This window comes from Pseudomonas sp. BAY1663, from assembly GCF_000582595.1.
Classification (GTDB): Bacteria; Pseudomonadota; Gammaproteobacteria; order Pseudomonadales; family Pseudomonadaceae; genus Stutzerimonas; species Stutzerimonas stutzeri_AF.
In genome coordinates this window covers 1-57,671 of sequence record NZ_AZSV01000007.1, presented here as the reverse complement: position 1 = coordinate 57,671, position 57,671 = coordinate 1, and the positions used below count along the sequence as shown (strand labels likewise).

The window sequence follows — 57,671 nt, the reverse complement described above, 5'->3', positions numbered from 1 at the left end:
GGTCGCCAATACGGGGGTGGCGGACGATGAACAGCAGGACGAAGGCGGTACCCAGTGCTTCGCCTATGCACTGATGCGGGGCGAGCGACAGGTGGTGGTGAGCGAAACGGTGCAATTCGACGGCGACCGGGTGGAGATTCGCAAGCAGGCGGCACGGCATGGGCTGACCCGGTTGCCGAAGAAATATGCCGAACTGCTGGAGAGGCTTGAGTGATCGGATATGTGCAGCGCGAAATGTGGATATCGTCGCTATCCATTGGACTGAGGCGTTTGTTTTTCAGAATGCCTCCCCAATCCAGCCGGCGACTCCGTCAGTTCAGGCATGAGCTGCCGTAATGTGCAGTTCGATTCCCAAGGCGCGCATGACTTTCATCACGGTATCGAAGCGGGGCTGTGCGCCGGGTGCAAAGGCCTTGTAAAGGCTTGCCCGCCCCAAGCCCGAGTCCTTGGCTATCTGCGACATGCCGCGTGCTTTTGCCACGTGGCCAATCGCGCGGATCAGTTCGTCGGTGTCGCCATCGGTCAGAACCTGTGTCAGGTATTCAGCAATCATTTCCTCGCTATCGAGATAGTCAGCCGGGTCGAACTCGGTAATCACAGGTTTCATTGAATGTCTCCTGCCAGCTTCTTGGCCAGCTCGATATCAGGCGCATCTCGGAGACGCCGTCGCCTATGGCTTCACGTCACCCAGATTGCCTTCCCTGACGCGCGCCACGCGACGAATGATGGCTGCCTTGGCCTTGAGATCTCGATGGAAGTTCATAGACGTATGCTGCATCGGTCTGTGACTGGCTATCTATCCAGATAGTCTTCTGGGATTTCGACATGTTTCGCCCACCAAGAAAAAGTTGGCTCTGCGTCACACCGGCGGCTGCCGCTCCGGCTCGGTATGCTCGGGCGGCGACCTGTCCACCGTCTGCTTGTGCCCGACACTCAGGTCCGCGCGAACCAGGGGCAGTGCATGCGGGTACTGGCGCTGGATGAAGCCGAGCAGGTTCTCGCGGATATGGCAGCGCAGGTCCCAGTTGCGGGATGAGTCCGGCGAGCTGACCAGGGCGCGCAACTGGATGGATCGCTCGCCGGCATCGGTGACCTGCAATACGCAGACCCGGCCATCCCACAATTGCGGCACTTCCCGGCACAGGCGGCGCAACTCCTCGCGCAGCGGCTCAAGCGGCAGCGAATAGTCGGCCCAGAGAAATACCGTGCCGATGAGGCTGGAGCTGCGTCGGGTCCAGTTCTGGAACGGTTTCTCGATGAAATACTGCAGCGGTACCACCAGCCGCCGATCGTCCCAGATGCGCACCACCACGTAGGTCCCGGTGATTTCCTCGATACGGCCCCATTCGTTCTCGACGATCACCACATCGTCGAGGCGGATCGGCTGGGTCATCGCGATCTGCACGCCGGCGATCAGGTTGGCCAGCACCGGCCGCGCAGCGAAGCCCACCGCAAGGCCGGCCAGGCCGGCCGAGGCCAGCAGGCTCGCGCCGAATTGACGCGCACCGGGAAAGGTCATCAGCATCGCCGCGAGGCCCACCAGCAGCACGAAGAAACCCAGGGTGCGCAACAGCACGCGGGATTGGGTCTGGATCTGCCGTGCGCGCAGGTTATCGACCACGTCCACCGGGTTGCGCAACTGGATGAACAGCTGCAGCCCCCGCAACAGCCGCATCGCCAGCCAGGTGAGGGTCGCGATGATGAGCAGCGTGGTGACCTGCCGGGCCGCGCCGATCAGCAGCAGGTCGCTGGGGGCCGAGGCCCAGACGCCTTGCAGGCCGAGCAATGGCAGCAGCACCCGGGTGGGCTTTTCCAGCTGCTCGGCGAGTTCGCGCGTGAACACGAAGGCACGGGCCAGGCGCAGTACCAGCGCAGTCAGCACCCGGCCGAACAGGCTCAGTACCAGGGCCACGAACAGCGCGACCGCCAGTGTGCGCAACCCCGGCTGGCTGATGTACTGGTCCCACTGCAGAAGGAAGGCTGGAAGTTCTATGACGCAGGCTCCCGTTCGCTGTTTGTCTGGGCAATGACTGATCCGTCCATGCAAAGTTCATGGCCGTTTGCCCGCAGCGGCAGCCAGTCGGGCCGGGGGAACTCATGCCGGCGGGGCTACCTCACACATGACGACAGGGCTGAGAAGGCCCGTTCATTGGACCTGGCAGGAGTACCCACCATGCAGAGTGCACAAACTGGCAACGACATCCGTACCGAACGCCTGATCGAGTGGCTGCGCGATGCCCATGCGATGGAGGCGCAGGCCGAAACCATGCTGAAAAAGCAGGCCAGCCGCATCGAGCATTACCCCGAACTCAAGGCGCGCATCGAGCAGCACATTGGCGAAACGCAGAACCAGGCCAGGTTGATCGAGGGCTGCCTGCAGCGCTACGACAAGTCCTATTCCGGCTTCAAGGATCTCGGCGGCAAGATGATGGCGATGGGGCAGGCCATGGGCGGGATGATGCTCAATGACGAGATCGTCAAGGGCGTCCTGATGGGATATGTCTTCGAGAATCTCGAAATCGCGTCCTACAAGGTACTTATCGCCGCGGCGCAGGCGGTGGGCGACCAGCAGACCCAGGAAGTCTGCGAACGCATCCTGGTGGAGGAAATCGCCATGGCCGACTGGCTGCGCGATCACCTCGCCGAGCTGACCCAGGCCTACCTGACCCGCGCCATGGAGCCGAAGGTCGAAGCCAAGCGTTGAGTACAGCCTCCAGGACCCGAGCCGCCGCCCGTTGAGAAAACCTACTCCAAGGCGCCAAGGCGCTCGGGTTCGGCCGCGATGCTGCCCCGGGTCGCATACATCTCGATGCGCAGCTCCTGGGCCAGCCGCACCAGATTGGCGGCGTCGCGGCACTGATCGTAGGAAATGCCGAGGACGGTCAGTTCTTCGTTGCGGCAGGGTTCGCGATACAGACGTACGCTGAGCGAGCTATCCGGCTCCGTACGACATTCACACTGATAGGGGCGCAGGTAGGTGTGCAGAATCGCTTCGATCTTGAACAGTGGAAGACGCGTGCTCATAAATCCTCCCTAAAAGTTTGGAGGTGACTGAGGCGCAGCGACATCCTGCGCACCACCGATTTCCCGCCACCCTCCAACCGTAGCAGTCCCTGGCCGGTTGTAAATTGCGTCATATGGCCGCTCAGCGGATTAAATCCGCAGGGGCGGTCCAAGGCCTTCGGTGCCGCCGCCATTCATCGGAACGCAGCAACGGCCGGGGCGGCAGGCGTCCTGAACTCATGCCAGTGCAGGATGATCGAAATAAGAACGCAGCCATGCGGTCTTCGGTGGGCACCGGGTGGCTCGAACGATCCGTCCGCCACGCCAGACGGAGGACGACCATGGCCCTCGACGAATACCAGCGCATGCGCGATTTCGCCGCCACGCCCGAACCGGCGGGCGGCAAACCACGACGCAAGCGGGGCAAGGCGGCGCACGCACTGCAGTACTGCATCCAGAAGCACGACGCCACGCGCCTGCATTACGACTTTCGCCTGGAACTCGATGGCACGCTGAAAAGCTGGGCTATTCCCAAGGGGCCGAGTCTCGATCCCGGCGTCCGCCGCCTGGCCGTGCATGTCGAGGATCACCCGCTGGACTATGCCTCCTTCGAGGGGCACATCCCGGAGGGGCACTACGGCGCCGGCGACGTGATCGTCTGGGACCGCGGCGTATGGATACCGCAAGGCGATGCGCACGAGGGGTATCGCAAGGGCAAGCTCAAGTTCACCCTGCAAGGCGAGAAGCTCGCCGGCAGCTGGAACCTGGTACGCACGCGCATGGACGGCAAGAAGGAGCAGTGGTTCCTGATCAAGTCCCGCGACGAGGCGGCACGCGAGGAGAGCGAATACGACGTCGTCGCCGCGCAGCCGCACAGCGTGCTCAGCGACCGTACCCTGGTGCCGCGCAAGCGCGGTGCGGCGAGTGCGGCGAAGGCGGGGACCGAGCAAACGCCGCCCAGGCCGGTGGCACGCCCGGCCAAGGCTCGCCCCAAGAAACAGGACGTCTCGCTACAGGGGGCGAAACCGGCAGCCTTGCCCGACAGCCTGAAGCCGCAGCTGGCGACGCTGGTCGACTCGGTGCCCGACGGCGACTGGCGCTACGAGATCAAGTTCGACGGCTACCGCATCGTCGCGCGCATCGACTCGGGCAAGGTGCGGCTGTTCACCCGCAATGGCCATGACTGGACGGCGAAGATGCCGCAGCAGGCCGCGGCGCTGGCCGGCCTGGGCCTGGAGTCGGCCTGGCTCGATGGCGAGATCGTGGTGCCGAACGAGGAGGGCACGCCGGACTTCCAGGCGCTGCAGAATGCTTTCGAAGCCGGGCGCAGCGGTAATATCCTCTACTACCTGTTCGACCTGCCCTACCTGAATGGCATGGACCTGCGCGAAGTCCCGCTGGAGCAGCGCCGCGCCGCGTTGCGCGAAGTGCTGGAACGCAACGACAGCGACCTGCTGCGCTTTTCCGAGGACTTCTCCGAGCAACCGGACAGCATTCTCGAAAGCGCCTGCCAGATGAAACTCGAGGGGCTGATCGGCAAGCGCGCCGGCAGCACCTACACGTCGCGCCGCAGCAGCAGCTGGGTCAAGATCAAGTGCAGCAATCGCCAGGAGTTCATCATCGTCGGCTACACCCAGCCCAAGGGCACGCGAACCGGCTTCGGTGCGCTGCTGCTGGGGCTGCACGACGAGCACGGCGAGCTGCGCTACGCCGGCAAGGTCGGCACGGGCTTCAACCATGCCACCCTGCAGAGCCTGCACAAACAGCTGAAGCAGCTGGAAACCGGACGCAGTCCGCTGGCCAAGGCGCCGCCCGCCGCCGACGTGCGCGGTGCGCAGTGGCTCAGGCCCGAGCTGATGTGCGAGGTCGCCTATGCCGAGATGACCCGGCAAGGCGTCATCCGCCATTCGGTCTTCCACGGCCTGCGCACGGACAAGCCGGCCAAGGCGATCACCCGCGAGCGGGCCAGGCCGGTTGGCAACGGCACGCCGGCACGCCCCGAGCGCGAGAAGGCCGATCCGCTCGGGAACGGTCGGATCAGGATTTCCAACCCCCAGCGGATCATCGATCCGGCCAGCGGTACGACCAAGATCGAGCTGGCACGCTTCTATGCCCGCGTCGCGCCCTGGGCACTTCCGCAGCTACGCGCCCGCCCGTTGGCGCTGGTGCGTGCCCCGGAAGGCATCGAAGGCGAACTGTTCTTCCAGAAGCACGCCGACAAGCTGGCCATCCCGCACATGACCCAGCTCGATCCGGCGCTCGATCCCGAGCATGGCGCGCTGCTGGTGATCGACAGCGCCGAAGCGCTGGTCGGCGCGGCGCAGATGGGTACCATCGAACTGCATACCTGGAACGCCGTGGCGCCGGCGCTGGACCATCCCGACCGCTTCGTGCTCGACCTCGACCCCGACCCCGCGCTGCCGTGGAAACGGATGGTCGAAGCTACCCAGCTGACGCAGACCCTGCTGGACGAGATCGGCCTGGATTCCTTCCTCAAGACCAGCGGCGGCAAGGGCATGCACATCATCGTGCCGCTCAAGGCGGTGCACGGCTGGGGCGAGGTGAAGACCTTCAGCCACGCCGTTGCCAAGTACCTGGCCAAGCTGCTGCCCGGCCATTTCTCGGCGGTCAGCGGGCCGAAAAATCGCGTGGGGCGCATCTTCATCGACTACCTGCGCAACAGCCGCGGCGCCAGTACCGTTGCTGCCTATTCGGTGCGGGCGCGGGCGGGCCTGCCGGTTTCCGTGCCGATCCATCGCGAGGAGCTGGGTGAGCTGAAAGGCGCCAACCTCTGGACCGTGGGCAACCTGTTCGAACGGCTGCAGGAGCTGGGCGACGACGATCCCTGGGCGGGGATCGGGCAGGTGCAGCAGACGCTCAGCGAACGGATGCGCGAGCGCCTGGGCCTGTAGGAAGAGGCTGGCCGGCGCAACGCATGCACCGGCCGCGAGGGGTTAGAAGTTGCTGCAGTCGGTGCCTTGGCGCAGGTAGGTGGTTTCGCGGGTTGCGCCGGTGGAATCGACGTAGGTCATCTTGGCCTCGACCACTTCACAGCCGCCGGCGGGAACCTCCAGTGAAACCACCTGCGCGATATCCAGGCGGTCACCATAGCGGTACGGAGTCGGTTCGTCCGCGGCGGACGCCCATTGTGCGCAGAGCGCCAGGCTGGCGATCCAGATCAGTTTGTTCATCATGACCTCCACAACGCCTGCGGAGCGTGGCGCCTGGGGCGCCCGGCCGGAGGCTCGAAACGGCGCCCGCACGGCTGGCAGGCACCAGGGAATAAACGAGGCTGCCACGAGGGAGAGCAGCCAGAAGGTGACAAGGCATGCGGTCGAAGGAGCGGCCGACCGGATGCCGGAGCGGAACTGACCCACTGCTCATTGCCACTGAATAAAGTGTAGGACGGCCCGGCAACGTGAAAAACAGCGCTGCCGGTGATGAACCTTTACCGGCGGCGCAACAATCCACTCAGGCCCAGTGTTCGGGGTTTTGCAGGACCTCGTGGTAATTGCGAAAGGCCCGGGGCAGCTCTCGCTGGAGGAATTCCACCCAGGTCTTGATCTTCGCGTCGAGAAAGCGCCTCGAAGGGTAGAGCGCATGGATGGTCTTCTCCTGCAGGCGGAACTGCGGCAGCAACCGCACCAGGCTGCCCCGCTGCAATGCCGGCGCGGCGACGTAATCGGGCAGCAGGCATATGCCCATGCCGGCCTCGGCGGCGCTGGCCATGGCCTCGGCGACGTTGACCCTGAAGGTTTCGCCGGGACGAATCGTTTCGTCGACGCCGTCAGCGAGGAAATGCCAGTCGTCGACGAACACCGGATCGGCCAGCCGCAGGCAGCGGTGCCGATGCAGGGCGGACGGCGTTCGCGGGGTGCCGTGCTGCTGCAGGTAGGCCGGTGCGGCGCAGACTACGCTGAACACCGTGCCCAACCGCTGGGCGATCAGCTCGGAATCGGGCAGCTCGCGGGACAGGGTGATGATGACGTCCAGGTTCGCTTCGAGCAGATCCGGCTGGCATTGCGACAGCGCCAGGTCCAGGCTGACCTGCGGATAGCGTTCGTTGTAGCGCCCGGCCAGGCTGGACAGCAGCTGGATGCCCAGGCCGGTGGTCGAATGCACGCGCAAGCGCCCCCGCGGCGTCAGGTGCGCACCGCTCGCTTCCAGCCGCGCCAACTCCACCTGCGCGAGGATCTCCCGGCACTGCTCGAGAAATCGTGCTCCGGCCTCGGTGAGTGCGAGGCGCCGCGTGGTGCGGTGCAGCAGCCGGGCCTGCAGGTGGTTTTCCAGTTCCGCGACCAGCCGGGAAACCTGCGCCGTGGACATGGCCGACTGCACCGCCGCCGCGGTGAAGCTGCCAGCATCGACCACCCGCACGAATACCCGCATCGCTTGCAGCATGTCCATCTATCGTTACCTCTCGGGTCATGATGCGCCGGCCAGCGTACGCCGGGCCGGCAACGCCGTTCAGTGCTCTCGCTGTGGCAGCGCCCCGCGGGCGCCGCCTTGCCAACCGCCGCCGAGGGCGAGGAACAGGTCCACCTGGTCCTGCGACAGCCGTGCCTGGGAAGCCGCCAGCGCCGCTTCGGCGGAGGCCAGGGTGCGTTCGGCATCCAGGCTGTCGAGATAGGCCAGGCGGCCTTCCTGGTACAGCAGCCGCGTATGGTCCGCCGCGAGGCGGGCGGCCTCGCGGGCATCGTGCAGCGCCTGGCTGCGTTGCAGGTCGTGGGCATAGCGACTGAGCAGGGTCTGGGTTTCGCGCAGCGCCTCGAGCACCGTGCCGTCGAAGCGGGCAAGCGCCGCATCGGCCCCGGCCTGCATGGCGCGCACCCGCGCGCGGTCGACCCTGGTCGGGAAGTGCCAGGCGATGGCCGGACCGAATGCCCAGCGCCGGGTTACCGGATCGCCCATGTGTTCGAGCATGCCGGTGAAGCCCGCCGAGGCGCCGAGATTGATTTGCGGGTACATCATCGCGGTGGCGACCCCGATATCCGCCGTGGCCGCGGCGAGCATGCGCTCGGCGGCGCGAATGTCCGGGCGGCGCTTGAGCAGGGCGGCGCCATCGCCGACCGGAATCGGCTGTTCCAGCTGCGGCGCACGGTTGCAGGCGGCGACCGACTCCGGCAGGTCGCCAGGGGTACGGGCGAGCAGGGCCGCGAGCTGATACAGCGCGGCCGATCTCTTCGCCTCGAAGGGCGGCAGCTCGGCGCGCAAGGTCTCGACCTGCGCCTGCGCGCGGGCCACATCCACTTCATTACCACGCCCCGCGCCGAGCAGGCGCTCGGCCACGTCCAGCTGCCGCTCCTGGATCGTCAGCGAGCGTGCGGCAATCGTCAGTTGGTTGTGGGCATGGCACGCCTGGCATAGTTGCGCACCACCTGCGCGACCACGGTGATGCGCGCGGCATCCAGCGCCGCGGCGCTGGCATCGGCGTTGGCGCCGGCGGCTTCGGCGGCACGCCTGAGCTTGCCGAACAGGTCGAGTTGATAGCCGACGGCGAGCCCTGCATCGGCGAGGTTCATCACCGGCAGTTTCTCCTGCAGGGCCAGCGCCTCGCTGGACAGCTGGCCGCGTGCGAGCGAGCCATTGCCGCCGAGCTCGATCTCCTGGGCATGATGCGCCATCTGGAAGCCTTCGTAGGCACGGCGCAGGTTGTGATAGGCCAGGCGCACATCGGTATTGCGGGTCAGCGTCTCGCGCACCAGGCGCTCGAGCAGGGGGTCGTCATACAGCTGCCACCAGTCGTCGGGCAGCGGCGCCTGTTCGACCCAGGCGTTGCCGGCCAGGTCGAACGGCGCCTGCGCTCGGCGCGCCGGATCGCGGCATCGTCGGGTAGGCGGTAGTCAGGGCCGACCGGGGCACAGGCCGCGAGTACGCCGGCCAGGACGAGCAGCGGCATATGAAGGTAGCGGCTCATGGCGTGGCCGGCTTCGTTGCGGCGGCAGGCCAGGGCAGGACCGACAGCGTTGCGGTGCGCCCGACGACCAGGCGGATGTCGGTCTGCTGGCCGTCGTCGAGCACCACTCGCACCGGAATCCGCTGGGCCAGGCGCACCCAGTTGAAGCTGGGATCGATGTTGGGCAGCAGCGACTTGCCGCGCGCGCGATCGCGATCCTCGATACCGGCGGCGATGCTCTGCACATGGCCGCGTAGGTGCTGGGATTCGCCCATTACCCTGATTTCCACCGGCTGGCCGATGTCGATGGCGTGCAGCTTGGTCTCCTCGAAGTAGCCTTCGACACGCAGCGAGCGGGTATCGACGATCGACAGCACCGGCGTACCGGTCTTCACGTAGTCGCCGACGCGCATGGTCTGGTCGCTGAGATAGCCGTCCACCGGGCTGCGCACGGTGGTGCGTTCGAGGTTCAGGCGGGCCACGCCGAGGGCCGCCTCGGCAGTGGCCAGTGCGGCTTCGGCGCGTTTGACCCGGGTGTCGCCTATCTCCACGGTCTCGGCGGCGATCAGGTCCTTCAGCACGCGGTTGCGTTTGGCCTCGCGCCGCGCCTGCTCCAGCTGGGCCTGGCGCTCCAGCAACGCGGCCCGGGCTTCGGCGACCGCGAGCTCGAAGCGTGCCCGGTCGATCACGAACAGCACCTGGCCACGCTCGACCTTCTGGTTGTCACGCACGTGCAGTTCGGTCACCAGCCCGGAAACGTCGGGCGCGACCTGGATGATGTCGGCGTGCACATGGCCGTCGCGCGTCCACGGTGCCTCCATGTAGTAGTCCCACAGGTGCAGGCTGACGACGACGGCGATGGCTACGGCCAGCAGGGTCAGCACCACGGAGCCGGCGGCGGGTATCCATTTCTTCACGATTCACATCCGGGGCATGAGGTTGGACAGGGCGCCCAGCAGCAGAACGTACAGGGCGAGGTTGAACAGCGGCGGATGCCAGACCCAGCGATAGAAGCCAGGTGCTCCAGGACCATGCCGAGCAGGCCCTTGAGCAGGTAGGCGGCGAGCATCGGCACCAGCAGCAGGGGTACGTAAACGCCGTAGAGATTCAGGTGTCCGGTCATATGCAAGCTCCGGCGGGTTCGAGGCCTGCGCCTGGCGGCAGCGGCCGTATGGTTGACGGGGTATCGGGAAACAGCGCCAGGCGCAGGCCGTGCACGGCCCGGCGCGCCTTGCCGGCAACGCGCTCGGGGCGCCCCTGCAGGTACGCCAGGCAGTCGTCCAGTTGGTGCCGCAGGCTGTCTGGCGCAGCTGGCGGATGATGGCTTCGGGCACAGGCCTGGAAATATTCGCGTGCAGCCAGCAGGGCCGGTTGCAACGGCTCCCGGACCGCCGGCGGCAGTCGCAGTCGCTTGAGCTCCAGCAGGCGGAAGCACAGGCGCAGTTCGCGGGTGGCGTCGCGCAGCGCCAGGCCCCGATCGCCCAGCTGGCCGAGACGCGGCAGCAGTTGCGCGGTGCGGTCGATGACGTCGGAGGCAGCCTCGGCATGATCGCCGGCGTTCTTCGCCACCACCAGGCGCGCAAGGCTCAGCCAACCGGCACGGGCCAGCCGACGCGCCGCCCAGTGCATGCCGAATGGCCGGGTCAGCCGCGCCCAGACCAGCGCGAAGATCACGCCCAGGGTGGTGGACAGGGCGATATCGGCGAACAGCGGAAAATCGGCCCGGTAACTGTCTTGGATGGTGATGTTGGAAATGGTCTGTACCGCCAGCACGATCACCGTGCCGGCATACTGCGGCCGCCCGGCGAGGGTGCCGAGCAGCAGCAGGGGCCCGGCCAGCAGCGCGGCCAGGCTGCCGAAGTCGTGCACGTTGGGCATCAGCGCGAACAGGTAGATCCCCCCGGCCACCGACGAGATCACCGTGGCCACCAGGAAGGACTTGATGAACGGCGCCGGATTATCCTGCCCGGCGAAGAAACAGCCGGCCACCGCGGCGATGAATACGGCGCTGTAGCCATGCTCCCAGCCGGAAACGAACCACAACAGGCTGATGCAGAGAATCGAGACCGCCACCGAGCCGGCCGAGATGGCGAGCAGCCCGTAGTCGTAATGCCGTGGCCCGCCGATCAGTTGCCGCGCGCGGTAGCGCAGCGCTGGCGTCCGCTCCGGATGGCCCGTGGCGAACGCCTGGCGCAGGCTCAGGCAGTCCTGCCAGAGGTCGATCAACGCCCGTAGATGCGCCAGGCCGCCGGCGATCGTCAGGGCATGCTCGGGATGGGTATCGCCGAGCCAGGTCTCCAGCTGCCGGCTGCGCAGCTGCAAGTGGCGGGCGCTGAACTGCGCGGCGTCGCCCTGGATCCAGCCATCGACGAGCTGCAGATGCTCTTCCAGCTCCGGCAGCATTCCGCCCGATTCGCGCTGCAGGCGGCGCAGCGAATCGCCGACGGACATCAGCTGCGGGGCCAGCATCGCCATGCGCGCACGAAATTCGCGGGCATGGCGCGCGGGCAGGGCGCTGCGACTGTCGTAGCCGAGGTGGACGATCATCCGTCCAGGCCCATCACATCCAGCAGCAGCCGATGCAGCTCGCCATGTTCGGCGTCGCCGAGGTGGCGGGTCGCGAGCAGGCGGCCGATCGCGGCACGGCCATCGCGCAGCAGCATGTCCATCCGCGCCCCGAGCACCGGCGCGATGCGGCTGGGAAACAGCACGGCATTGACCAGGCTGGCGCAGACGATGCCCAGGAGAATCTCCTCGGAACGCGCCAGCGCCACGTCGAAGATGGTTTGCGGATGGTTCACTTCGCTGAGGCTGATCAGCGGCACCGTGTAGGCGGCCAGCATGAAGATATAGCTGCGCGGGCTGCGGTCGAGCAGCGAGAGGAAGAGCAGGCCGCCAATCCACAGCGCAATGACGATGCTCAGCATCATGGGCTGGTGGGCGAACAGCGGCAGCAGGACCACCGATGCGCCAGCGCCGAACACCGTACCCAGGGCACGGTAGGCCGCCTTCGACCGGGTCGCCCCGGACAAGGGGTGGGATACGATATAGACCGAGGCCATTGCCCAGTAGGGGTTGTCCAGCGGAATCGCCAAGGCGATATAGAGCGCAAGCAAGGCGGCAATCAGCGCTTTGGCGGAAAACAGCCACTCACGCCAGGTCGGCATGTTCATAGGTTTTTCGTTTTTTCGAATTTTTCGAACGCCGTGTCGAAGGCGGGAAAACTGCAAAAGGCGGCACGGCTGCATCACAAGTTGTTACATTTAACGCGAAAATGATGTGACGATTCGAACAAGCATCAGGACGATTCGATCAATCAGACAACCACGTCAGGGGCACGATGAAACGCATCCCCAATTACGCGCTGTACGGCGAAAACGCGTTGCCGCCCTGGCACGATCTGCTGCACTTCGAATGGATCAACGAACGCAGCGAGCTGCACAAGCAGGAGATCAAGCCGCATCAGCACGACTCGCTGCTGCAGGTGGTGTACATCCGCAGCGGCGAAGGCGAGGTTTCGCTGGAGAACAGCCGCATGACCTACCGCGCGCCGAGCCTGGTACTGCTGCCGTGCCGCACGGTGCACGCCTTCAAGAACAGCCACGACACCAACGGCACGGTGATCACCGCGGCGCAGCGCCCGCTGGAATCCATGGCGCGCATCGTCTCCCACGAACTGCTGGGCTGATGCGCCGCCCCAGCGTGTTCGCGCTGCCCTGGCAGGCCGATGGCAGCGAGCCGATCTGGCCGCTGATCATGCTCATCCAGCAAGAGGCCAACAGCCATGAGCGCGGCAGCGTGGCCGCCGGGCATGCCTTGCTGCTCGCGTTGCTGGTGCGTATTGCGCGACTGGGCCAGCCTGCCGCCATGCCGCGTGCGGGCAATCCCCGGCGTTCGGCATTGCTGGGCCAGTTCCGCGAACTGGTGGACGAGCATTTCCGCCGGCACTGGCCGCTGGGACGTTACGCGGAGTCGCTCGGCATCACGCCAACCACGCTGGGGCGAATCTGCCGTGACGAGCTGGGCGAGCCACCGACGGCGATTATCAACGAACGCATCGTCCGCGAGGCCCAGCGACAGCTGGCGTACACGGAGCTGGAGATCAAGCAGATCGCCCATGAGCTGGGCTTCGCCGACAGCGCCTATTTCAGCCGTTTTTTCCGCAAGCAGGCCGGACTCAAGCCCCGTGAATTCCGCCTGGCTTTCCAGCAGGCCCTGCCGGCGCGGCCCTAGAATGATCCTGTCGCGAATGGCGCCATGGCGGAGCCGGCCGTCACTTGGTTGCGGCGTTTTTCGAGAGCCGCCCGTCTGAGGATAGAGTTCATACGAAACGGAGGGGCCCGATGGACAATGTTGACCTCGACGTGCTGCGCACGGTGCTGGCCTGGCGGCGTGCGGGCAGGGCGGTCAGGCTGTACACCGTGGTACAGACCTGGGGCAGTGCGCCACGCCAGCCCGGTTCGATGCTCGCCCTGCGCGACGATGGCGTGGTGATCGGTTCGGTATCCGGCGGCTGCATCGAGGATGACCTGATCCGGCGCCAGGCCGCGGGCCTGCCCGACGAACAGGGCGCGGTCAGGCTGATCAGCTACGGCGTGAGCCGCGAAGAGGCGGCGCGATTCGGGCTGCCCTGCGGCGGGACGCTGCGGCTGGCCGAAGAGCGGATCGAGGACAGCGGCTGGGTCGAGACGCTGGTGGCGCGCTGTGCGCAACAACTGCTCAGCGTTCGCCAGCTGGACATCGCATCCGGGCGCAGCAGGCTGGGCGAGGCCGGGCCGGAGGATGCGTTCGCCTTCGATGGCAGCACCCTGCGTACCGTCTATGGCCCGCGTTGGCGGATGATGTTGATCGGGGCAGGGCAGGTTTCGCGCTACGCGGCGGAGATCGCCCTGTTGCTGGGGTTCGAGGTGCTGGTCTGCGACCCGCGTAGCGAATTTTCCGCAGAATGGGACGACGGCCGCGTGACCTTCGTGGCCGGCATGCCGGACGACGCCGTGCTCGACATCCATCCGGACGCGCGTACCGCCATCGTCACCCTCACGCATGATCCTCGGCTGGACGACATGGCGCTGTTGGCCGCGCTGAAATCCGAGGCCTTCTACGTCGGCGCCCTGGGCTCGAAACAGACCACCGAGCGCCGGCGCGGCTACCTGAGCGAACTCGGCCTGTCGCCGGATGAGATCGGCCGCTTGCACGGGCCGATCGGCCTCCACATCGGCAGTCATGCACCCGCCGAGATAGCCCTGTCATTGATGGCCCAGGTGGTGGCGCTGAAGAACGGCGTAGCGGCCTGACACCGAAAGTGCAGACGATGTGCCGGGTGCGTTCGCCATTCCCTTCTATAGTGTTTGGCTGAAGCTTCGATAGCACCCCGTTCAATCGGAGGCAACACTTCATGATCACGCTCAATATCAATGGCCAGGACAAGTCCGTCGACGTCGCGCCCGACACGCCGCTGCTGTGGGTACTGCGCGATACGTTGCAGCTCACGGGGACCAAGTACGGATGTGGCATGTCGCTGTGCGGGGCCTGCACCGTGCATATGAACGGACAGGCGGTGCGCTCCTGTAGCACGCCGGTTTCCGCGGCAGCCGAGGCGAAGATCGTCACCATCGAAGGCGTCGGCGAGGGCGCGGCAGGCAAGGCGGTGCAGCAGGCCTGGCAGGCACTCGATGTCGTGCAATGCGGCTATTGCCAGTCCGGGCAGATCATGAGCGCCGCCGCCTTGCTGGAGGGCAACCGCTCGCCCTCGGACAGCGATATCGACCAGGCGATGGGTGGCAACCTCTGCCGCTGCGCGACCTACGTGCGCATACGCGCCGCCATTCACGAAGCAGCCAGGTCGCTGGCCTGACGCACGAGGTGAACCTATGACCCGGTCCATCGAGAACCACAGCCGCCGGCGTTTCCTGAAGGGCGCGGCAGGCCTGACGCTGGCGATCTACTTTCCCTGGTCCTTCGCGCAGGACGCGCAGAAGCAGGCCGCAAGTGCGACCTTCGAGCCCAACGCCTTTCTACGGATCGGCGAGGACGACAGCGTCACCGTGATCGCCAAGCACCTGGAAATGGGGCAGGGGACCTATACCGGCCTCGCCACCATCGTCGCCGAGGAGCTGGACGCGGACTGGTCGCAGGTACGCGTGCAAAGCGCACCCGCCGACGCCAGCCGCTACAACAACCTTCAGTGGGGCCCGATGCAGGGCACCGGTGGCAGCAGCGCCATCGCCAATTCCTGGGAACAGCTGCGCCAGGCCGGCGCCACGGCCCGGGCGATGCTGGTGGCCGCCGCGGCGCAGCGTTGGCAGGTGCCGGCGGAATCGATCACGGTGGCGGAGGGCGTGCTCCGCCATCCGCCATCGGGCCGGCAGGCGCGCTTCGGCGAGCTGGCCGGCGCTGCCGCCGAGCAGGCGGTGCCGGAGCAGGTGCGGCTCAAGGAGCCGAGCGAATTCAAGCTGATCGGCCAACGCATTGCCCGCAAGGATTCGCCGGAAAAGATCAATGGCAGCGCCATCTATACCCAGGATATTCATCTGCCCGACATGCTGACGGCGGTCGTGGCTCATCCACCGCGATTCGGTGCGCTGGTAGCGTCCTTCGACCCCGCGCCGGCGCTCGCCATCGACGGGGTGGTCGAGGTGGTGGAGATTCCCAACGGCGTGGCGGTGCTCGCCCGCGATACCTGGACGGCCAAGCGCGGGCGTGACGCCCTGACCGTCGAATGGGATGAGCGCGCAGCGTTCCGCCTGAGCTCGGCGCAAGCGTTCGAGCGGTTTCGCACGCTGGCCGAAACGCCCGGCACGGTTGCCCGAGAGGAGGGGGACAGCGAGGCGGCACTGGACGGGGCCGCGCATACCCTGGAGGCCGAGTACGACTTTCCCTATCTCGCGCATGCCGCCATGGAACCGATGAACTGTGTGATCCGGCTCGACAGGGAAGGCTGCGAGGCCTGGTTCGGTGCGCAGATACAAACCTACGACCAGGCAATGCTGGCCGGCCTGCTTGGCCTCGAGCCCGAGCAGGTGCGCATCCATACCCTCTACGCCGGCGGCAGTTTCGGGCGCCGCGCCAGCAAGGGCGCCGATTACATCCTGGAAACCGCACACATCGTCAAGGCCATCGACGGCCGGGCGCCGGTGAAGCTGGTGTGGCTGCGCGAGGATGACATGCAGGCCGGCAACTACCGCCCCATGTTCCATCACCGCCTGCGCGCCGGCCTGGATACCCAGGGGCGTCTGGTCGCCTGGCAGCATCGCCTGGTCGGCCAATCCGTCGCCGCCGGTTCGCCGTTCGAGGGGCGATCCAGAACGGCATCGATGCCACTTCGGTGGAGGGTGCGGCGAACCTGCCGTATGCCATCGCCAACATGCGGGTCGACCTTCATACACCGGAGGATATCGCGGTGCCGGTGCAATGGTGGCGGGCGGTGGGCTCCACGCATACCGCATTCTCCACCGAATGCTTCATCGACGAACTGGCCCAGACAGCCGGCCAGGACCCCGTGACCTGGCGCCTGGCCATGCTCGAGGCACATCCGCGTCATGCCGGCGTACTGAAGCTGGCCGCGGAAAAAGCCGGATGGGATCGGCCGCTCGAGCCGGGCAAGGACGGCGAACGCCGCGGCCGCGGCGTGGCGGTACACGAAGCGTTCGGCTCGTTCGTGGCGCAGGTCGCCGAAGTCACCGTGCAGAACGATGGCCGCTACCGTGTCGATCGTGTCGTCTGTGCCGTGGATTGCGGCATCGTGGTCAATCCGGACGTGGTACGGGCCCAGACCGAAGGCGGCGTGGGTTTCGCGCTGTCCGCAGCGATGAGCGAAGCCATCACGTTCACCGATGGCAAGGTGGACCAGTCCAACTTCCATGACTATTCGCCACTGCGTATTGCCGACATGCCAGAGGTCGAAGTGCATCTGGTCCCGTCCACGGCCGCACCAACCGGCATCGGCGAACCCCCGGTCGCACCCTTGGCTCCAGCCGTCGTGAACGCCTTGGCGGCAGCCACCGGCAAACGCGTGCGACGCCTGCCGATCGGCCAGCAGTTGGCGAGTTGAGCGGATTGGGGAATGCAGGACGGCGGTTCCGGCTTTCCAGGCGTAACACTGGTTACTGGTTAGATGGGCGCTTCAGGCAGGTTGATTCGTCGGCCAATCTGAAGCGCCCGTTGTGCCTGTTCGGTTCAGGCGTGACTTCGCATAATCTATATTATGTTAAATTGCGTAGGTGAATGATCGAACGAGCCTTCACTGTCTTTTGCTCCTAGCTGGTTTCAATGCACCTCCACTTCCGGCTCGGATCAGTCCAACATCCTGCGGCGAGCTTCTAGACTGAATTCGTAACCAGTGACAGCCATGCGGAGAATCTGCTGCTGCCGCTGTCTATCGCCTCGCACGATCGATGTTCCGCTCTTTGCCTTGCATCCTTGCCGACATGGGGGCTCAGTGAATATCCAGGACGAGGTGATCGCCTTTCTCTCGCGACCGGATAGCTATGATGCGTCCGGCGAGCCGGTAGAGATCATCGCAACCCATGGCTCGATGATCTTTCTGCACGGCCAGCGGGCGTACAAGCTCAAACGGACCATCGCTTATGCGTCGCTGGATTTTCTCACCCTGGAAAATCGCGAGCGTGCCTGCCGGGCCGAGCTGCGGCTGAACAGGCGTACCGCCCCGGACCTCTACCTGGAGGTACGCCCGATAACCCGGGGAGCTGGCGGTCTGCTGCAGTTCGATAGCGCCGGCCAGGTGGTCGACTGGGTGGTGGTCATGCGTCGTTTTCCCCAGCAGGCCCTGTTCGACCGGATGGCCGAAAAAGGCCTGTTGACGCGGGACTTGATTCGCCGTCTCGGAAGCGAGATCGCACGCTTTCACGCCAGCGCCGAGATCACGCCGCAATTCGGCGGCGCCGAAGGCATTCGCGAGGCGATCGAAACCAATCACGGCGAACTCTGCCAGCATTCACGACAGCTCGACGCCACGGCGATACACGGGCTGTATCGCGAGCAACTGCATGCCCTCGGCAACATGGCCGACCTGCTCGATCAGCGCAGGCGCGACGGCCACGTGCGGCGCTGCCATGGCGACATGCGGTTGGCCAATATCTGCCTGTTCGAAGGCCAACCGACCCTGTTCGACGGCATCGAGTTCAGCGACCGGATCGCCTGCATCGATGTGCTTTACGACCTGGCGTTCGTGCTGGTGGATCTCCGGCACCACGACCTCGCGGCCCTGGCCGACCTCTTGCTGGAGTGCTACCTGGCCCAGACGCAGGAAGAGCTCCTTCCCCTCCCCCTGTTCCTTTCCGTGCGTGCCGCAACGCGCAGTTTCACCCTGGCTGGCAGCTCGCAACGCCAGCACGATCCACGGCTCGCCCGCCACAAGATCGAACAGGCGCGCGCCCTGCTGCAGCGGGCAAACACCTATCTTTCGACGAACGCCACTGTCTGAAACAGGAGCTCCTCATGACCGCCAAGTCGCCCCTGCTGTTCGCCCTGCAAGGCACCCAGGATTATGCCGCGCGCGTTGCCCACCACCTGGGCCTGGAACTCGCAGCACACGAGGAACGCGAATTCGAGGACGGCGAGCACAAGAGCCGTGCGCTGGCCCCGGTAATCGGCCGCGAGGTCGTGGTATTCCATGCCCTGTATGGCGATGGCGAACGCAGCGCCAACGACAAGCTGTGCCGGCTGCTGTTCTTCTGCGGTGCGCTGAAGGATGCCGGTGCGCGCCATGTGCATGTGGTCGCGCCCTATCTCTGCTACGCCCGCAAGGAGCGCCGCACGCAGTTTCAGGACCCGGTCATCACCCACTACGTGGCCAGGCTGTTCGAGGCCTGCTCGGTGGACCGGCTGACTGCCCTGGAGGTGCACAACCTGGCGGCGTTCGATAACGCCTTTCGCATTCCCACCCGTCATGTCGAGAGCGCCGATCTGTTCGCGCAGCACTTCGCCGGGCTGGCTGGCGAGGCCGAACTGGTTGCCGTGTCTCCCGATGCCGGCGGCGCCAAGCGTGCCGAGCAGTTCCGGCGCGCCCTGGAGCAACGCATCCGGCGCGCGGTAGGCAGCGCTACATGGAGAAATACCGCAGCAACGACGTGGTCACCGGCGGCATGCTGATAGGCCAGGTGAAAGGCCGGGTCGCAATCATCGTCGATGACCTGATCAGCACCGGCGGCACCTTGCTGCGCGCCGGAGAGGCCTGCCACAAGGCCGGCGCCCGCCAGATCTATGCGGCAGCCGCCCATGGCCTGTTCACCGGTGGCACCGAACTGCTGGCGAGCCCGCTTTTCGAGCGCATCGTGCTCACCGACAGCGTGCCCCCGTTCCGCCTGCCCCCCGATCTGCACCGCCGGCTGGATATCCTCGACAGCACCGAGCACCTGGCGACGTTGCTGGCCGAAGAATATCCATGTTAGAACCGCGTCGATTCCATGCAGCCATATCCACTACGAGTGCAGCCAAACGCCATCGCAGGGCCTTTGATCGCAATCAACACTCCGGCTGCAGGGCCCGGCTGGCCGCACCCTGTTCGCCGAGCCGGCATGTTATGGTGCGCCCCACCCCACTGGATTCGGAGTTTTCACATGCTGCTTCGCTTATTGGCCGCTGGCGCATTGAGTGGCTTCTGCCTGCATGCCCTCGCACAGGAGCATACCCACGATCATCACGCCGCGGCGCATCAGCCTGCGAGCGACCTGTCCGTCAGCCAGGTCTGGTCACGCGCGATGCCGCCCAGCGCACCGACCGGCGCCATCTATTTCGTCCTGGAAAATCGCGGCGAACAGGAGCGTCACCTGGTCGCCGCGCAGACGCCGCGGGCGGACAAGGCCGAACTGCACATTCACGTGCACGAGGGCGACATGATGAAGATGCAGCAGGTCGAGTCGGTCACGCTGCCCGCCGCTGCCAAGGTGGAATTCAAGCCGGGGGGCAACCACGTGATGCTGTTCGGCCTGAAGCAACCGCTGGTCGCCGGCGAGAGTTTCCCGGTCACGTTGCAATTCGAGAACGGTGACGAACTCACCACCGAGGTGAGCATCGAGGACGAGGCGCCGGCAACCGATGCCGGCGCGCACATGCATCACTGATGCGGCAGGTTCGGTGCGCTACTCGACCAATAGCGCGCCGAACCTGTCTCTTGCCGTCGCAGGCTGCCTTTCGCCAGCGGACCTAGATTGCCGCAGGCGTGCGCATGGTGACAAATTCTTCCGCGGCGGTCGGATGAATGCCCATCGTCTCGTCGAATACCCGCTTGGTAGCTCCCGCCTTCAGCGCCACCGCCAGACCCTGCATGATCTCGCCGGCGTCCGGCCCGGCCATGTGGCAACCCAGCACGCGGTCGGTTTCGGCATCGACCACCAGTTTCATCAGGCTGCGCTCCAGGCTCTCGGTCATGGTCAGTTTCATCGGCCGGAAACGGCTCTCGAAAAGGGTGACCTTGTAGCCCTGCTTGCGCGCCTGCTCTTCCGTCAGGCCGACAGTGGCCAGGTTCGGCAGGCTGAACACCGCCGTGGGGATGGCGGCATAGTCCACCGGGCGATATTCCTCCGGCTTGAACAGGCGCCGGGCCACGGCCATGCCTTCGGCCAGGGCCACCGGGGTCAGTTGCACGCGGCCGATCACATCGCCGATGGCGAGAATCGACGGAACCGAGGTGCGGAATTCGTCATCGACGGCGATATAGCCGCGCTCGTCGAGCGCCACGCCGGCCTTGTCGAGGTCCAGCCCGTCGAGCATCGGGCGGCGGCCGGTGGCGTAGAAGATGCAATCCGCTTCCAGTGTCCGGCCGTCCTTGAGTACCGCCAGCAGGGTGCCGTCGGCTTGCTTGTCGATGCGGGCGATATCGGCGTTGAACTGCAGGTCGACGCCTTTCTTGATCATCTCGTCCTTCAGATGATCGCGCAGCGATCCATCGAAGCCGCGCATGAACAGCTCGCCCCGGTACAGCTGCGTGGTATCGGCGCCGCAACCGTGGAAGATCGAGGCGAATTCCACGGCGATATAGCCACCGCCCACCACCAGCACGCGACGTGGCAACGATTCGAGATAGAAGGCTTCGTTCGAGGTGATGGCATGCTCGCGGCCAGGGATATCCGGGACCTGCGGCCAACCGCCGGTGGCGACGAGGATGTACTCGGCGCTGTACCGCTTGCCGTCGACTTCGACGGTATGGGCGTCCACCAGGCGGGCATGGGCCTGCAGGAGGGTCACGCCGCTGTCGACCAGCAGGTTGCGGTAGATGCCGTTGAGGCGCTGGATTTCCCGGTTCTTGTTGGCGATCAGGGTCTTCCAGTCGAACGTCGCGCCGTCGATCGTCCAGCCATAGCCCTGGGCCTGGCCGATGTCTTCGGCATAGTGGGCGCCATAGACCAGCAGTTTCTTCGGCACGCAACCGACGTTGACGCAGGTACCGCCCAGATAGCGGCTCTCGGCCACGGCCACCCGCGCGCCGAACCCCGCGGCGAAACGCGCGGCACGGACGCCGCCGGAACCCGCACCGATGACGAATAGATCGAAGTCGTAAGCCATGAAATGTTGTCTCCTTCTAGAACCGACAGCATAACCCAGGCCTTCGGCCCGGTTCATCGAAGGAGTGCCACATGCGCCCCACCCTCACCCATCTGGCCCTGCATGTGCCTGATCTGGATGCCTGCATCGCCTTCTATGCCCACTTTTGTGGCATGCATGTGTTTCACGAACGCGCCGGCAAGGGTTCGCGCATCGTCTGGATGGCGGAGCCTGGCAAGGAGCGCGAATTCATTTTCGTGATCATGCCCGGCGGCAAGGACCGCGCCCTGGCCGCGGACGACTACAGCCACTTCGGCTTCGCCCTCGCCAGCCGCGAAGAGGTGGATGCGATCGCCGCCCGGGCGCGCGAGTCCGGTTGCCTGATCTGGGAACCGCGCGACGAGCCCTACCCCGTGGGCTACTACTGCGGCCTGCGTGACCCGGCCGGCAACTATGTCGAATTCAGCTATGGCCAGCCGCTCGGCCCCGGTGCCGAGGATATGCCAGCCCCCTGAAACGACGGGGCCACCCGAAGGTGGCCCCGTGCGGCTCAGAACGCCTTGCCGGTCAGGTAGAAGTTCTCGTAGCAGAAGTTGGTCGCCTCGATGTAGCCCTCGGCGCTACCGCAATCGAAACGCTGGCCCTTGAACTTGTAGGCCAGCACGCAACCATCCTGCGCCTGCTTCATCAGGGCGTCGGTGATCTGGATCTCCCCGCCCTTGCCCGGCTCGGTCTGTTCGATCAGCTCGAAGATGTCCGGGGTGAGGATGTAGCGGCCGATGATCGCCAGGTTGGACGGTGCGTCTTCCGGCTTCGGCTTCTCGACCATGTGGCTGACGCGGAAGATGTCGTCGCGGATCATCTCGCCGGCGATCACGCCGTACTTGCTGGTTTCCTCCGGCGGCACTTCCTGGATGGCCACGATCGAACAACGGAACTGGTTGTACAGCTTGACCATCTGCGCCAGCACCGGATCGCCGTCGATGTTGATGCACAGGTCGTCCGCCAGCACCACGGCGAAAGGCTCGTCGCCGATCAACGGGCGGCCGCTGAGAATGGCATGGCCCAGGCCCTTCATCTCCACCTGGCGGGTATAGGAGAAGCTGCACTCGTCGATCAGGCGCCGGATGCCGACCAGGTATTTCTCCTTGTCGGTGTTGCGGATCTGGTGTTCGAGTTCGTAGCTGATATCGAAGTGATCCTCCAGCGAGCGCTTGCCGCGCCCGGTGACCATCGCGATCTGTGTCAACCCTGCGGCCAGCGCCTCCTCAACCCCGTACTGGATCAGAGGTTTGTTCACCACCGGCAGCATTTCCTTGGGCATGGCTTTGGTTGCGGGAAGAAAACGTGTGCCATATCCGGCAGCAGGAAAAAGGCATTTCTTGATCATGTGAGTCCTTGAGGTAAAGGTTCCAGTCGATGCACTGCCGTGGGACAGACAGCAGCTGCCTTGCGGTGCCGTCCGGCTATATCGGCGTAGAGCCTACGACCATCGTTTTCAAAAGGGGTTCGCCAGGAATCTCTCTGGCAAATGCAGAAACTGTGCCCGCCCCGTCGTGCAATCGATCCCTGCAACCTGACCGGGCGCGGCAACGCTAATCCTCCGCCATCAGCGTGTAAAGCGGTCGCTGCATCGAGGTCTCCCACGGCCTGCGCACCGGCATGGCGAGATACAGGCAGCAGCTCTATCAGCGAAAGATTACGTTTTGGCAACGGCTGTTTCAGTAAAGCCCGAGTCACCGCACGGGCATGGGAACAATGACTGACCTGCGTCAGTAAAACTCTGAATTGCGAGGCGATTGGTCGCCTGGGACGATCCTGCCAAACGTGAAACACATAACATATTGCCATCTCTTCGCCAGTGGCCGATGCATGACCAAAAGCTGATGGAAAGGCCCTTCAAGAACAGGGATATTCGGCCGATATGGCTAAATAACATCACTGCATCCTTACCGCCTGGACAGATGGCAACTACAACAACGACGATGCGCAACGGCATCCACCCCGCGTGGCAGCAGTACTAAGGAACAACATGAACAACAGCTTCGCTTCTCGACAAATGTCCGTACAGACCAAGATCAACCTGGCGCTGGTGCTGGTGTTGGTGGTGATCATGTCCGCTTCGCTGTTCATTGCCGCCAGTACCGAGAAGCGTCTGGTGCTGCAGGTGGTGGAGCAGCAGACCAAGGATGCCGCCGACTCCTATTTCGACAGCATCAACACCATGATGCTGACCGGCACCATGGCCCAACGCGAGGTGCTGCGAAACAAGATTCTCGCCCGCCCCGGGGTCATCGATGCCCGCATCGTGCGCGGCGAGGAAGTCGCCAAGGTCTTTGGCCCTGGTTACGAGCACCAGGCGCCGGCCGACGCACTAGACCGTCGCGCCTTGTCCGGCGAAGCCATCATGGAGGTGACCGAGCAAGGCGGCGGCCGCGTGCTCACGGTCATCAACCCGATCCTCGCCCACACCGACTACCGTGGCACCAATTGCCTGACCTGCCACCAGGTGAAGGAAAACGCCATCATGGGGGCCGTGCGCATCAGCTACGACCTCAAGGCGCTGGACCGGGAAGTCGACCGCAACATCATGATCACCGCCGGCATCCAGCTGTTGCTGCTGATCGTCGGCGTGGTGGTGATGGGCCTGACCGTGCGCCACGTGATCCTGCGCCGCATCAATGCCATGCGCCACACCATGGAAGCCATGACCGAGGATGAAGACCTCAGCCGCAGCGTGGCGATCGGCGCCCAGGACGAAGTCGGCGCCATGGGCCACGCCTTCAACCGGATGATCGGCAAGTTCCGGCACAGCCTCGAAGCAGTCGCCGGCGTCACCCGCCAGCTCAGCGACGTTTCCGGGCGGGTATCGCACGTGGCGGAGAAGACCCTGACCGCGGTCAACGAGCAGCGCAGCGAAACCGACATGGTCGCCTCGGCGATGAACGAGATGAGCGCCACCGTGCAGGAGGTCGCGCGCAACGCCAGCCAGACCGCTACCGCCTCCAGCGGTGCCGATAACGAATCCAGGGCCGGTGTGCAGGTCGCCACCGAGGCGCTCGACGGCATCGAAGTGCTGATTCATGAAATCGAGCGGGCGGCCCAAGTCATCCAGCAGGTCGAACACGACAGCGCCAGCATCGACATGGTACTCGGCGTGATCAACGGCATCGCCGAGCAGACCAACCTGCTGGCCCTGAACGCCGCCATCGAAGCGGCCCGTGCCGGAGAACAGGGCCGCGGCTTCGCCGTGGTGGCCGACGAGGTCCGCACCCTGGCCTCGCGCACGCAGAAGTCCACCGAAGAAATCCAGGCCATGATCGAGCAGCTGCAAGGCGGCGTGCGCAATGCGGTGCAGGCCATGGAAGCGGCGCAACAGCGTGCCCGCGCGGGGTCGCAGTGCGTGGAGAAGGCTGCGCAGAGCCTCAGCGTCATCGCCAACGAAGTCGGCACCATCAACGAGATGAACACCCAGATCGCCACCGCGGCGGAACAGCAAAGCGCCGTGGCCGAAGAGATCAACCGCAACATCACCACCATCAGCCAGATCGCCGATACCACGTCGACGGATGCGACCCAGACCTCGCAGATCAGCGACGAGCTGGTTCATCTCGCGGCGGAGCTGAACCGCCTGGTCGGGCAGTTCAAACTCTGAAAACCAGTGGGACGAAGGCGCATCCGCTTCGTCCCCTTCAGCGCCGCACGCCGGGCCGGTAGCGGGCACGCCCCATACCGGCCATCATTCTTGATCTGAAACAGTCGGCGCACGGCCGCCAATCGGCGATAATCCGTGCCCATGATCGCCGGAACCGGCCCCCCCGAGGGTGATGCCGCGTTTCGTGCCCGACTCCCGAATTCGAAAGGTGAACCGAAACATGGAGCAACTGCCGAGCTTTGACCGGGCCCTGGTCGAGAAATACGACCGCCCGGGTCCGCGCTATACCTCCTACCCTACCGCGCCGCAGTTCCACCAGGCCTTCGCGGTGGACGACTACAAGGCGGCCGCCCGCGCGAGCAACGAAGCCACGCCGCCCAAGCCGCTGTCGGTGTACATCCACATCCCCTTCTGCAAGAGCCTCTGCTACTACTGCGCCTGCAACAAGATCATCACCCACAAGACCGAGCGCGCCGTCGAGTACCTCGAATACCTCAAGCGCGAGATCGCCATGCAGGCCGCGCTGTTCGACCGCTCGCGCAAGCTGACCCAACTACACCTCGGCGGCGGCACCCCGACCTACTTCACCAGCGAACAACTGGCCGACCTGATGGCGACCCTGCACCAGGCGTTCAACCTGGATGACAGCGACAGCCACGAGTTCTCGCTCGAAGTCGACCCGCGCACCGTCACCCCCGAGCAGATCCACGGTCTGCGCAAGCTGGGCTTCAATCGCCTGAGCTTCGGTGTGCAGGATTTCGACGAGCAGGTGCAGATCGCCGTCAACCGCATCCAGACCGAGGAGCAGACCCGCGAGCTGGTCGAGGCGGCACGCGAGGCCAGGTTCAAATCCATCAGCGTCGACCTGATCTACGGGCTGCCGCTGCAGACCGTGGCCAGCTTCGACGCCACGCTGGACAAGATCATCGACATCCGCCCCGACCGCATCGCCGCCTACAGCTACGCGCACCTGCCGGAACTGGTCCGCGCACAGAAGCTGATCCGCCCCGAGGACATGCCGCCGCCGGAGCGCAAGCTGGAACTGCTGGAACTGACCATCCAGCGCCTGACCGCCGCCGGTTACGTCTATATCGGCATGGACCACTTCTCGCTGCCCGACGACGAACTGGCCCTGGCCCGCGCCAACGGCACGCTGCAGCGCAACTTCCAGGGCTATTCCACCCATGCCGACTGCGACCTGATCGGCCTGGGCATTTCCTCCATCGGCAAGGTCGCCAACAGCTACAGCCAGAACGTCAAGGAGCTTTCGCAGTATTACGCGCGCCTCAACGAAGGCCTGCTGCCGGTACAGCGCGGCTACAAGCTGAGCGACGATGACTGCCTGCGCCGCGACGTGATCATCTCGCTGATGTGCCACGGTCGCATCGACTACGCCGAGATCGAGCGCAAGCATGGCATCGTCTTCCGCGACTACTTCGCCGAGTCCCTCGCCAAGCTCGACGAGCATGTCGCCGACGGCCTGGTGGAGCTGCACGACGACGAACTGATCCTGCTCCCGCAGGGACAGCTGATGATGCGCAACGTCGCCATGGCCTTCGACGCCTACCTCGGCGGCGAACAGCGCGGGCGTTTCTCGCGCACCGTCTGACAGCGCGCACAGGGCCGGTTCGCAGCCGGCCCCGTATCGCTGCTCCGCTGATCGCGCAGGGATTGCCAAGGCGCCCCTTAACTGTATAAATAGCCAGCCTTCGTCCGGGCAGCGCGCCCGGGTTCTAGCGGACGTGCGATGCGCCAGGCTCTGGAAAACCCCTTCTACTATCTTGAGAACTTCCAGCAGGTGCTGAGCTGGGTCGGCCAGCATCACGGCGACCTGCTGGACGAGCGCGAGCGCGCCTTCCTCGACCGCTTTCCGCAGCTGCCGCAGGCATCGCGAGCCCTGCTGGTGCGCATGGTCATGCGCAAGGGCACGCTGTTCCGCGCCAGCAAGCTGCTCTATCGGGAAATTGGCTGCCCTCATCGGGCCGCACAGGCACTGATCGAGCAGGGCTGGCTCGATCCCGACCCCGAGCTGCCCCTGGAGCAACTGTTCGCCCTGCTGAAAAAGAGCGAACTGGCGCAGGCATTCGGCGCTGCCGGAGCAGGCAGCCTGCGCAAATCCGAGTTGCTGGAGAGCCTGCTCCCGCATCACTCGCAAGCTCGCTCTCTGGCGGATTGGTGTGCCCAGCTCGACGACAGGGTCTTCGCCCTGGGCATCGATCCGCTGTGCGAACGCCTGCGCCTGATGTTCTTCGGCAACATCCACCAGGACTGGTCCGAGTTCGTCCTGGCCGACCTGGGGATCTACCGCTACGAACAGGTGCCGTTCAGCAGTGATTCGCGTGCATTCCACAGTCGCGCCGATCTGGACGCCTACCTCCAGCTGCAGCGCTGCCGCGAGCACTTCGACGCTGGCGACGGCCCTGCCGAGGTGCTGGCGGAGATTCCCCAACGCCCCTATGCCAACGACTGGCTGGAAAGCCGGCGCGGCAAACTGCTGCTGCGCATCGCCCAGCAGTTCGAACGCCTCGGCGACCTGTCCGAGGCCTTGCGCCTGCACGCAGCCAATCGCTACCCCGGTGCGCGGGAACGGGCCATTCGCGTGCTCGAGCGCCGCGGCCAGCCCGAGGCCGCTCTGGAATTGGCGTTGCAGGCCCAGGTGGCGCCGGAAAGCGAGCATGAGGCGCAGCAACTGGAGCGCATGCTGCCGCGCCTGCAACGTGCCCTGGGGCAGCAGGCGTCCCGGCAACGCCGCGCGGAGCCGGAGCGTATCGACCTCGTCCTGCCCCGGGCCGCCAGCGTCGAGCTCGCCGTGTGCGCGCATTTGTCCACGCCGCAGGCTCCGTTGTACTACGTGGAGAATGCCCTGGTCGGCTCGCTGTTCGGCCTGCTCTGCTGGGAGGCGATCTTCGCCCCCCTGCCCGGCGCGTTCTTCCATCCGTTCCACTGGGCGCCGGCGGATCTGAGCCGGCCGGATTTCCATCGGCGGCGCGCCGAGCTGTTCGCCCGTTGCCTCGCCGGCCTGGACAGCGGCGACTATCGCGACTGCATCCTGCGCACCTTCCAGGCCAAGTTCGGCATCCACAACGCCTTCGTCGCCTGGGGCCTGCTCGACGCAGAGCTGCTGCAGCGGGCGCTGGACTGCCTGCCCGCCGCGCACCTGAAACTGATGTTCCAGCGCATCCTCGCCGACGTCTGCGGCAATCGCTCCGGCCTGCCGGACCTGATCCAGTTCTGGCCGGACGAGCGCCGCTACCGGATGATCGAGGTCAAGGGGCCCGGCGACCGCCTGCAGGACAACCAGAAACGCTGGATCGACTACGCCCACCGGCACGGCCTGCCCATCGCGGTGTGCTACGTGCAATGGGCGGAGGCGGCGCAGTGAGCTATCGCGTGGCGGTGCGGGCGCTCTGCGAGTTCACCGCCAAGGTCGGCGACCTGGACCTGCGCTTCACCCCTTCGCCGACCGCGCAGGAAGGCATCGCCGGCCACGCGCAGGTCGCCGCCCGGCGCGCTGCGGGCTACGAGCGCGAGGTGGCGCTGGAAGGCCAGTACCGGCAACTGACGGTGCGTGGCCGCGCCGACGGCTACGATCCGCGGCGCAATCGCCTGGAGGAGATCAAGACCTTTCGTGGCGACCTCGAACGCCAGCCAGCCAACCATCGTCAGCTGCACTGGGCCCAGGCCAGGGTATACGGCTGGCTGCTGTGCCAATCGCGCGGCCTCGACGAAATCGAGCTGGCGCTGGTGTATTTCGACGTGGTCAGCCACAAGGAAACCCTACTCGTCGAACACCACACCGCCGATACCCTGCGCGATTTCTTCGAGAGCCTGTGCCAACGCTTCGTCGCCTGGGCCGAGCAGGAGCTCGCGCACCGTGCCGAGCGCGACCAGGCGCTGCGCGCACTACGCTTCCCCCATGCGGATTTTCGCAGCGGCCAGCGGCAACTGGCCGAGGCGGTGTACAAGGCCGCCTGTACCGGCACCACGCTGATGGCCCAGGCGCCGACCGGCATCGGCAAGACGCTCGCCACGCTGTTCCCGCAGCTCAAGGCCTTCCCCGGCCAGCGGCTGGACAAGCTGTTCTTCCTCGCCGCGAAGACCTCCGGCCGACGCCTGGCCCTGGATGCGCTCCAAACGCTGCAACGCCACGGCGCGACGACGCTGCGCGTGCTGGAACTCATCGCGCGGGAAAAATCCTGCGAGCATCCGGACAAGGCCTGCCATGGCGAGGCCTGCCCGTTGGCGAAGGCTTCTACGATCGTCTGCCGACGGCCCGCGCCGCCGCGCTGGAGCAGCCGCTGCTGGACCAGGCAGCGTTGCGCGACGTCGCCCTCGCCCACCAGGTCTGTCCCTACTACCTCGCCCAGGAACTGGCGCGCTGGGCCGACGTGGTGGTGGGCGACTACAACTACTATTTCGATCTCGGCGCCCTGCTCCATGGCCTGACATTGAGCAATGAATGGCGTGTCGGTGTGCTGGTGGACGAGGCGCACAACCTGCTGGAGCGCGGCCGCGGCATGTATAGCGCGGAGCTTGACCAAAATATTTTCAAGGGGTTACGGCGAAAAGCTCCAGCACAACTGAAGAATGCACTGTCACGCATCCAGCGCTCCTGGAACGAAGTGCACCGCGACCAGCTGCAGGCCTACCAGGTGCTGCCCGAGCTGCCCTTCAAGCTGCTTGGTGTGCTGCAGCAGGCCGTCAGCGCCATCACCGACTACCTGGGGGAAAACCCCGGCGGCCTCGATCCTGACCTGCAGCGCGCCTATTTCGATGCCATGCACTTCTGCCGCGTGGCCGAGCTGTTCGGCGAGCACTCGCTGTTCGACTGCAGCCTGCTGCCGAGTCCGTCGCGTAGCGGGAACGTCCTTTCGCGGCTGACCCTGCGCAATGTCGTCCCGGCACCGTTTCTCGCCCCGCGACTGGCGCTGGCGCGCTCCTGCGTGCTGTTTTCCGCCACCCTGGGCCCGCGGCGCTTCTACGCCGACACCCTCGGCCTGCCGCCCGCGAGCGTGTGGCTGGACGTCGAATCGCCTTTTCGCAGCGAACAACTGCGGGTTCACCTGGCCAGCCACGTGTCCACCCGCTATCAGGACCGCGCGGCATCGCTGGCGCCCATCGTCGAGCTGATCGCCCGCCAGTACCGCGAACGTCCCGGCAACTACCTGGCCTTCTTCAGCAGCTTCGAGTACCTGCAACAGGTCACCGCCCTGCTCGGCAGCCGCCATCCCGACATCCCGTTCTGGGCGCAGACCCGAGGTATGCAGGAGGACGCCCGCGACGCCTTTCTCGCCCGCTTCACCAACAGCAGCCAGGGCATTGGCTTCGCCGTGCTCGGCGGCGCGTTCGCCGAAGGCATCGACCTGCCCGGACGGCGCCTGATCGGCGCCTTCATCGCCACCCTCGGGCTGCCCCAGGTCAATCCGGTCAACGAGCAGTTCAAGTCGCGCCTCGAAGCCCTGTTCGGTCGGGGACATGGCTACGACTACACCTACCTCTACCCCGGCTTGCAGAAGGTCGTGCAAGCTGCAGGGCGCGTGATCCGCACCCGCGACGACGACGGCATCGTGCACCTGATCGACGACCGTTTCGGCCGCCCACAGGTACGGCGCCTGCTGCCGGGCTGGTGGGATCTGGACGCCGAAACGGGCACCTGACCGATGTCCGAGCATGGTGCTCGCCGTTCTGGTTGCGCGGGCCACGGAGGCTGGTTATAGTCCTGCGCCGCTGATTTCCCCAATCAGCAGCGCACAAGCATCATGCCCGGATGGCGAAATTGGTATACGCAAGGGACTTAAAATCCCTCATCCGAAAGGGTATGCGGGTTCGACCCCCGCTCCGGGCACCAATGATGGCTCACTGGAGCCTCGCCCCTCGCCTTTGCCCATCCCAATACAGCTGGACGACTCGGCACCTGCACACAAGACCGCTCGTTTGTACGATGCGAAATCAGATTCGCTCGACAGAGGATCGGCCAGCCGTGCCGCACATCGTCATGTCCGGAGCAGCCCGTCGCGCCAGGGCCAGGGCATTCGGCGACTTGCCCGCGGCGCCGGCCTGTTGCCGGCCGCGCCAATGGGCCTGCGCTGGATAGTGCCGATTTCCGATTTCTTGACCAGATCCTCTAGTGATCGCTTGCTCATCAGAACCCCCTCGCCTCATCGTGGGCATCCGTGCCGCTCGGACATCCGTTGCAAGTAGCATGCGCCAGCGACTGTTACAGGGGCTTTTCAGAGCCTCCGGGGCAGACGATCGAACGATCGCATCGACGATTGGCGCTGAGCGCAGCGAAACCCAACAATTGCAATGCGGAACCCTCAGCTTGCGTGCCGCGGCAAGCCCAGCGAAATCAGCGCCGCCACGACCACGAAGCTCGCCGAGACCCAGAGGCAGGCCTGCAGGCCATAGGCCTGGAAGACCCAGCCTGACAGCAAGGTACCGAGCAAGCGGCCCAGTGCGTTGGACATGTAGTAGAAGCCCACATCCAGCGAAACCCCGTCTTCCTTGGCATAGCTGACGATGAGGTAGCTGTGCAGCGAGGAATTGACCGCGAACAGCGCGCCGAACAACAGCAGCCCCCCCAGCAGGACCAGCGCCGGCGACAACTCGCTGGCCAGACCCATGGCGATCACGGCCGGCAACCCCGCCAGCATGGCGGCCCAGACGAATGCGGCCCGGCCGTCGGGCACGTGGCCACGCCTCTTGCCGGTGATCGCGGGTGCCAGCGACTGAACGATGCCATAGCCGATGATCCAACAGGCGAGAAAGCCGCCAACCTGCCAGAAGCTCCAGCCGAAGGCCGTACTCAGATACACCGGCAAGGCAATGACGAACCACACATCGCGGGCACCGAAGAGAAACAGCCGGGCCGCGGAAAGAATATTGACCGCCCGGCTCTTGGACAGGATGTCCTTGAACCTGGGCTTGGCCTTGGCTTTGCGAGATCCCTCTTCAGCAGTACCAGGCTGCCCAGCCAGATCAGCGCCAGCACGCTGGCCATCGCCAGCACCGCACCGGCAAAGCCGAGCAACGCCAGCAGCGCGCCACCGAGGAAGAACCCCACCCCTTTGAGCGCATTCTTCGAGCCCGTGAGAATCGCCACCCAGCGGTACAAGGTGCCCTGCTCGCTGCCGGGAACCAGCAGCTTGATCGAACTCTTCGCCGACATCTTGTTCAGGTCCTTGGCGATGCCGGACAGCGCCTGCGCGCCCATTACCCAGGGTACGGTCAACCAGGCGGCCGGCACCGTGAGCATCAGCAGGGCGAACACCTGCAGCGCCAGGCCGATGTTCATCGTCCGATTGAGCCCCAGGCGGGCACCCAGGTAACCCCCGATCAGATTGGTGACCACCCCGAAGATTTCATAGAACAGGAACAGCGCGGCGATTTGCAGCGGCGTATAGCCCAGCGTGTGGAAATGCAGCACGACCAGCATGCGCAGTGCGCCGTCGGTCAGCGTGAAGGCCCAGTAGTTACCGGTGACGATCAGGTACTGGCGCACCTCGGGTGAGAGTCGAGCAAGGGCTTGCATGAGAGATTCCGGTTGCCTGGGCCATGGGGCGGGAGACCCGCGCGGTGATCTCCCGCACGGGCCGGGTATCGAGCAGATCGCCGCTGGTTCAGCCAGCCAGTCCCACCTTGCGCGCCAGCTCCACCGTGCGATTGGCGTAGCCCCATTCGTTGTCGTACCAGGCATAAATCTTCACCTGGGTGCCATTGACCACCATGGTCGACAGCGCGTCGACGATCGACGAGCGCGGGTCGCTGCGATAGTCGATGGATACCAGCGGGCGCTCCTCGTAGCCGAGGATGCCCTTGAGTTCGCCGTCGGCCGCCGCCTTGAGCAAGCGGTTCACCTCCTCCACGCCGGTGGCGCGCTCGACTTCGAACACGCAGTCGGTCAGCGAGGCGTTGGCCAACGGTACGCGCACCGCATGGCCGTTCAGCTTGCCGCGCAGTTCGGGGAAGATTTCCGCGATGGCGGTGGCCGAGCCGGTGGTGGTCGGAATCAGGCTCATGCCCGAGGCCCGTGCCCGGCGCAGGTCCTTGTGCGGCTGGTCGAGGATGCTCTGGGTGTTAGTCAGGTCGTGGATGGTGGTGATCGAGCCATGGCGGATACCGAGATGCTCATGGATCACCTTCACCAGCGGAGCCAGGCAGTTGGTGGTACAGGACGCGGCGGTGACGATGCGGTGCCGGAGCGGGTCGTAGAGCCCGTCGTTCACGCCCATCACCACGTTGAGCGCTCCCGGCTCCTTCACCGGCGCGCTGACCACCACGCGCTTCACGCCCTGTTCCAGATACGCCTGCAGCACGGCGACGCTCTTCATCTTGCCGCTGGCCTCGATGACCACGTCGCAGCCGGACCAGTCGCTGTCGGCGATCGCCTTGTTGGCGGTGACCTTCACCCGCTGGCCGTTGATCACCAGGCAATCGGCGTCGGCACCGGCTTCATGCTGCCAGCGGCCGTGCACGGAGTCGAAATTCAGCAGATGGGCGTGGGTCGCCGCATCGCCGGCAGGGTCGTTGACCCGTACGAAATCCAGCTCCGGCCAGTCCCAGGCCGCGCGCAGGGCCAACCGTCCGATGCGGCCGAAGCCGTTGATGCCAACTTTGATACTCATGCAAGACTCGCTCAGATAGGTGAAGTCAGATATTTCGCGGGGCGAACATGATGATCGCCATCCCCAGGACCGCCACGGCGCCGCCGAACAGGTCCCAGCCGGTAGGCCGAACGCCATCGACCAGCCACAACCAGAGCAACGCCACGCCGACATAGACGCCACCATAGGCGGCATATACCCGCCCGGCGGCCGTAGGGTGCAGGGACAGCAGCCAGGCGAACAGCGCCAGAGAAACGGCCGCCGGCACCAGCAACCAGATGCTCTTGCCCTGTTTCAGCCAGAGGTAGGGCAGATAGCAGCCGACGATCTCGGCGACGGCGGTGATCACGAACAGGCCAAGGGTATTCAGCATGCGCCCCTCGTCATTCGCCGAAACGTTCGATCCAGCCGGCATGGGCCGGATGCTGGATCGCCTTGGGCCGCAAGGCCTGCACGGCGGCGATGGCGTCCTGGCGCGGCACGCCGCGCTCGATCAGGATGCGCGCCGCAATCAGCCCGGTGCGACCGGAACCGCCTTTGCAATGAATGGCGAGGCTGCGCCCGCTGCTCAGCAATTCGGCGATGCGCACGCGGGCACCTGCCCAGGCGCTATCGAAGTCCGCCAATGGCACCTGCTCGTCGGCTACCGGCAGGTGAATCCACTCCAGGCCGCGTGCGGCACAGAGTTGCGGCAGTTGCGTGGCGCCATTGCGGGCCAGCTCAGCGCTGGGCATCAGCGTGATCAGCGCGTCGGCTCCAGCGGCCTGCAAGGTATCCAGGGCCTCGTCCACGCGGGTCTCCCGCGTACCGGGGCATGGCGTGAAGATCAGGCGGCCGCCGCCGGGGACGTCGAGAATGTCATAGGGATGCTGGGGCATGACTATTTCCTGTAGATCAGATAGAGCGTTGGTTGACGCGCTCGGACAACGCTGCGGCCGACTCTTTGCGCTCCGAGTAGCGGTCGACCAGATAGTCGGTGCGGCCGCGTACCAGCAGGGTGAACTTGAACAGTTCCTCCATCACGTCCACTACGCGATCGTAATAGGACGAGGGTTTCATACGACCGTCGTCCTCGAACTCCAGGTAAGCCTTGGCCACCGAAGACTGGTTGGGGATGGTGATCATGCGCATCCAGCGCCCCAGTACGCGCATCTGGTTCAGGGCGTTGAACGATTGCGAGCCACCGCTGACCTGCATGAGCGCCAGCGTCTTGCCCTGGGTCGGGCGCAGCGCCCCTACGGCCAGCGGCACCCAGTCGATTTGTACCTTGAGCACTGCGCTCATGGCTCCGTGGCGTTCCGGCGAACACCACACCTGCCCTTCAGACCACTGCATCAGCTCGCGCAGCTCCTGGACCTTGGAATGGCTGACCGGCGCATCGTCCGGCAGCGGCAGCCCCGAAGGGTCGAAGATGCGTGTCTCTGCGCCGAAGCGCTGCAACAGGCGCGCGGCTTCCTGCACCAGCAAACGACTGTAGGAGCGCTCGCGATTCGAGCCATAGAGCAGCAGGATACGTGGCTTGTGTTCCGGCTGGGGCGGCAAGCCAAGTTGCTCCAGGGTGGGCAGATCGAGCAGCTCGGGGTCGATATTGGGCAGGTCGTCGTGCATGAAGCCGTCCTGAAGGTGGTTGGCAGGCAACGGTGCAGGCTCCGCCAGGCATCGTCGTACACGTAATCAGGCGCAGGCGCTGGAGCGCTCCGGCCGGTTGCGCATGTTTTCCAGGCGTTGGACGTTGCTGCTCAGCCAGTTTTTGTTGGCGATGATGACCGGCTGGAGCATGTCGCTCACCCAATCGGGCAGATGCGGATGCAAACGGTAATAGACCCACTGCCCCTGGCGTCGATCCTCCAGCAGGCCACAACCACGTAGCAGAGCCAGATGCCGGGAAATCTTCGGCTGGCTTTCGTCCAGTGCGCAGGTCAGCTCGCAGACACACAGCTCCCCTTCGCGAGCGATCAGCAGGGCGATACGGGCCCGGGTTTCGTCCGCCAGGCATTTGAATACGGTGGTGGGGGTCAGGTGCTCGATCATCGAAGAACTCTTCAGTGTTTGTTCCTTACCAGCACGAACATCTTGATGCGCTCGTGAATCTCATGAAGGGTGTGACGATAGGCGTCCGGTTGTTCGCTGCTGGCTGGGTCCTCGAAATTCCAGGCGATGTACTCGCCGGCGCCCGGCAGCGCATGGCATTCCAGCGATGACTTGTCGCACAGCGTGATGACGTAGTCGAACTGCTGCCCTTCCAGTTCCGCCAGCGACTTGCTGCGCAACCCGGCTGTCGATACGCCAAGATGGTGCAGTGCCGCTAGCGCATGAGGATCGACCTGCGTCGGTGCAGTCCCGGCACTGAACGCCTCGAAATGCTCCGCATCGGTATGGCGCAGCAGGGCCTCGGCCAGCAGGGAGCGCGCCGAGTTGGCAACGCAGACGAACAGCACGCGAGTTTTGCAAGTCATGGCAAGCTCCTGCGAATACGTTTTGGCGAATATATTGCCTGCTGCATATTCCGTAAAGCCCCGTCGTTCATTTCTGATGACTAGAGAGGAAAGCCCTGATTTGCCCAGCACAGAGCTGCGAGCGTATAGTGCACAACACATATCTTATTTAGCGCATATCAACACACGATAGCCTGCCAGCGGCATCGCCGAGGTCGGCTACTGCACCCCGCCCCGTTCAATATCAAGCTGCAAGAAGGTAGAAACAGATGTCCAGCCAATGCGAAGCGCTCGGCAAGAAGGCTGCTGGTGCACCGCTCGGATTCTTCGAGCGCTATCTGACGCTATGGGTGTTTCTCTGCATCGTTGCCGGCACCCTGCTCGGCCTGGGCCTGCCTGCAGTTGCACATGCGATCGGCGCGCTGGAAATCGCCCACGTGAATATTCCGGTCGGCCTGCTGATCTGGGTGATGATCATCCCCATGCTGATGAAGATCGATTTCTCGGCGCTGCGGGAGGTCTATGCCCAGCGCACGAGCATGGGCATCACCCTGTTCGTCAACTGGGCGATCAAGCCTTTCACCATGGCTCTGCTGGGCTGGCTGTTCATCAAGCACGTCTTCGCGCCCTGGCTGCCCGCGACAGAGCTGGACAGCTACATGGCGGGGTTGATCCTGCTCGGTGCCGCACCGTGCACGGCGATGGTATTCGTCTGGAGCAATCTGTGCAGTGGCAACGCCAACTTCACCCTGACCCAGGTGGCCTTGAACGACGTGGTGATGGTATTCGCCTTCGCCCCCATCGTTGCCCTGTTGCTGGGTGTCTCGTCGATCCCGGTTCCGTGGGACACCCTGCTGCTCTCCGTGGTGATGTACATCGTCATTCCACTGGCCATCGCCCAGTTCATCCGTGCGCGGCTGATGAAACGCGGCGAACGCGCGTTCCAGACGCACTGGCGAAGATTTCGCCATTCGCCATCGTCGCCCTGCTGGCGACCCTGGTCCTGCTGTTCTCCTTCCAAGGCAAAGCCATCGTCGCCCAGCCGCTGATCATCGCCATGCTCGCCGTGCCGATCCTGCTGCAAACGCTGTTCATCGCGGGACTCGGCTATTGGCTCAACCGCAGCTTCAAGGTTCGCCACGACGTGGCTGGGCCGTCGACAATGATTGGCGCCTCGAACTTCTTCGAGCTGGCAGTCGCCGTCGCAATCGTGCTCTACGGCTTCGACTCGGGCGCGGCATTGGCCACCGTGGTCGGCGTACTGATCGAAGTGCCACTGATGCTCTGGCTGGTACGCAGCATCAACCACAGTCGGGATTGGTACAACCAGGCATTATCAGCGGCTTGAGACAACGCCCGTTGCGCGCCCCGACGGGGCACACGGCGGGCCAGCTATCGCCCCACGGAACCAGCAGGCGATGCTCGTGGCCTGATGAGTAGCAGCGCTGTGGAGACAAGCCGTGTCCGACTCGATGACTTACCTGGCCATCGCCGCAATGGTCCTGCTGATAACGCTTGATCTGCTGGCGATCATCAGCGTCTTCAAGAGCGACAGAACCGTAGGCGCCAAAGCGCTCTGGGCTATCGGCATTGCCGTTTTCCCGATACTGGGCCTGCTGTTCTGGCTATTGGCCGGCCTTCGCCGCACGCGCTGAAGCGTTCTCAGGGATTCGAGCCCAACAGATCCAACGCCTGCCCCAGGACCTCCACCGCTTCGGCATGCTTGCCGGCATTGTGCAGTTCCTCGCCCTGCGCCCGCAGATCCTTGACCTGGGCGAGCGTGGCGGCATCTTCTGGCGGGTTGTTCTGCAGTTGCTCATCGATCTTCGCCATGTCCATTGGGCAATGCATGGCGAACAGTGAAGTGCTGAAGACAGCAGCGAGGGTGAAACCAAGCAGGCGGCGCATGGCGGCTCTCCTCTGGGAGCGGTCCTTCAAGTATAGAAAGCCCTGCCGGCGCAACCGGGTTTCGGATATATGGTCAGCCGTAACGGCTGAGCGAGTACTCGCCTTGCGGCGCCATCGCTGCAAAAGAAAAAACCCCAAGCAAACGAGCTGCTTGGGGTTCTTTTAAGATGGAGGCCGATGTCGGAATCGAACCGGCGTACACGGATTTGCAATCCGCTGCATAACCACTCTGCCAACCGGCCTCAAAACGACTGCGCCGCAATTTCCTGCGGCGCAATCTGCAAACTGGAGCGGGAAACGAGACTCGAACTCGCGACCCCGACCTTGGCAAGGTCGTGCTCTACCAACTGAGCTATTCCCGCGTTGTCTTGGTGACGGGCGCCATTCTATACCATCGAATGCTGCCGTCAAGCCTTTGATTAAAAAAGTTTTTATTTCTTTTCCGTGGTGCTCAGGTGTGGCCATGCGGCGATCAGGTAGTTGACCATCGACCACAGCGTCAGGCCGGCCGCGACGATCAGCAGCGCATATCCGATTCCGACCCAGATCGTCGGCTGCGGCGGGTTGGCCAGCAGGATCACCAGGGCCACCATCTGCGCGGCGGTCTTCCACTTGCCCAGGTTGGAGACCGCCACCTGCGCCCTGGCGCCGAGTTCCGCCATCCATTCGCGCAGCGCCGACACCACGATCTCGCGGCCGATGATGATCGCCGCCGGCAAGGTCAGCCAGAGATTGCCGTGCTCCTCGACCAACAGCACCAGGCCACCGCCACCATTAGCTTGTCGGCGACCGGATCGAGGAAGGCGCCGAACGGCGTGCTCTGTTCCAGCCGACGCGCCAGGTAGCCGTCGAGCCAGTCGGTCAGTGCGGCCACGGTGAACACTGCACTGGCGGCCAGGTAGCTCCAGTAGAACGGCAGGTAGAACAACAGGATGAAGATGGGTATCAGCAGCACGCGCAGTACGGTGAGCAGGTTTGGGATATTCATCGGTACCACTGATCGGCGGAATTCGAGGAGAGTTTACTCACTGTGCAGAGCGGCATAAATCGACTCGGCAAGCTTTTTACTTATACCAGGTGCTTTGGCGATTTCCTCGAGGCTGGCTCTGCATAGCTCCTGCAGACCACCGAAGTGCTTGAGCAGTTCGCGCCGGCGCTTGGGGCCGATGCCCGGAACGTCTTCGAGCGTCGAAGTGCGCCGCGCCTTGCCGCGCCGCGCCCGGTGTCCGGTGATGGCGAAGCGGTGGGCTTCGTCGCGCACCTGCTGGATCAGGTGCAGCGCCGGCGAATCGGCCGGCAGGGTGAATTCGTGGGCGGCATCGTTCAGGTAGAGGGTTTCCAGGCCCGGCTTGCGCGTCACGCCCTTGGCCACCCCGAGCAGGATCAGCTCCGGCACGGCCAGCTCTTCGAGCACCTCGCGGGCCATGTTGAGCTGGCCCTTGCCGCCATCCACCAGCAGGATGTCGGGCAGCTTGCCCTCGCCTTCGGCGGCCTTGCGAAAGCGGCGCGACAGGGCCTGGTGCATTGCCGCGTAATCGTCGCCGGCGGTGACGCCTTCGATGTTGTAGCGGCGGTAGTCGGACTTCAACGGCCCTTCCGGGCCGAATACCACGCAGGAGGCTACGGTCGCTTCGCCACTGGAATGGCTGATGTCGAAGCACTCCAGGCGCAGCGGCGGCTCGTCGAGCTGCAGCGCCTCGGCCAGTGCCTCGAAGCGCGCCGACAGGTGTTGCCGGTTGGCCAGCCGTGCGGCCAGTGCCTGTTCGGCGTTGGTCAGCGCCAGCTGCTGCCAGCGCGCCCGGGTACCACGTACGCGATGGCTGATGTTGAGTTCCAGCCCACGCAGCTCGGCGATGGCGTTGGTCAGCGTGGCGAAGTCCTCGTGCACGGCGTTGACGATCAGCTCGCCCGGCAGGTCGCGCTCCGCCGAGCCCAGGTAATACTGCTCGAGGAATGCCTGCAGCACTTCGCTGACGCTTTCCTCGATCGCCACCTGGGGGAAGAAGTTCTTGCTGCCCAGCACCCGCCCGCCACGCACCGTGATCAGGTGAACACAGGCGCCACCCGGGCTGACCGCCGCGGCGACGATGTCGACGTCGCCGGAACCGCCTTCCATGCTCTGCTGGTCCTGCACCCGGCGCAGGATGGCGATCTGGTCGCGAATCTCGGCGGCGCGCTCGAAGTCCAGGTTCATCGCGGCCTTCTCCATGTTGCGCGAGAGTTCCTCGGCCAGCGCGTTGCTGCGGCCTTCGAGGAACATCACCGAATGGCGCACGTCCTCGGCGTACTCGGCGGGATCGACCAGGTTCACGCAGGGCGCCTTGCAGCGCTTGATCTGGTACTGCAGGCACGGCCGTGTGCGGTTGCGGTAGTAGCTGTCCTCGCACTGGCGCACGAAGAAGGCCTTCTGCAGCAGGCTCAGGCTTTCGCGGATGGCCCCGGCGCTGGGATAGGGGCCGAAATAGCGCCCCGGCTCCTTCTTGGCGCCGCGGTGGATGCTCAGCCGCGGGAATTCCCCGGTGGACAGGAAGACGTAGGGGTAGGACTTGTCGTCGCGCAGGAGGATGTTGTACGGCGGCCGCCACTGCTTGATCAGCGTCTGCTCGAGTAGCAGTGCCTCGGTTTCGTTCGCCGTGATGGTGGTTTCCACCTGCGCGATCTTCGCCACCAGGGCCGCCGTCTTCGGCGCCTGACCGGTCTTGCGGAAGTAGCTGGCCAGGCGCTTCTTGAGGTTCTTGGCCTTGCCCACGTAGAGCAGCTTGCCGTCGCTATCGAGCATGCGATACACGCCCGGCCGGCCACTGCAGGCGGCCAGGAATGCGACCGGATCGAAGGTGCCTGCCATCAGTTGACGGTATCGACCATCCCGTGACGAACCGCCAGCAGGGCCAGTTCGACGTCACTGGTGATCGAAAGCTTCTCGAAGATGCGGTAGCGGTAGGTGTTGACCGTCTTCGGCGAGAGGCAGAGCTTGTCGGAGATGCTCTGCACCTTCTGGCAGTTGGCGATCATCAGCGCGATCTGGATTTCCCGTTCGGAAAGCAGATCGAAGGGCGACTCGCTGAGCTGCGGCTGGAACGACTTCAATGCCAGCTGCTGGGCGATCTGCGGGCTGATGTAGCGCTGGCCGCCAAAGACCATGCGAATGGCCTGGACCATTTCATCGAGCGCCGCGCCCTTGGTCAGATAGCCCGCCGCGCCGGCCTGCAGCAGGCGGGTGGGGAAAGGATCCTCTTCGCAGATGGTCACTGCGATGACCTTCAGGTCGGGATAGCTGCGCAGAAGCTTGCGGGTCGCCTCGAGGCCACCGATGCCCGGCATCTTCACGTCCATCAGGACCACATCGGGCTTGAGTTCGCGGGCCTTCTTGATGGCCTCTTCGCCAGAGTCCGCCTGCCCAATGACTTGCAGCCCATCGATATCCCCCAGCATGCGACTGATGCCTGTGCGAACCAGATCGTGGTCGTCGACCACCAGCACCCTAATCAAGCAGACACCTCATTGACTGTATTGAAAGCTGGCTGGCTGCGCGCTTTTCAGGAGCGAACTCTACCAAAAAAAACATCCGGCTGGCCGATCAACAAGCCAAGCAACTGATCGAGATCATAAGACGGCCTGCAGCAACCGACGAAGTGCGCACAGAACGCCGATGGGCGGTCGCCTTCCAGCCCTCGCATTCCGCTTCTTCCGGCGCCATGGTCATTCGCCTGCCATGCCTCGCCATTACCGTTGACTCGACCAGCGGATAATTGACAAATGCTGATCCAAGTCATTTCGGCGATTACCATGCGTGCGCTTAATGAGACAGGACATCCGTAGGGAGCACGTAAAATGTCGGAATCAGCGCAAAAACTCCGCCTCAGTGCCCTGATTGCACTGGTGGTCGGTTCGATGATCGGCGGCGGTATCTTCTCGCTACCGCAGAACATGGCGGCCAGTGCGGGGGCCGGTGCGGTATTGATCGGCTGGGCGATCACCGGGATCGGCATGCTGACCCTTGCTTTCGTCTTTCAGACCCTGGCCAACCGCAAGCCGGAACTGGATACCGGCGTCTATGCCTATGCCAAGGCCGGATTCGGCGACTACATGGGCTTTTCCTCGGCCTGGGGCTACTGGATCAGCGCCTGGATCGGCAACGTCAGCTACCTGGTCCTGCTGTTCAGCACCCTGGGGCTGTTCTTCCCGGCCTTCGGCGAAGGCAACACCCCGGCCGCCATCATCTGCGCCTCGCTGTTGCTGTGGGGCATCCATTTCCTGGTACTCAACGGCATCAAGGAAGCGGCTTTCCTCAACCTGATCACCACCATCGCCAAGGTCGTGCCGCTGGTGCTGTTCATCGTGATTGCCGCCCTCGCCTTCAAGGTCGAAGTGTTCAGTGCCGACTTCTGGGGTGCGGGCAACCTCGAGCTGGGCAGCGTGATGGACCAGGTACGCGGCATGATGCTGGTCACCGTCTGGGTGTTCATCGGTATCGAGGGCGCCAACATCTATTCGGCACGCGCGCAGAATCGCCGTGATATCGGCAAGGCGACCATCATCGGCTTCTACGCCGTACTGCTGCTTCTGGTGCTGGTGAACGTGCTGTCGATGGGCATCCTGAGCCAACCGGAACTGGCCGCGCTGAAGAACCCCTCCATGGCCGGCGTGCTGGAGCACGTGGTCGGGCGCTGGGGCGCGCTGCTGATCAGCGTCGGGCTGGTCATCTCGCTGCTCGGCGGGTTGCTGGCATGGACGCTGCTCTGTGCCGAGATCCTCTTCGCCGGGGCGCGCGACCACACCATGCCGACCTTCCTGCGCAAGGAAAACGCCAAGCAGGTGCCGAGCAACGCGCTGTGGCTGTCCAATGGCCTGATCCAGCTGATGCTGATCATCACCCTGTTCAACGACGCGACCTACCTCAACCTGCTGTACCTGGCCACCTCGATGATCCTGGTGCCGTACTTCTGGTCGGCCGCCTATGCGGTGCTGGTCAGCTGGCGTGGCGAAACCTACGAGAACGCCCCCGGCGAACGCCGCAAGGATCTGCTGATCGCGCTGGTCGCCCTGCTCTACGCCGCATGGCTGCTCTATGCCGGCGGCATCCAGTACCTGCTGCTGTCGGCCCTGCTCTATGCGCCTGGCGCGCTGTTTTTCGCCAAGGCCAAGCGCGAACTGCACCAGCCGGTGTTCACCACGCTGGAGAAGCTCATCTTCGCCGGCGTGCTCGTGGGTGCGCTGATCGCGGCCTACGGCCTGCATGACGGCTTCCTGACCCTTTGACCCACCCTGGCCCCTCCGCGGGCCAGCCCGTGCAAGGAGATTTCCGATGGCTACCCCAACCCAGCAACTCGGCGTGCACTCCGAGGTCGGTAAGCTGCGCAAGGTACTGGTCTGCTCACCAGGCCTGGCTCATCAACGGCTCACCCCGTCCAACTGCGACGAGTTGCTGTTCGACGACGTGCTTTGGGTCAGTCAGGCCAAGCGCGATCACTTCGATTTCGTCACCAAGATGCGCGAACGTGGCGTCGAAGTGCTGGAAATGCACAACCTGCTCACCGACATCCTGCACGATGCCGAAGCGAAACGCTGGCTTCTCGACCGCAAGCTGACGCCCAACCTCATCGGCCTGGGCCTGCACGACGAAGTCCGCGCCTGGCTGCAGGAACTCGAACCACGCCAGCTTGCCGAGCATCTCATCGGCGGCATCTCCGACGACGACCTGCCCGGCACCCACAGCGGCGAGATCGTGCGGATGTTCCGCGACTATCTCGGCCACTCCAGTTTCATCCTGCCGCCGCTGCCGAACACGCTGTTCACCCGCGACACCACCTGCTGGATCTACGGTGGCGTGACGCTCAACCCCATGCACTGGACCGCGCGCCGCCAGGAAACGGTCCTGGCCGCCGCGATCTACAAGTTCCACCCCACCTTCGCCAACGCCGATTTCAAGGTCTGGTACGGCGACCCGGACCTGGACCATGGCCTCGCCACCCTGGAAGGCGGCGACGTCATGCCGATCGGCAACGGCGTGGTGCTGATCGGCATGGGCGAGCGCTCCTCGCGCCAGGCCATCGGCCAGCTGGCGCAATCGCTGTTCCAGCAGGGCGCGGCCGAGCGGGTGATCGTCGCCGGCCTGCCGGTCGGTCGTTCATCGATGCACCTGGATACGGTATTCAGCTTCTGCGACCGAGACCTGGTGACCATCTACCCCGAAGCGGTACAGGCCATCACCTCCTTCAGCCTGCGCCCGGACGAGAGCAAGCCCGGCGGCATCGACCTGCGCCGCGAGGAAAAGGGTTTTCTAGAGGTGGTCGCCGAGGCGCTCGGCATACAGCAGCTGCGCACGGTGCAGACCGGCGGCGACAGCTACGAGGCCGAGCGCGAACAATGGGACGACGGCAACAACGTGGTGGCGCTGGAGCCCGGCGTGGTGATCGGCTACGACCGCAACACCTACACCAACACTCTGCTGCGCAAGGCCGGCGTCGAGGTCATCACCATCGATGCCAGCGAACTGGGCCGCGGACGTGGCGGCGGCCACTGCATGACCTGCCCGATCGTCCGTGACCCCGTCGACTACTGAGGTAACCGCGATGGCCTTCAACCTGCACAACCGCAGCCTGCTCAGCCTGACCCATCACAGCGAACGGGAGCTGCGCTACCTGCTCGACCTGTCTCAGGACCTCAAGCGCGCCAAATACAGCGGCACCGAGCATCAGCACCTCAAGGGCAAGAACATCGCGCTGATCTTCGAGAAGACCTCCACCCGCACCCGTTGCGCGTTCGAGGTGGCCGCCTACGACCAGGGCGCCAACGTCACCTATATCGACCCGGCCTCCTCGCAGATCGGCCACAAGGAAACCATGAAGGACACCGCCCGCGTGCTCGGGCGCATGTACGACGCCATCGAATACCGTGGCTACAGCCAGCACGTCGTCGAGGAACTGGCGCAGTTTTCCGGCGTGCCGGTGTTCAATGGCCTGACCGACGAATACCACCCGACCCAGATGCTCGCCGACGTACTGACCATGCGCGAGCACAGCGACAAGCCGCTGCACGAGATCAGCTACGCCTACGTCGGCGATGCCCGCAACAACATGGGCAATTCGCTGCTGCTGGTCGGCGCCAAGCTGGGCATGGACGTGCGGATCGGCGCGCCCAAGACACTCTGGCCGAGCGCCGAGCACATCGCCACCTGCCAGGCCTTCGCCGAGCAGTCCGGCGCCCGCCTGACGCTCACCGACGATCCGCGCGAAGCGGTGCGGGGCGTCGACTTCATCCATACCGACGTCTGGGTGTCGATGGGCGAGCCGGTCGAGGCCTGGGGCGAGCGCATCGGCCAGTTGCTGCCCTACCAAGTCAACGCCCGGTTGATGAAGGCCAGCGGCAACCCGCGGGTGAAATTCATGCATTGCCTGCCGGCCTTCCACAATGCCGAGACCCGGATCGGCCAGGAGGTCGTTCGGCATCATCCACAGCTGGCCGGCGGCATCGAGGTCACCGACGAGGTGTTCGAATCGCCGGCCTGCATCGCCTTCGACCAGGCCGAGAACCGCATGCACACCATCAAGGCCGTGCTGGTGGCGACCCTCGGCGGAATCTGAAGCGGAGACACAGCATGCGCATCGTCATAGCCCTGGGTGGCAACGCCCTGCTGCGTCGCGGCGAGCCGTCGACCGCCGACAGGCAGCGCGAGAACGTGCAGCTCGCCTGCCGCCAGATCGCGCTGGTAGCAGCCGGCAACCAACTGGTGATCGCCCACGGCAACGGCCCGCAGGTCGGCCTGCTGGCCCTGCAGGGCGCCGCCTACGACCCGGACGGCGCCTACCCGCTGGATGTGCTCGGCGCGCAGACCGAAGGCATGATCGGCTACATGATCGAACAGGAACTGGGCAACCTGCTGCCGGCCGAAACGCCCTTCGCCACCCTGCTGACCCAGGTCGAAGTGGATGCCGACGACCCGGCCTTCGCCGCGCCGAGCAAACCCATCGGCCCGGTCTACAGCCATGAGGAGGCCCAACGCCTGGGCGCGGAAAAAGGCTGGAGCATGGCCGCCGACGGCGAGCATTTCCGCCGCGTGGTGCCGAGCCCGCGGCCCCGGCGTATCTTCGAGATCCGTCCGGTGCAGTGGTTGCTGGAGCGCGGTTGCGTGGTGATCTGCGCCGGCGGAGGCGGCATTCCGACGGTCTACGACGCGCAGCACAAGCTGCACGGCATCGAGGCGGTGATCGACAAGGACCTCTGCTCGGCGCTGCTGGCCGAGGAGCTGCAGGCCGAGCTGCTGCTGATCGCCACCGACGTCGACGGCGCCTATGTGGATTGGGGCACGCCGACGCAGAAGGCCATCGCCCACGCCCATCCCGACGAACTGGAACGGCTACCCTTCGCCGCGGGTTCCATGGGGCCGAAGGTCCAGGCGGCCTGCGAGTTCGTCCGGCATACCGGCAAGGATGCGGTGATCGGGGCGCTGGCGGATATCGAGGCGATCGTCCACGGTGCCGCGGGAACCGCGTCAGCCTGGCCGGAGCGGGTATCCGCTACCGCTGAGCAGGCGTTCGCCAGGGGCTGTTGCCGTTTCAGTTCTGCGCATAGCGCAGACCATCGTAGGAGCGGGCATGCCCGCGAAAAAAAAAAGCAGCCGTATCACTCGCTGTGTGGGTCCTGTTCGCAGGCATGGCCTGCTCCTACAAGGGAGCCAGAGCTCTTAGCGCAGACCTTGATGACCGTCAGCGTCGCACGCGGTCGTTGTCCAGCGGTGGTCGGGTCGGCGCGGGACGCGGTTGCGGCGATTGCCGCTCGAGCCCGGGCAGCGTCGGCTGGCGCTCGTTGCCACGCGCCGGCGGCAGCGCAGGCAGCAAGGGTGGCTTGGCCTACGGCAAGGTGGTCGGGCGTGGCGGCCCCGGGTCGGTATAGGGGCGCGGCGTCGGCGTACCGGGCGCGCCGCTGCCCTCCTCCCTGGCCAGCGCCGTGGCCAGGGGGAACAGCAGGATGATCATGGCGATGCAGAGTCGCGTCATCTTCGTGCCCTCGGTGGCTTTGTCGACACTATAGCCGTCGTACATCGCTCACCGGCGCGCACCGGCTCCTATGGTACGAAAAGCATCGTCCTATGCCATGGGTTGTCCGGCATCGGGACGGACCTCGCCCGGATGTACAACGCCGCCCCGGCGTCGCATCAACCGGTAGGCCGCCGGAATCACGAACAACGACAGCAGCGGTGCGCTGAGCATGCCGCCGACCATCGGCGCGGCGATGCGGCTCATCACCTCGCTGCCGGTCCCGGCGCCCCAGAGGATGGGCAGCAGGCCGGCGACGATCACCGCCACGGTCATCGCCTTGGGCCGTACCCGTTGCACCGCGCCCTCGCGAATGGCCTCGCACAGCGCCGCCTCACCATGCCCCCCGGCCTGCTGGCGCTCGGCCCAGGCATTCTTCAGGTAGAGCAGCATGATCACGCCGAACTCCGCGGCCACCCCCGCCAGGGCGATGAAGCCGACGCCGGTGGCCACCGACAGGTTGAAGCCCATCAGGTAAAGGAACCACACCCCGCCGGTGAGCGCGAACGGCAGCGTCAGCATGATCAGCAGCGCCTCGTCGAAGCGGCCGAAGGTCAGATAGAGCAGTACGAAGATGATCAGCAGCGTGGCCGGGACCACCAGCTTGAGCCGGGCATTGGCGCGTTCGAGGAATTCGAACTGGCCCGAATAGCTCAGGCTCATGCCCGGCAGCAACTCGACGTTGGCGCTGACCGCCTGGCGCAGATCGGCGACCACCGAGGCGATGTCGCGCCCACGCACGTCGACATACACCCAGCCGGCCAGTCGCGCATTCTCGCTGCGCAGCATCGGCGGCCCGTCGCTGACCCGGACCCGCGCCACGCTGCCCAGCGTGATCTGCCCGCCCTGCGGCGTCAGGATCGGCAACTGTTCCAGCGCCTGCGGCGAGTCGCGCCATTCACGCGGATAACGCACGCTGATCGGGTAGCGCGCCAGCCCCTCCACCGTTTCGCCGATGGCCTGGCCCCCAATGGCGCCGGCGACGATGGCCTGCACATCGGCGATATTCAACCGTAGCGCGCGGCATCCTGGCGGTCGATGTCGATGTCGATATAGCGCCCGCCCACCAGCCGTTCGGCCAGCGCCGAGCTGACGCCCGGTACGTCCTTGGCCACGGCCTCCACCTGCCGGCTGATGCGGTCGATCTCCTCCAGGCTGGCCCCGGCGATCTTCACCCCGATCGGGCTCTTGATCCCGGTGGCGAGCATGTCGATGCGGTTGCGGATCGGCGGAATCCAGATATTGGTCAGGCCCGGCACCTGCACCGCGCGGTCCAGTTCCTCGACCACCCTTTCCGGGGTCATGCCCGCGCGCCACTGATCGCGCGGCTTGAAGCGAATGGTGGTCTCGAACATCTCCAGCGGCGCCGGATCGGTAGCCGAGTCGGCGCGCCCGGCCTTGCCGAACACCGTTTCGACTTCCGGCACAGTGCGGATCATGCGGTCGGTCTGCTGCAGCAGCTGCGCGGCCTTCTGCGCGGAAAGCCCCGGCAGTGCCGATGGCATGTAGAGCAGGTCGCCCTCGTCCATCGGCGGCAGGAATTCGCCACCCAGCCGGGAGATCGGCCATAGCGTGGTGGCGAGCAGCAGCAGCGCCACGGCGATGGTGGCTTGCGGATGCGCCAGCACCGTCTCCAGGGCCGGCCGGTAGAGGCGGATCAGGCCGTGATTGAGTGGGTTGCGCGCCTCGTCCGGCAGCTTGCCGCGAATCCAGTAGCCCATCAGCACCGGCACCAGGGTCACCGAGAGCCCGGCCGCCGCAGCCATGGCATAGGTCTTGGTGAAGGCCAGCGGGCCGAACAGGCGGCCCTCCTGCGCCTCGAGGGTGAACACCGGGATGAACGACAGGGTGATGATCAGCAGGCAGAAGAACAGTGCCGGCCCCACCTCCTGCGCCGCATCCGTCATCACCCGCCAGTGCTCCTCGCCCGCCAGCGCCCTGCCCGGGTTGGCGTGGCGCCAGGCCTCGGCCTTCTTGTGGGCGTTCTCGATCATCACCACCGCCGCATCGACCATGGCGCCGATGGCGATGGCGATGCCGCCGAGCGACATGATGTTGGCGTTGATGCCCTGGTAGCGCATCACCGCGAAGGCGATCAGCACGCCGATCGGCAGCGAGACGATGGCCACCAGCGAGGAACGCAGGTGCCAGAGGAACAACCCGCAGACCAGCGCGACGACGACGAACTCCTCCAGCAGCTTGAAGCTGAGGTTCTCCACGGCGCGGTCGATCAGCTGGCTGCGATCGTAGGTGGTGACGATCTCGACACCTGCCGGCAGGCTGGTCTTCAGCTCCTCCAGCTTGGCGTGCACGGCGGCAAGGGTCTCCCGCGCGTTCTTGCCGCTGCGCAGGATCACCACGCCGCCGACGGTCTCCCCCTCCCCGTCGAGTTCGGCGATGCCGCGGCGCATCTCCGGGCCGAGCTGGAGGTGCGCGACGTCGCCCAGGGTCACCGGCACGCCGCCCGCGCTGAGCTGCAGCGGGATGCGGCGGAAGTCGTTGAGCGTCTGCAGGTAGCCGGAGGCACGCACCATGTACTCGGTTTCCGCCAGCTCGAGCACGGCGCCACCGGTTTCCTGGTTGGCCATGCCGATGGCCGCGACCACCTGGGCCTGGGTCACGCCGAGGCTGGCCATCTTCAGCGGATCGAGCACGACCTGGTACTGCTTGACCATGCCGCCGATGGTGGCGACCTCCGCCACGTTGGGCAGCGTGATCAACTCGTACTTGAGGAACCAGTCCTGCAGGCTGCGCAGTTGCGCCAGGTCATGCCTGCCGCTACGGTCGACCAGCGCGTACTGGTAGATCCAGCCGACGCCGGTGGCATCCGGGCCGAGCGCCGGCTTGGCACCGGCCGGCAGCCGGGCCTGCACCTGGCTGAGGTATTCCAGCACCCGCGAGCGCGCCCAGTACAGGTCGGTGCCGTCCTCGAACAGCACGTAGACGTAGCTGTCGCCGAAGAACGAATAACCGCGCACGGTCTTCGCCCCCGGCACCGAGAGCATGGTGGTGGTCAGCGGATAGGTCACCTGGTTCTCGACGATCTGCGGCGCCTGGCCCGGATACGGCGTGCGGATGATCACCTGCACGTCGGACAGGTCCGGCAGCGCATCGATCGGCGTGCTGCGCAGCGCCCAGACGCCCACGGCGGACAGCAGCAGGGTCGCCAGTAGCACCAGCAGCCGGTTCGTCACCGACCAGCGAATCAGCATGGCGATCATGGCTGCTGCTCCTCGACCTGCAGTTGCTCGACCAGCAGCCCGGCCCCCGTTTCGCGGACGGCGAAGCGCACCCGGTCGTCGACCTTGGCGCCGTGCAGCAGGTGCGGGTTGGCGACCGCGAAGCGCATGGTCATGCCGGGCATGCCCAGCGTCCTGAACGGCCCGTGGGCGATCTTCACGCTTTGCTCGGCGAGTTCGACGATGCGCCCTTCGGCCTCATGCAGCGCCGGCGCCAGCGCATGCTCGTGGGCCGGCTCGGCGGGCATCGGTTCGCCGGCCGGGGCCGCGGTGATGCCACGCAGGCTGGCTTCGGAGTCGATGAGGAACTGCCCCGAGGCGACCACCTGCTGGCCTTCTTCCAGGCCATCGAGGATTTCGGTCTGGCTACCGCTGTCGGCGCCGATCCGCACGTCCACCGGGCGATAACGGCCGCCGGCTTCGGCAAGCATCACCAGGGCGCGCTTGCCGGTACGGATGACCGCCTCGCTGGGTACCAGCAGCACGCGGCCTTCCTGGCGGTCGGTCAACTCCACCCGCGCCGTGAGCCCCGGCCGCAGGCGACCGTCGCCATTGGGCAGCTCCACCCTGACACGCAGGGTGCGGCTGGCTGCGCTGGCTTCGGGCAGTACCGCCGTGATCGTGCCCGGCACGGCCTCGCCGGCCAGTGCCGGCAGGTAGGCGGTCACCGCCTGGCCGCTGCGAATGGCCCCGGCCTGGGCCTCCGGCACCGCCACCTCGAGCCAGACGCTGTCCAGGCCGTTGAGCCGCGCCAGCGGCGCGCCGGCCGCGACGCTCATGCCCTGGCGCACATCGAGCGTCTGCAGCACACCGCCGATGGGCACGCGCACGGTCTGCTGCGCATTCACCCTGCCGAGCGCTCCAGTTGGCGAATCGTCTCCGCCGGCATTCCGGCCAGGCGCAGGCGCTGCCGCGCTGCATCCAGCAGCGCGGGCTCGCCGATGCGCCGCACGGCGAGGAATTCTTCCTGCACGGCCACCCATTCCGGGATCAACAGGTCCACCAGCGGCGCCCCCGCCTCCAGCACGTCTCCCGGTGCCAACTGATAGACGCGCTCGACGAAACCGGCTGCCCGCGCCTGCACCAACGCCACGTCACGCGCGTTGAAATCGAGTACGCCGACCGCCTCGATGCGGCGGCTCAATTGGCCACGGCTGACGCTGGCCAGGCGCACGCCGAGGTTGCGGGTGACGGCCGCATCGATGCTGACCGCCGGCGTGCCCGACGAGCCTGCCTCGTCGGCGTAACGCGGCACCAATTCCATGTCCATGAAGGGTGATTTGCCCGGCTGGTCGAACTTCTGCTGCGGGACCATCGGGTCGTACCAGTACAGTACGCTCCGCTCGCCCTGGGCGGCAGCCGGCAAGTCCTGGGGCGCGGCCTGCGATTGCTGCGCCAGCCAGTAGCCGCCGCCCATCCCCAGTGCGGCCGTCAGGGCGACCAGTACGCTGGTTTTGAAGAAAGTCGGGTTCATCGTGCGTCTCCATAGGCGAAATACAGGCGGCTGGCAGCAATGGCCTGCAGGCCTTCGAGGTCGATCTGCTTGAGGCGGGTCTCGATCAGCTCGCGCCGCGCGCTCAACACCGCGTCCAGCTCGCCGGTACCGGCGCGATAGCCGGCCAGGGTCAGGTCGGCACGCTCCTGCGCCAACGGCAGGAACACCTCGCGATTGCGCGTCAGGGCGCGCTGCAGGCGTTCCAGCTCGGCCAGGTCGCTGCTCAGTTGTGCGGCGAACTGGCGCTCCAGGGCCTCGCGTTCGGCCTCCAGCTGGTTCAGCTCGGCATGTCGGGCGGCGATACGCGGGGTCTGCCGCGAACCTTGGAATACCGGCAAGTCGAAGCTGAACGTCAGGTTGACCATGTCGCCGAACTCGCGTCCGCGGCGCAGGTAGTCGACTTCCCAGCTCCAGTCCGGCCGCTTGTCGGCCGTGGCCTCACGGATGCGCGCCTGGGCCTGTTCGGTCCTCGGCGCGAAGGCCTGCAGCTGCGGATGGTTGTTCAACTGCCGCTGCAGCGCCTGGGTATCGAGCGGCCAGTTCGGCATGTCGCCCTCCAGCGGTTGCCGGGCGGCCTCGCCGATCCAGCGCGCCAGTGCCGCCCGCGCCTGCTGGCGTTGCTGGCGCAGCTCGTCGGCGCGCTCGGCGAGTTGCGCCGCCTCCTGGCGCGGCACCACGCTCTCGGCGATCGTCCCACGGCCTCCGGCGATGCGTGCCTGCACCGCTTCGGCGAGCAGGCGGTTCTCTGCGTAGAGGGCGTCGAATGCCCGCAGCTTGCGCTCGATGGCATGGGTGGCGATCCAGGCCTGGGCCGTCGCCTGGCGCACGTTCAAGCTCTCGACCTCGCGCTCGGCCACGGCGCGCTCGATGCTGGCCCGGGCCACATCGACACGGGCGCGACGCTTGTCGCGGTTGGGCATTTCCTGCATCAGCCCGACCATGCCCATGGTCATGCCGTCCTGATCCAGGCTCCAGCGGTTGGCGCCTTCGATCGGCACGCTCTGCATGCCGAGCAGCAATTTCGGGTCGGGCAGTTCGCCGGCCGGCACGGCGTCGCTGCGAGCGGCCTGCAGCTTGGCCGCTTCGGCTTGTAGTGAAGGTGCCTGCTGCTGGGCGGCTTGCAGGGCGTCGTCGAAACTCAGCGCATTGGCGGCAGCCGGCAACAGCAGCATGCACACGGACAGGCCGGCCTGTGTGCGAATTGTTCGCAACAATCGGGATTTCATGGTTCAGATTCCTCGGGTCCTGCGTGCCTGGCAGGCACGCGCGACATCCATCGCAAGGCGATGGACGGTTCGGTCAGGAAGAGGAATCAGGCGCGCGGTGGGCGCCAGACATCGGCGCAGTTGCGCGCGGGAATGAATTCGGAATGAAAGGTGGTCAGGCTCGGCGATGCCACGCCGGCATCGGCCTGGGGGATATCGACCAGCAACAGGCAGCCGACCTTGCACTGGTGGCCGCTCTTGCACAACGGGTTGCCGTCGTGGCCTTGCGTGTCGTGCTGTCCATGCTCCGCGTGGTCCATGTGCAGCGCGGCCTGATCCAGGTCGCTCATCGGCAGGGAACACGGCTGTGCGGCCAGCTCGGCGCCCGCCATCCCTTTGACGGGAAGCACGAGGCTGATCAGCAACAGGAAGCACAGCAGCAAGCGGGTTTTCATGGCAGGCAGTTTAATCGTGGGTGAGTAGCCGAATACTTGATCGAGATCGGGTTCAGGCCTGTTGCGCAGCGGTTTTTTCGCCGAGCAGATGGCTCAGCGCCGAGCGCATCTTACCGGCCTTGACCGGTTTGTTCAGCACCGGCACGCCGAAGCCCTGCAATTGCTTGCGGCACTGGTCGCTGCGGTCGGCGGTGATCATGACCACCGGGATCGCCTGGCCGAAGCGCACCCGCAACGACTGCGCCACCTCCCAGCCGGTCGTGCCACGGTCGAGATGGTAATCGGCCAGGATCAGCTCCGGGGCGCGCCCTGCAACGCTTCCAGCGCGGCAGCCTCGTCGGTCGCCGTCAGCACCTCGCAGCCCCACTGGCCAAGCAGCGCCGCCATGCTGTGCAGGATGCTCAGTTCGTTGTCGACTACCAGCAGGCGCCGGCCGGGCAACGGGTCGCCCAACTGCGGCTGGCTCACCAGCACCTCGCCGCTGCCACGGGGCAGCCCCTCGGCGAGCGGCACCTCGATGCTGAACATCGAGCCGCGTCCGGGCTGCGAACGTACCTGGATGCGGTAATCGAGCATGTTGCGATGCGCTCGACGATCGCCAGGCCCAGCCCGACCCCGCGCCGCTCGGCCGCGCGCTCGACGTTGAGCTGGTTGAATTCGAGGAAGATCGATTGCAGCTGATCGGCGGCGATGCCGCGCCCGGTGTCCCAGACCTCGATGCGCAGCGAGTCACCGCGCCGGCGCGCACCGAGCAACACCCGGCCGCGGTCGGTGTAGCGGCAGGCGTTGCTGAGGAAATTGCGCAGGATGCGCGTCAGCAGGCGGAAATCGCTGCGGATCGCGCACTGCGGGATGTAATGCGCCAGCTGCAGGCCGGCCGCCGCAGCGACCGGCTGGAACTCGGAGACCAGCGGCAGCAACACCTCGTCGAGGCGATAGCTGTCGACGTCCGGCTTGATCGCGCTCTGGTCCAGCTTGGAAATATCCAGCAGGTCGGTGAGCAGGTCTTCGGCGCCCTCCAGCGCCTGGTGGGCCCGCTCCACCAGATTGAGTTCTTCGCTCGGCAATGCCCGCTCGCGCAGGGTCGAGATCAGCAGGCGCGCGGCATTGAGCGGCTGCAGCAGGTCATGGCTGGCCGCCGCCAGATACTTGTCCTTGCTCAGATTGGCCGCTTCGGCGGCGTCACGGGCATCGCGCAGCTCGCAGGTACGTTCGGCGACCCGTTGCTCGAGCTGCTCATTGAGCTGCAGCAGCCGCAGCTGGGCCAGCTTGCGCTCGGTGATGTCGGCGACGAAGCCTTCCACCAGACCGTCCTCGTCGGGCTTGAGCAGCAGGTTCATCACCACATCGATGGCACTGCCGTCCTTGCGCCGCAGGCGTGTCTCGTAGCCGAACAGGCCGAGCCGGGTGCTCAGCGTGTGGCGTATCCGCCGCAGCTCCTCCTCGCCGCCGATGAACAGGTGATGGGACAGGTCGGTCAGCCCCCATAGCGCCTCTTCCGGGCTGTCGTAGCCGAGCATGCGCGCCAGCGCCGGGTTGGCCGCGCGAATGCCTTCCTGCAGGCTGGCCTGGAAGATGCCGTGCACCGCATGCTCGAACAGCCATTTGTAGCGGTTGCGCTCGGCCTCCAGTTCTTCCAGGCGCGCCAGCAGTTCCGGGTAGTGGCTCTTACGCGCCGAGTGGCTGCCGAAGCCGAGCAGCTGGGTCAGCGCCTGCTGCTGCTCGTCAGAGGGCTTCGGCATAGACGACCTCGACATCCTTCTGCGTCGACGAGCGGGGATTGGTCAGGATGCAGGGGTCCTGCATCGCATGCTGCGAGAGGAATGGGATGTCCGATAGGTTGACGCCATGCAGGCCGAGGGTTTCCTTGAAGCCGATGGCCTGCTTGAGGTCGATCAGGTGCTGCACCAGCCGCTCGCGAATCTGCCGGTGGTTCAGGCCGCGGCTGTCGATGCCGAGGGTTTCGGCGACGATCTTGTAGCGCTCCGGCGCGGCATCGTAGTTGAACGCCACCACATGCTCGACCAGTACCGCGTTGCATACCCCGTGAGGCAGGTCGAGATAGCCGCCGAGGCTGTGGGACATGGCGTGCACGGCGCCAAGAATCGCGTTGGAAAACGCCAGGCCGGCCTGCATGCTGCCGAGCATGATCTGCTCGCGCAGCGCGATATCCGCCGGATTGGCGATCATCTGCACCAGATTGCCGTTGATCAGCCGCATGGCCTCCAGCGCATGCGGGTCGGTCAGCGGCCCGTGGCCGGTGGAGACGAACGCCTCGATGGCATGCACCAGCGCATCGATGCCGGTACAGGCGGACAGGAAGGTATCCATGCTCAGCGTGGTTTCCGGATCGATCAGCGAGACGTCCGGCACGGCCGCCTTGCTGACGATGGAGAACTTCATCCGCTCGTCCTGGTTGGAGATGATCACGAACTGCGAGACATCCGCCGAGGTGCCGGCCGTGGTGGGAATCAGGATCAGCGGCGGGCTGGGCACGCGCAGGGTGTCCACCCCTTCGAATTCGATGATGTGGCGGCCGTGGGCGGCGACGATGCCGATGCCCTTGGCGCAATCCATCGGGCTGCCGCCACCGACCGCGACGATCACGTTGCAGCCTTCGCTGCGATAGCGCTCGGCGCCGAGCATCACCTCTTCGCAGCGCGGGTTGGGCGACACCTCGGTGAACAGGCAGTGCTCGATGTTCTGCCGTTCGAGGCTGGCCTGCACGTCCGCCACCCAGCCGGCGGCGACCACGCCGGGGTCGGAAACCACCAGGACCTTGCGCGCGCCGAAATTGCTGGCGCAGGTGCCGACGCTGTGGCGACAGCCGGCACCGAAGATGATTTCCGGGGAAACGAATTTACGCTGGAGGCTGATATTCGGGCTCATCACTGCGGCCTTTTTTATTTTTTGTAACAACCGCACAAGCCTACTGCATTGCTCGGGTAAAGCAATGCACCGAACGGAGGGTGCCCGCCGTATGGGCGGGCACCGCGTCACAGCAAGCGCTGGTAGAAACGCCACTCGCGCTCCAGTGCATCGGCCAGGTTGCACGCCTCGCGAAAACCGTGGCGCTCCTGCGGATAGCACTGGTATTCCACAGCGACGCCACGCCGGCGCAGCGCCGCCACCATCGCTTCGGTCTGTTCGGGCAGCACCACCGCATCCTGGCCGCCCTGGAAGAAGATCACCGGCGTGTCGATCCGCTCGGCGTTGTGCAACGGCGCCCGCTCGCGAAAGCGCTGCGGCACCTGCTGCGGATCGCCGATCAGCCAGTCGAGGTAGTCGCCCTCGAACTTGTGCGTGCCCCGCCGTAGCGCCAGCGGGTCGCTGACCCCGTACAGGCTGGCGCCGCCGCGGAACAGCTCGCTCGCCGCCAGCGCGCAAAGCGCGGTGAAACCTCCCGCGCTGGAGCCACGGACGAATACCCGCGCCGGATCGATCAGCCCCTGGGCGGCGAGCGCCCGCGCGGCCTGGCAGACGTCCTGCACATCCACCACGCCCCATTGCCCGCGCAGGCGCTGCCGATAGGCACGGCCGAAGCCGCTACTGCCGCGGTAGTTGACGTCGGCCACGGCGAAACCGCGCTGGGTCCAGAACTGGATGCGCGGATCGAATACCGGGTAGCAGGCCGAGGTCGGCCCGCCATGGGCGAACACCACCAGCGGCGGCAACGCGTCGGGCCGGCCGTGGCACTCGGCGTTGCGCGGCGGGTAGAAGAAGGCATGTGCCGTCCCCCCCTCGCCGGTCGCGAAGCGCAGGGGCTGCGGACGCGATAGTTGCTCGGGCGCGAGCGGCGCCGCGCCACCCGCGAGGATGCGCACGGCCCCACTGGCCCGCTCGATGGCCAGCACCGCCGGGGTCCGTTCCGGCGAACCGGCGATGCAGAAGACGAAGCGATCATTCACCGCCAACTGGCGGCAGCGCGAATAATCCACGGCCAGCTGCCGCGGGCTGCCGGCCGGCCCATGTTCGAAGAGGTATCCGAAGCCGTCCAGCATGTGGGTCAGCAACAGCCCGCCCCCATCCAGTGGCAGATAGCTGGTGGTCCCCAGTTGCCAGGGTGCCGGTGCGCAGTCGAACTGCGCCGCCCCGCCCCCGGCCAGCCCATGCGGGACCAGCCGGCCCTGCGCCTCGTACCAGGCTGCCAGCCGCCGTGACGGTCGCTCAGGCAGTACAGCCGGCCATCCGCGGCGAAACGGGGCTGCTGCAGGCTTCGCCACCCGCCTCGCCCGCCAGGC

39 protein-coding genes, 3 tRNA genes and 15 pseudogenes (1 of these 57 running past the window's edge) are annotated in these 57,671 nt (G+C 65.5%); 23 read left to right on the top strand and 34 right to left on the bottom strand.

Features of this window, described 5'->3' with window-relative positions; translation table 11 throughout:
* A protein-coding gene (locus tag BAY1663_RS03880) for a CinA family protein (protein ID WP_037038085.1) crosses the window boundary here: on the top strand, window positions 1–214 show its 3' end. It extends 278 nt beyond the left edge of the window; the window shows 214 of its 492 coding nt (coding positions 279–492); the start codon falls outside the window, past its left edge; it ends in the stop codon at window positions 212–214.
* Window positions 215–316: 102 nt separating this feature from the next.
* Here BAY1663_RS03880 and BAY1663_RS03875 read toward each other — a convergent pair whose 3' ends face one another.
* Both BAY1663_RS03875 and BAY1663_RS03870 read right to left on the bottom strand, forming a co-directional pair.
* Window positions 317–607, bottom strand: coding sequence for an addiction module antidote protein (locus tag BAY1663_RS03875; protein WP_037038082.1), 291 nt, complete (start codon window positions 605–607; stop codon window positions 317–319).
* Window positions 608–859: 252 nt separating this feature from the next.
* Window positions 860–1,972, bottom strand: a complete 1,113-nt coding sequence (locus tag BAY1663_RS03870; protein WP_037038117.1) for a mechanosensitive ion channel family protein — start codon at window positions 1,970–1,972, stop codon at window positions 860–862.
* Window positions 1,973–2,173: 201 nt separating this feature from the next.
* On the opposite strand from BAY1663_RS03870, the gene BAY1663_RS03865 reads away from it, so the two are divergent.
* Window positions 2,174–2,704 carry a ferritin-like domain-containing protein gene (locus BAY1663_RS03865; RefSeq protein WP_037038078.1) on the top strand — a complete coding sequence of 177 codons (531 nt, stop codon included), beginning with the start codon at window positions 2,174–2,176 and terminating at the stop codon, window positions 2,702–2,704.
* Window positions 2,705–2,745: 41 nt separating this feature from the next.
* Here the strand turns inward: BAY1663_RS03865 and BAY1663_RS03860 are convergent, their stop codons facing one another.
* The gene (locus tag BAY1663_RS03860) at window positions 2,746–3,024 is read right to left on the bottom strand and encodes a DUF1652 domain-containing protein (protein WP_037038077.1); all 279 of its coding nucleotides are present in this window, start codon (window positions 3,022–3,024) and stop codon (window positions 2,746–2,748) included.
* A 320-nt stretch (window positions 3,025–3,344) separates the two neighbouring features.
* On the opposite strand from BAY1663_RS03860, the gene ligD reads away from it, so the two are divergent.
* A complete protein-coding gene (ligD, locus tag BAY1663_RS03855; RefSeq protein WP_037038076.1) occupies window positions 3,345–5,915 on the top strand; it encodes a DNA ligase D in 2,571 nt (856 codons plus the stop codon).
* Window positions 5,916–5,957: 42 nt separating this feature from the next.
* Here the strand turns inward: ligD and BAY1663_RS03850 are convergent, their stop codons facing one another.
* The 6 genes and pseudogenes from BAY1663_RS03850 to BAY1663_RS03830 form a co-directional block, all read right to left on the bottom strand.
* On the bottom strand, window positions 5,958–6,194 hold the full coding sequence (locus tag BAY1663_RS03850; protein WP_037038075.1) for a DUF2790 domain-containing protein: 237 nt from the start codon (window positions 6,192–6,194) through the stop codon (window positions 5,958–5,960).
* Between the two features lie 280 nt (window positions 6,195–6,474).
* Window positions 6,475–7,410, bottom strand: coding sequence for a LysR family transcriptional regulator (locus tag BAY1663_RS03845; protein WP_037038073.1), 936 nt, complete (start codon window positions 7,408–7,410; stop codon window positions 6,475–6,477).
* A gap of 60 nt (window positions 7,411–7,470) precedes the next feature.
* A pseudogene (locus BAY1663_RS03840) lies at window positions 7,471–8,920 on the bottom strand (efflux transporter outer membrane subunit).
* Complete coding sequence (locus BAY1663_RS03835) at window positions 8,917–9,816, bottom strand: HlyD family secretion protein (protein ID WP_037038071.1); 900 nt, start codon at window positions 9,814–9,816, stop codon at window positions 8,917–8,919. Before BAY1663_RS03835 ends, BAY1663_RS03840 begins: the two are co-directional and overlap by 4 nt.
* A 3-nt stretch (window positions 9,817–9,819) precedes the next feature.
* Window positions 9,820–9,885 carry a hypothetical protein gene (locus BAY1663_RS25810; RefSeq protein ID WP_371257582.1) on the bottom strand — a complete coding sequence of 22 codons (66 nt, stop codon included), beginning with the start codon at window positions 9,883–9,885 and terminating at the stop codon, window positions 9,820–9,822.
* Between the two features lie 133 nt (window positions 9,886–10,018).
* Window positions 10,019–12,066: pseudogene (locus tag BAY1663_RS03830) on the bottom strand (FUSC family protein).
* A gap of 173 nt (window positions 12,067–12,239) precedes the next feature.
* Here BAY1663_RS03830 and BAY1663_RS25805 point away from each other — a divergent pair.
* From BAY1663_RS25805 to BAY1663_RS03795, 7 genes and pseudogenes are all read left to right on the top strand, one after another.
* Window positions 12,240–13,132: pseudogene (locus BAY1663_RS25805) on the top strand (helix-turn-helix domain-containing protein).
* A gap of 110 nt (window positions 13,133–13,242) precedes the next feature.
* The gene (locus BAY1663_RS03820) at window positions 13,243–14,193 is read left to right on the top strand and encodes an XdhC family protein (protein ID WP_037038069.1); all 951 of its coding nucleotides are present in this window, start codon (window positions 13,243–13,245) and stop codon (window positions 14,191–14,193) included.
* Between the two features lie 101 nt (window positions 14,194–14,294).
* Entirely contained in the window at window positions 14,295–14,753 is a 459-nt protein-coding gene (locus tag BAY1663_RS03815; protein ID WP_037038067.1) for a (2Fe-2S)-binding protein, read from the top strand.
* 16 nt (window positions 14,754–14,769) lie between these two features.
* Window positions 14,770–16,949, top strand: a pseudogene (locus BAY1663_RS03810) (molybdopterin cofactor-binding domain-containing protein).
* A gap of 387 nt (window positions 16,950–17,336) precedes the next feature.
* Window positions 17,337–18,341, top strand: a complete 1,005-nt coding sequence (locus BAY1663_RS03805) for a phosphotransferase (protein WP_037038066.1) — start codon at window positions 17,337–17,339, stop codon at window positions 18,339–18,341.
* Window positions 18,342–18,355: 14 nt separating this feature from the next.
* Window positions 18,356–19,308 (top strand): annotated as a pseudogene (locus BAY1663_RS03800) (ribose-phosphate diphosphokinase).
* Window positions 19,309–19,476: 168 nt separating this feature from the next.
* Complete coding sequence (locus tag BAY1663_RS03795) at window positions 19,477–19,980, top strand: copper chaperone PCu(A)C (RefSeq protein ID WP_037038064.1); 504 nt, start codon at window positions 19,477–19,479, stop codon at window positions 19,978–19,980.
* An 82-nt stretch (window positions 19,981–20,062) separates the two neighbouring features.
* Here the strand turns inward: BAY1663_RS03795 and gorA are convergent, their stop codons facing one another.
* Complete coding sequence (gene gorA, locus BAY1663_RS03790) at window positions 20,063–21,421, bottom strand: glutathione-disulfide reductase (RefSeq protein ID WP_037038063.1); 1,359 nt, start codon at window positions 21,419–21,421, stop codon at window positions 20,063–20,065.
* 71 nt (window positions 21,422–21,492) lie between these two features.
* On the opposite strand from gorA, the gene BAY1663_RS03785 reads away from it, so the two are divergent.
* Window positions 21,493–21,915, top strand: coding sequence for a VOC family protein (locus BAY1663_RS03785; protein WP_037038061.1), 423 nt, complete (start codon window positions 21,493–21,495; stop codon window positions 21,913–21,915).
* A gap of 35 nt (window positions 21,916–21,950) precedes the next feature.
* On the opposite strand, the gene galU is transcribed toward BAY1663_RS03785, so the two are convergent.
* On the bottom strand, window positions 21,951–22,790 hold the full coding sequence (gene galU, locus BAY1663_RS03780) for a UTP--glucose-1-phosphate uridylyltransferase GalU (protein ID WP_037038060.1): 840 nt from the start codon (window positions 22,788–22,790) through the stop codon (window positions 21,951–21,953).
* A 642-nt stretch (window positions 22,791–23,432) separates the two neighbouring features.
* On the opposite strand from galU, the pseudogene BAY1663_RS25800 reads away from it, so the two are divergent.
* The 6 genes and pseudogenes from BAY1663_RS25800 to BAY1663_RS03755 form a co-directional block, all read left to right on the top strand.
* Window positions 23,433–24,191: pseudogene (locus tag BAY1663_RS25800) on the top strand (HAMP domain-containing protein); the annotation flags it as partial.
* Complete coding sequence (locus BAY1663_RS25795) at window positions 24,171–25,055, top strand: methyl-accepting chemotaxis protein (protein WP_371257581.1); 885 nt, start codon at window positions 24,171–24,173, stop codon at window positions 25,053–25,055. The pseudogene BAY1663_RS25800 and the gene BAY1663_RS25795, both read left to right, overlap by 21 nt.
* 220 nt (window positions 25,056–25,275) lie before the next feature.
* Window positions 25,276–26,664: an oxygen-independent coproporphyrinogen III oxidase gene (hemN, locus tag BAY1663_RS03770; RefSeq protein WP_037038058.1), complete on the top strand. Its 1,389-nt coding sequence runs from the start codon at window positions 25,276–25,278 to the stop codon at window positions 26,662–26,664.
* Window positions 26,665–26,802: 138 nt separating this feature from the next.
* Window positions 26,803–28,437: a VRR-NUC domain-containing protein gene (locus BAY1663_RS03765; RefSeq protein WP_037038057.1), complete on the top strand. Its 1,635-nt coding sequence runs from the start codon at window positions 26,803–26,805 to the stop codon at window positions 28,435–28,437.
* Window positions 28,434–30,712, top strand: a pseudogene (locus tag BAY1663_RS03760) (helicase C-terminal domain-containing protein). Before BAY1663_RS03765 ends, BAY1663_RS03760 begins: the two are co-directional and overlap by 4 nt.
* Before the next feature lie 104 nt (window positions 30,713–30,816).
* A tRNA-Leu gene (locus BAY1663_RS03755) sits at window positions 30,817–30,903 on the top strand.
* Between the two features lie 469 nt (window positions 30,904–31,372).
* Here the strand turns inward: BAY1663_RS03755 and arsJ are convergent.
* The 7 genes and pseudogenes from arsJ to BAY1663_RS03720 form a co-directional block, all read right to left on the bottom strand.
* A pseudogene (gene arsJ, locus BAY1663_RS03750) lies at window positions 31,373–32,586 on the bottom strand (organoarsenical effux MFS transporter ArsJ).
* 88 nt (window positions 32,587–32,674) lie between these two features.
* Window positions 32,675–33,679 (bottom strand): ArsJ-associated glyceraldehyde-3-phosphate dehydrogenase, encoded by a 1,005-nt coding sequence (locus tag BAY1663_RS03745; RefSeq protein ID WP_037038056.1) that lies wholly within the window; start codon window positions 33,677–33,679, stop codon window positions 32,675–32,677.
* 25 nt (window positions 33,680–33,704) lie between these two features.
* On the bottom strand, window positions 33,705–34,031 hold the full coding sequence (locus BAY1663_RS03740; protein ID WP_037038055.1) for a YnfA family protein: 327 nt from the start codon (window positions 34,029–34,031) through the stop codon (window positions 33,705–33,707).
* Window positions 34,032–34,041: 10 nt separating this feature from the next.
* A complete protein-coding gene (locus BAY1663_RS03735; RefSeq protein ID WP_037038052.1) occupies window positions 34,042–34,536 on the bottom strand; it encodes a tyrosine-protein phosphatase in 495 nt (164 codons plus the stop codon).
* Window positions 34,537–34,552: 16 nt separating this feature from the next.
* Window positions 34,553–35,266 carry an arsenical resistance protein ArsH gene (arsH, locus tag BAY1663_RS03730; RefSeq protein ID WP_037038116.1) on the bottom strand — a complete coding sequence of 238 codons (714 nt, stop codon included), beginning with the start codon at window positions 35,264–35,266 and terminating at the stop codon, window positions 34,553–34,555.
* Window positions 35,267–35,332: 66 nt separating this feature from the next.
* On the bottom strand, window positions 35,333–35,689 hold the full coding sequence (locus tag BAY1663_RS03725; protein WP_037038051.1) for a metalloregulator ArsR/SmtB family transcription factor: 357 nt from the start codon (window positions 35,687–35,689) through the stop codon (window positions 35,333–35,335).
* A gap of 11 nt (window positions 35,690–35,700) precedes the next feature.
* Window positions 35,701–36,114 (bottom strand): arsenate reductase ArsC, encoded by a 414-nt coding sequence (locus BAY1663_RS03720; RefSeq protein ID WP_037038050.1) that lies wholly within the window; start codon window positions 36,112–36,114, stop codon window positions 35,701–35,703.
* A 248-nt stretch (window positions 36,115–36,362) separates the two neighbouring features.
* Here BAY1663_RS03720 and arsB point away from each other — a divergent pair.
* Both arsB and BAY1663_RS03710 read left to right on the top strand, forming a co-directional pair.
* Window positions 36,363–37,441, top strand: a pseudogene (gene arsB, locus BAY1663_RS03715) (ACR3 family arsenite efflux transporter).
* Between the two features lie 124 nt (window positions 37,442–37,565).
* On the top strand, window positions 37,566–37,748 hold the full coding sequence (locus BAY1663_RS03710) for a PLDc N-terminal domain-containing protein (protein WP_177325792.1): 183 nt from the start codon (window positions 37,566–37,568) through the stop codon (window positions 37,746–37,748).
* A 7-nt stretch (window positions 37,749–37,755) separates the two neighbouring features.
* On the opposite strand, the gene BAY1663_RS03705 is transcribed toward BAY1663_RS03710, so the two are convergent.
* The 7 genes and pseudogenes from BAY1663_RS03705 to BAY1663_RS23260 all read right to left on the bottom strand — a co-directional run bounded on the left by BAY1663_RS03705 (window position 37,756) and on the right by BAY1663_RS23260 (window position 41,789).
* Window positions 37,756–38,001 carry a hypothetical protein gene (locus tag BAY1663_RS03705; protein ID WP_037038046.1) on the bottom strand — a complete coding sequence of 82 codons (246 nt, stop codon included), beginning with the start codon at window positions 37,999–38,001 and terminating at the stop codon, window positions 37,756–37,758.
* A gap of 168 nt (window positions 38,002–38,169) precedes the next feature.
* Window positions 38,170–38,243: transfer RNA gene (locus tag BAY1663_RS03700), tRNA-Cys, on the bottom strand.
* A gap of 44 nt (window positions 38,244–38,287) precedes the next feature.
* Window positions 38,288–38,363 (bottom strand) — tRNA-Gly (locus BAY1663_RS03695).
* Between the two features lie 69 nt (window positions 38,364–38,432).
* A pseudogene (gene pgsA, locus BAY1663_RS03690) lies at window positions 38,433–38,989 on the bottom strand (CDP-diacylglycerol--glycerol-3-phosphate 3-phosphatidyltransferase).
* A 33-nt stretch (window positions 38,990–39,022) separates the two neighbouring features.
* Window positions 39,023–40,846, bottom strand: coding sequence for an excinuclease ABC subunit UvrC (gene uvrC / locus BAY1663_RS03685; RefSeq protein ID WP_037038044.1), 1,824 nt, complete (start codon window positions 40,844–40,846; stop codon window positions 39,023–39,025).
* A complete protein-coding gene (gene uvrY / locus BAY1663_RS03680) occupies window positions 40,846–41,490 on the bottom strand; it encodes a UvrY/SirA/GacA family response regulator transcription factor (RefSeq protein WP_037038042.1) in 645 nt (214 codons plus the stop codon). Before uvrY ends, uvrC begins: the two co-directional genes overlap by 1 nt.
* A gap of 47 nt (window positions 41,491–41,537) precedes the next feature.
* Window positions 41,538–41,789 (bottom strand): hypothetical protein, encoded by a 252-nt coding sequence (locus tag BAY1663_RS23260; RefSeq protein ID WP_128576062.1) that lies wholly within the window; start codon window positions 41,787–41,789, stop codon window positions 41,538–41,540.
* A gap of 43 nt (window positions 41,790–41,832) precedes the next feature.
* Here BAY1663_RS23260 and arcD point away from each other — a divergent pair, with 43 nt between their 5' ends.
* The 4 genes and pseudogenes from arcD (at window position 41,833) to arcC (ending at window position 46,527) form a co-directional block, all read left to right on the top strand.
* Window positions 41,833–43,260 (top strand): arginine-ornithine antiporter, encoded by a 1,428-nt coding sequence (gene arcD, locus BAY1663_RS03675; protein WP_037038041.1) that lies wholly within the window; start codon window positions 41,833–41,835, stop codon window positions 43,258–43,260.
* A 46-nt stretch (window positions 43,261–43,306) separates the two neighbouring features.
* Window positions 43,307–44,563, top strand: coding sequence for an arginine deiminase (gene arcA / locus BAY1663_RS03670; protein ID WP_037038039.1), 1,257 nt, complete (start codon window positions 43,307–43,309; stop codon window positions 44,561–44,563).
* Between the two features lie 10 nt (window positions 44,564–44,573).
* A complete protein-coding gene (locus BAY1663_RS03665; protein WP_037038037.1) occupies window positions 44,574–45,584 on the top strand; it encodes an ornithine carbamoyltransferase in 1,011 nt (336 codons plus the stop codon).
* Between the two features lie 14 nt (window positions 45,585–45,598).
* Window positions 45,599–46,527, top strand: a pseudogene (gene arcC / locus BAY1663_RS03660) (carbamate kinase).
* Between the two features lie 179 nt (window positions 46,528–46,706).
* On the opposite strand, the gene BAY1663_RS24945 reads toward arcC, so the two are convergent.
* The 9 genes and pseudogenes from BAY1663_RS24945 to BAY1663_RS03620 form a co-directional block, all read right to left on the bottom strand.
* A complete protein-coding gene (locus BAY1663_RS24945; RefSeq protein WP_256206522.1) occupies window positions 46,707–46,838 on the bottom strand; it encodes a hypothetical protein in 132 nt (43 codons plus the stop codon).
* 12 nt (window positions 46,839–46,850) lie between these two features.
* Window positions 46,851–47,042, bottom strand: a complete 192-nt coding sequence (locus BAY1663_RS24940) for a hypothetical protein (protein WP_037038035.1) — start codon at window positions 47,040–47,042, stop codon at window positions 46,851–46,853.
* Between the two features lie 45 nt (window positions 47,043–47,087).
* Window positions 47,088–50,257, bottom strand: a pseudogene (locus tag BAY1663_RS03650) (efflux RND transporter permease subunit).
* Window positions 50,254–51,749: pseudogene (locus tag BAY1663_RS03645) on the bottom strand (efflux RND transporter periplasmic adaptor subunit). Before BAY1663_RS03645 ends, BAY1663_RS03650 begins: the two co-directional pseudogenes overlap by 4 nt.
* Window positions 51,746–52,996: a TolC family protein gene (locus BAY1663_RS03640; protein WP_037038033.1), complete on the bottom strand. Its 1,251-nt coding sequence runs from the start codon at window positions 52,994–52,996 to the stop codon at window positions 51,746–51,748. Before BAY1663_RS03640 ends, BAY1663_RS03645 begins: the two are co-directional and overlap by 4 nt.
* Window positions 52,997–53,082: 86 nt before the next feature.
* Window positions 53,083–53,430, bottom strand: a complete 348-nt coding sequence (locus BAY1663_RS03635; RefSeq protein ID WP_037038031.1) for a hypothetical protein — start codon at window positions 53,428–53,430, stop codon at window positions 53,083–53,085.
* A gap of 52 nt (window positions 53,431–53,482) precedes the next feature.
* Window positions 53,483–55,172 (bottom strand): annotated as a pseudogene (locus BAY1663_RS03630) (NahK/ErcS family hybrid sensor histidine kinase/response regulator).
* Window positions 55,156–56,319, bottom strand: coding sequence for an alcohol dehydrogenase-like regulatory protein ErcA (gene ercA, locus BAY1663_RS03625; protein ID WP_037038029.1), 1,164 nt, complete (start codon window positions 56,317–56,319; stop codon window positions 55,156–55,158). The pseudogene BAY1663_RS03630 and the gene ercA overlap by 17 nt, the downstream one beginning before the upstream one ends.
* A gap of 107 nt (window positions 56,320–56,426) precedes the next feature.
* Window positions 56,427–57,671: pseudogene (locus tag BAY1663_RS03620) on the bottom strand (alpha/beta hydrolase family protein); the annotation flags it as partial.

Coding starts and splice junctions, on each gene's coding strand:
- BAY1663_RS24940 (WP_037038035.1), bottom strand. CDS start 47,042: ATGTACGACGGCTATAGTGTCGACAAAGCCACCGAGGGCACGAAGATG.
- BAY1663_RS03735 (WP_037038052.1), bottom strand. CDS start 34,536: ATGCCCCAGCATCCCTATGACATTCTCGACGTCCCCGGCGGCGGCCGC.
- BAY1663_RS03635 (WP_037038031.1), bottom strand. CDS start 53,430: ATGAAAACCCGCTTGCTGCTGTGCTTCCTGTTGCTGATCAGCCTCGTG.
- BAY1663_RS03725 (WP_037038051.1), bottom strand. CDS start 35,689: ATGATCGAGCACCTGACCCCCACCACCGTATTCAAATGCCTGGCGGAC.
- BAY1663_RS03875 (WP_037038082.1), bottom strand. CDS start 607: ATGAAACCTGTGATTACCGAGTTCGACCCGGCTGACTATCTCGATAGC.
- BAY1663_RS03765 (WP_037038057.1), top strand. CDS start 26,803: ATGCGCCAGGCTCTGGAAAACCCCTTCTACTATCTTGAGAACTTCCAG.
- BAY1663_RS03745 (WP_037038056.1), bottom strand. CDS start 33,679: ATGAGTATCAAAGTTGGCATCAACGGCTTCGGCCGCATCGGACGGTTG.
- BAY1663_RS03795 (WP_037038064.1), top strand. CDS start 19,477: ATGCTGCTTCGCTTATTGGCCGCTGGCGCATTGAGTGGCTTCTGCCTG.
- BAY1663_RS03710 (WP_177325792.1), top strand. CDS start 37,566: ATGACTTACCTGGCCATCGCCGCAATGGTCCTGCTGATAACGCTTGAT.
- arcD (WP_037038041.1), top strand. CDS start 41,833: ATGTCGGAATCAGCGCAAAAACTCCGCCTCAGTGCCCTGATTGCACTG.
- BAY1663_RS03860 (WP_037038077.1), bottom strand. CDS start 3,024: ATGAGCACGCGTCTTCCACTGTTCAAGATCGAAGCGATTCTGCACACC.
- hemN (WP_037038058.1), top strand. CDS start 25,276: ATGGAGCAACTGCCGAGCTTTGACCGGGCCCTGGTCGAGAAATACGAC.
- galU (WP_037038060.1), bottom strand. CDS start 22,790: ATGATCAAGAAATGCCTTTTTCCTGCTGCCGGATATGGCACACGTTTT.
- BAY1663_RS03815 (WP_037038067.1), top strand. CDS start 14,295: ATGATCACGCTCAATATCAATGGCCAGGACAAGTCCGTCGACGTCGCG.
- BAY1663_RS03845 (WP_037038073.1), bottom strand. CDS start 7,410: ATGGACATGCTGCAAGCGATGCGGGTATTCGTGCGGGTGGTCGATGCT.
- arsH (WP_037038116.1), bottom strand. CDS start 35,266: ATGCACGACGACCTGCCCAATATCGACCCCGAGCTGCTCGATCTGCCC.
- BAY1663_RS03785 (WP_037038061.1), top strand. CDS start 21,493: ATGCGCCCCACCCTCACCCATCTGGCCCTGCATGTGCCTGATCTGGAT.
- BAY1663_RS03865 (WP_037038078.1), top strand. CDS start 2,174: ATGCAGAGTGCACAAACTGGCAACGACATCCGTACCGAACGCCTGATC.
- BAY1663_RS03665 (WP_037038037.1), top strand. CDS start 44,574: ATGGCCTTCAACCTGCACAACCGCAGCCTGCTCAGCCTGACCCATCAC.
- arcA (WP_037038039.1), top strand. CDS start 43,307: ATGGCTACCCCAACCCAGCAACTCGGCGTGCACTCCGAGGTCGGTAAG.
- BAY1663_RS03705 (WP_037038046.1), bottom strand. CDS start 38,001: ATGCGCCGCCTGCTTGGTTTCACCCTCGCTGCTGTCTTCAGCACTTCA.
- BAY1663_RS03640 (WP_037038033.1), bottom strand. CDS start 52,996: ATGAAATCCCGATTGTTGCGAACAATTCGCACACAGGCCGGCCTGTCC.
- ercA (WP_037038029.1), bottom strand. CDS start 56,319: ATGAGCCCGAATATCAGCCTCCAGCGTAAATTCGTTTCCCCGGAAATC.
- BAY1663_RS03720 (WP_037038050.1), bottom strand. CDS start 36,114: ATGACTTGCAAAACTCGCGTGCTGTTCGTCTGCGTTGCCAACTCGGCG.
- BAY1663_RS23260 (WP_128576062.1), bottom strand. CDS start 41,789: ATGGTAATCGCCGAAATGACTTGGATCAGCATTTGTCAATTATCCGCT.
- BAY1663_RS25795 (WP_371257581.1), top strand. CDS start 24,171: ATGGGCCACGCCTTCAACCGGATGATCGGCAAGTTCCGGCACAGCCTC.
- BAY1663_RS03740 (WP_037038055.1), bottom strand. CDS start 34,031: ATGCTGAATACCCTTGGCCTGTTCGTGATCACCGCCGTCGCCGAGATC.
- ligD (WP_037038076.1), top strand. CDS start 3,345: ATGGCCCTCGACGAATACCAGCGCATGCGCGATTTCGCCGCCACGCCC.
- gorA (WP_037038063.1), bottom strand. CDS start 21,421: ATGGCTTACGACTTCGATCTATTCGTCATCGGTGCGGGTTCCGGCGGC.
- BAY1663_RS03850 (WP_037038075.1), bottom strand. CDS start 6,194: ATGAACAAACTGATCTGGATCGCCAGCCTGGCGCTCTGCGCACAATGG.
- uvrC (WP_037038044.1), bottom strand. CDS start 40,846: ATGGCAGGCACCTTCGATCCGGTCGCATTCCTGGCCGCCTGCAGTGGC.
- BAY1663_RS03820 (WP_037038069.1), top strand. CDS start 13,243: ATGGACAATGTTGACCTCGACGTGCTGCGCACGGTGCTGGCCTGGCGG.